The sequence below is a fragment of the Senegalimassilia anaerobia JC110 genome (assembly GCF_000236865.1).
GTDB classification, from domain to species: domain Bacteria; phylum Actinomycetota; class Coriobacteriia; order Coriobacteriales; family Eggerthellaceae; genus Senegalimassilia; species Senegalimassilia anaerobia.
In genome coordinates this window covers 83,939-141,609 of record NZ_HE611016.1, presented here as the reverse complement: position 1 = coordinate 141,609, position 57,671 = coordinate 83,939, and the positions used below count along the sequence as shown (strand labels likewise).

Annotated in this window: 53 protein-coding genes and 1 pseudogene; 22 read left to right on the top strand and 32 right to left on the bottom strand. The window is 61.6% G+C overall.

The window, feature by feature from the left end; genetic code table 11:
- Positions 1-155: 155 nt before the first annotated feature.
- Positions 156-827, bottom strand: a complete 672-nt coding sequence (locus tag SFHG_RS06860) for a cytochrome c3 family protein (RefSeq protein WP_042435591.1) — start codon at positions 825-827, stop codon at positions 156-158.
- 13 nt (positions 828-840) lie between these two features.
- Positions 841-1,152 carry an FAD-binding protein gene (locus tag SFHG_RS06855; protein WP_042435587.1) on the bottom strand — a complete coding sequence of 104 codons (312 nt, stop codon included), beginning with the start codon at positions 1,150-1,152 and terminating at the stop codon, positions 841-843.
- A gap of 201 nt (positions 1,153-1,353) precedes the next feature.
- On the opposite strand from SFHG_RS06855, the gene SFHG_RS06850 reads away from it, so the two are divergent.
- The 11 genes from SFHG_RS06850 to xerA all read left to right on the top strand — a co-directional run bounded on the left by SFHG_RS06850 (position 1,354) and on the right by xerA (position 15,917).
- Complete coding sequence (locus SFHG_RS06850; protein WP_081468991.1) at positions 1,354-4,779, top strand: DEAD/DEAH box helicase family protein; 3,426 nt, start codon at positions 1,354-1,356, stop codon at positions 4,777-4,779.
- A gap of 14 nt (positions 4,780-4,793) precedes the next feature.
- Positions 4,794-5,459, top strand: coding sequence for a hypothetical protein (locus SFHG_RS11125; RefSeq protein WP_238318297.1), 666 nt, complete (start codon positions 4,794-4,796; stop codon positions 5,457-5,459).
- The gene (locus tag SFHG_RS06840; RefSeq protein WP_187364760.1) at positions 5,456-6,784 is read left to right on the top strand and encodes an AAA family ATPase; all 1,329 of its coding nucleotides are present in this window, start codon (positions 5,456-5,458) and stop codon (positions 6,782-6,784) included. The genes SFHG_RS11125 and SFHG_RS06840 overlap by 4 nt, the downstream gene beginning before the upstream one ends.
- The gene (locus SFHG_RS06835) at positions 6,781-8,202 is read left to right on the top strand and encodes a vWA domain-containing protein (RefSeq protein WP_042435584.1); all 1,422 of its coding nucleotides are present in this window, start codon (positions 6,781-6,783) and stop codon (positions 8,200-8,202) included. The genes SFHG_RS06840 and SFHG_RS06835 overlap by 4 nt, the downstream gene beginning before the upstream one ends.
- An 89-nt stretch (positions 8,203-8,291) precedes the next feature.
- Positions 8,292-8,660 carry an HNH endonuclease gene (locus tag SFHG_RS06830; RefSeq protein WP_162096563.1) on the top strand — a complete coding sequence of 123 codons (369 nt, stop codon included), beginning with the start codon at positions 8,292-8,294 and terminating at the stop codon, positions 8,658-8,660.
- The gene (locus tag SFHG_RS06825) at positions 8,660-10,588 is read left to right on the top strand and encodes a hypothetical protein (RefSeq protein WP_042435582.1); all 1,929 of its coding nucleotides are present in this window, start codon (positions 8,660-8,662) and stop codon (positions 10,586-10,588) included. Before SFHG_RS06830 ends, SFHG_RS06825 begins: the two co-directional genes overlap by 1 nt.
- Before the next feature lie 84 nt (positions 10,589-10,672).
- Positions 10,673-12,130, top strand: coding sequence for a type I restriction-modification system subunit M (locus SFHG_RS06820; RefSeq protein WP_042435579.1), 1,458 nt, complete (start codon positions 10,673-10,675; stop codon positions 12,128-12,130).
- On the top strand, positions 12,130-12,558 hold the full coding sequence (locus tag SFHG_RS06815; RefSeq protein WP_042435576.1) for a HEPN domain-containing protein: 429 nt from the start codon (positions 12,130-12,132) through the stop codon (positions 12,556-12,558). The genes SFHG_RS06820 and SFHG_RS06815 overlap by 1 nt, the downstream gene beginning before the upstream one ends.
- 10 nt (positions 12,559-12,568) lie before the next feature.
- Positions 12,569-13,786, top strand: coding sequence for a restriction endonuclease subunit S (locus SFHG_RS10115; RefSeq protein WP_081468989.1), 1,218 nt, complete (start codon positions 12,569-12,571; stop codon positions 13,784-13,786).
- Positions 13,783-14,316 carry a DUF4365 domain-containing protein gene (locus SFHG_RS06805; protein ID WP_042435575.1) on the top strand — a complete coding sequence of 178 codons (534 nt, stop codon included), beginning with the start codon at positions 13,783-13,785 and terminating at the stop codon, positions 14,314-14,316. Before SFHG_RS10115 ends, SFHG_RS06805 begins: the two co-directional genes overlap by 4 nt.
- Before the next feature lie 608 nt (positions 14,317-14,924).
- Positions 14,925-15,917 (top strand): site-specific tyrosine recombinase/integron integrase, encoded by a 993-nt coding sequence (gene xerA / locus SFHG_RS06800; RefSeq protein ID WP_042435572.1) that lies wholly within the window; start codon positions 14,925-14,927, stop codon positions 15,915-15,917.
- Here xerA and SFHG_RS10435 read toward each other — a convergent pair.
- The 4 genes from SFHG_RS10435 to SFHG_RS06785 form a co-directional block, all read right to left on the bottom strand.
- A complete protein-coding gene (locus SFHG_RS10435; RefSeq protein ID WP_148514798.1) occupies positions 15,886-16,629 on the bottom strand; it encodes a restriction endonuclease subunit S in 744 nt (247 codons plus the stop codon). The two genes, xerA and SFHG_RS10435, sit on opposite strands and share 32 nt — an antisense overlap.
- A 51-nt stretch (positions 16,630-16,680) precedes the next feature.
- Positions 16,681-16,863, bottom strand: a complete 183-nt coding sequence (locus SFHG_RS06795) for a hypothetical protein (RefSeq protein WP_042435569.1) — start codon at positions 16,861-16,863, stop codon at positions 16,681-16,683.
- Between the two features lie 40 nt (positions 16,864-16,903).
- Complete coding sequence (locus SFHG_RS06790) at positions 16,904-17,626, bottom strand: nitroreductase family protein (RefSeq protein ID WP_202898139.1); 723 nt, start codon at positions 17,624-17,626, stop codon at positions 16,904-16,906.
- A 591-nt stretch (positions 17,627-18,217) separates the two neighbouring features.
- Positions 18,218-19,096, bottom strand: a complete 879-nt coding sequence (locus SFHG_RS06785; protein WP_042435566.1) for a MaoC/PaaZ C-terminal domain-containing protein — start codon at positions 19,094-19,096, stop codon at positions 18,218-18,220.
- Between the two features lie 688 nt (positions 19,097-19,784).
- Here SFHG_RS06785 and SFHG_RS06780 point away from each other — a divergent pair.
- From SFHG_RS06780 to SFHG_RS06760, 5 genes are all read left to right on the top strand, one after another.
- Positions 19,785-20,747: an Abi family protein gene (locus SFHG_RS06780; RefSeq protein WP_042435563.1), complete on the top strand. Its 963-nt coding sequence runs from the start codon at positions 19,785-19,787 to the stop codon at positions 20,745-20,747.
- Positions 20,748-21,134: 387 nt separating this feature from the next.
- Positions 21,135-21,731: a ClpP family protease gene (locus tag SFHG_RS06775; protein ID WP_042435561.1), complete on the top strand. Its 597-nt coding sequence runs from the start codon at positions 21,135-21,137 to the stop codon at positions 21,729-21,731.
- Between the two features lie 149 nt (positions 21,732-21,880).
- The gene (locus SFHG_RS06770) at positions 21,881-23,494 is read left to right on the top strand and encodes a VirD4-like conjugal transfer protein, CD1115 family (protein WP_052297844.1); all 1,614 of its coding nucleotides are present in this window, start codon (positions 21,881-21,883) and stop codon (positions 23,492-23,494) included.
- Positions 23,495-23,507: 13 nt separating this feature from the next.
- Positions 23,508-24,152 carry a hypothetical protein gene (locus SFHG_RS06765; RefSeq protein ID WP_042435558.1) on the top strand — a complete coding sequence of 215 codons (645 nt, stop codon included), beginning with the start codon at positions 23,508-23,510 and terminating at the stop codon, positions 24,150-24,152.
- Between the two features lie 146 nt (positions 24,153-24,298).
- Positions 24,299-24,937, top strand: coding sequence for a hypothetical protein (locus SFHG_RS06760; RefSeq protein ID WP_042435556.1), 639 nt, complete (start codon positions 24,299-24,301; stop codon positions 24,935-24,937).
- A gap of 144 nt (positions 24,938-25,081) precedes the next feature.
- On the opposite strand, the gene SFHG_RS06755 is transcribed toward SFHG_RS06760, so the two are convergent.
- The 23 genes from SFHG_RS06755 to cobM all read right to left on the bottom strand — a co-directional run bounded on the left by SFHG_RS06755 (position 25,082) and on the right by cobM (position 48,219).
- Positions 25,082-26,362 carry a type II toxin-antitoxin system HipA family toxin gene (locus tag SFHG_RS06755; RefSeq protein ID WP_042435554.1) on the bottom strand — a complete coding sequence of 427 codons (1,281 nt, stop codon included), beginning with the start codon at positions 26,360-26,362 and terminating at the stop codon, positions 25,082-25,084.
- On the bottom strand, positions 26,359-26,595 hold the full coding sequence (locus SFHG_RS06750) for a helix-turn-helix domain-containing protein (RefSeq protein ID WP_042435552.1): 237 nt from the start codon (positions 26,593-26,595) through the stop codon (positions 26,359-26,361). The genes SFHG_RS06755 and SFHG_RS06750 overlap by 4 nt, the downstream gene beginning before the upstream one ends.
- Positions 26,596-26,786: 191 nt before the next feature.
- On the bottom strand, positions 26,787-28,001 hold the full coding sequence (locus SFHG_RS06745) for a HipA domain-containing protein (RefSeq protein WP_052297843.1): 1,215 nt from the start codon (positions 27,999-28,001) through the stop codon (positions 26,787-26,789).
- Positions 27,998-28,324 carry a hypothetical protein gene (locus SFHG_RS06740; RefSeq protein ID WP_042435550.1) on the bottom strand — a complete coding sequence of 109 codons (327 nt, stop codon included), beginning with the start codon at positions 28,322-28,324 and terminating at the stop codon, positions 27,998-28,000. Before SFHG_RS06740 ends, SFHG_RS06745 begins: the two co-directional genes overlap by 4 nt.
- A 264-nt stretch (positions 28,325-28,588) precedes the next feature.
- The gene (locus SFHG_RS06735) at positions 28,589-29,785 is read right to left on the bottom strand and encodes an MFS transporter (RefSeq protein ID WP_052297842.1); all 1,197 of its coding nucleotides are present in this window, start codon (positions 29,783-29,785) and stop codon (positions 28,589-28,591) included.
- Positions 29,786-30,116: 331 nt separating this feature from the next.
- Entirely contained in the window at positions 30,117-31,415 is a 1,299-nt protein-coding gene (locus tag SFHG_RS06730) for an ATP-binding protein (RefSeq protein ID WP_042435547.1), read from the bottom strand.
- 691 nt (positions 31,416-32,106) lie between these two features.
- Positions 32,107-32,880, bottom strand: a complete 774-nt coding sequence (cobK, locus tag SFHG_RS06725; RefSeq protein WP_052297841.1) for a precorrin-6A reductase — start codon at positions 32,878-32,880, stop codon at positions 32,107-32,109.
- Positions 32,877-33,518, bottom strand: a complete 642-nt coding sequence (locus SFHG_RS06720; RefSeq protein ID WP_042435544.1) for a precorrin-8X methylmutase — start codon at positions 33,516-33,518, stop codon at positions 32,877-32,879. Before SFHG_RS06720 ends, cobK begins: the two co-directional genes overlap by 4 nt.
- The gene (locus tag SFHG_RS06715) at positions 33,519-34,034 is read right to left on the bottom strand and encodes a cob(I)yrinic acid a,c-diamide adenosyltransferase (RefSeq protein WP_042435541.1); all 516 of its coding nucleotides are present in this window, start codon (positions 34,032-34,034) and stop codon (positions 33,519-33,521) included.
- Positions 34,031-35,530: a cobyric acid synthase gene (locus SFHG_RS06710; RefSeq protein ID WP_238318296.1), complete on the bottom strand. Its 1,500-nt coding sequence runs from the start codon at positions 35,528-35,530 to the stop codon at positions 34,031-34,033. Before SFHG_RS06710 ends, SFHG_RS06715 begins: the two co-directional genes overlap by 4 nt.
- The gene (locus SFHG_RS06705; RefSeq protein WP_052297840.1) at positions 35,523-36,746 is read right to left on the bottom strand and encodes a pyridoxal phosphate-dependent aminotransferase; all 1,224 of its coding nucleotides are present in this window, start codon (positions 36,744-36,746) and stop codon (positions 35,523-35,525) included. Before SFHG_RS06705 ends, SFHG_RS06710 begins: the two co-directional genes overlap by 8 nt.
- Positions 36,743-37,717 carry an adenosylcobinamide-phosphate synthase CbiB gene (gene cbiB, locus SFHG_RS06700; RefSeq protein ID WP_042435534.1) on the bottom strand — a complete coding sequence of 325 codons (975 nt, stop codon included), beginning with the start codon at positions 37,715-37,717 and terminating at the stop codon, positions 36,743-36,745. Before cbiB ends, SFHG_RS06705 begins: the two co-directional genes overlap by 4 nt.
- Positions 37,717-38,673 carry a histidine phosphatase family protein gene (locus SFHG_RS10110; RefSeq protein WP_238318295.1) on the bottom strand — a complete coding sequence of 319 codons (957 nt, stop codon included), beginning with the start codon at positions 38,671-38,673 and terminating at the stop codon, positions 37,717-37,719. The genes cbiB and SFHG_RS10110 overlap by 1 nt, the downstream gene beginning before the upstream one ends.
- 41 nt (positions 38,674-38,714) lie before the next feature.
- The gene (cobS, locus tag SFHG_RS06690) at positions 38,715-39,482 is read right to left on the bottom strand and encodes an adenosylcobinamide-GDP ribazoletransferase (protein WP_042435531.1); all 768 of its coding nucleotides are present in this window, start codon (positions 39,480-39,482) and stop codon (positions 38,715-38,717) included.
- Positions 39,479-40,027: a bifunctional adenosylcobinamide kinase/adenosylcobinamide-phosphate guanylyltransferase gene (locus SFHG_RS06685; RefSeq protein WP_042435528.1), complete on the bottom strand. Its 549-nt coding sequence runs from the start codon at positions 40,025-40,027 to the stop codon at positions 39,479-39,481. Before SFHG_RS06685 ends, cobS begins: the two co-directional genes overlap by 4 nt.
- Positions 40,024-41,166: a nicotinate-nucleotide--dimethylbenzimidazole phosphoribosyltransferase gene (gene cobT, locus SFHG_RS06680; protein ID WP_081468985.1), complete on the bottom strand. Its 1,143-nt coding sequence runs from the start codon at positions 41,164-41,166 to the stop codon at positions 40,024-40,026. The genes SFHG_RS06685 and cobT overlap by 4 nt, the downstream gene beginning before the upstream one ends.
- Complete coding sequence (locus SFHG_RS06675) at positions 41,159-42,541, bottom strand: cobyrinic acid a,c-diamide synthase CobB (RefSeq protein ID WP_238318294.1); 1,383 nt, start codon at positions 42,539-42,541, stop codon at positions 41,159-41,161. Before SFHG_RS06675 ends, cobT begins: the two co-directional genes overlap by 8 nt.
- Positions 42,538-44,010 carry a precorrin-6y C5,15-methyltransferase (decarboxylating) subunit CbiE gene (gene cbiE / locus SFHG_RS06670; RefSeq protein ID WP_052297838.1) on the bottom strand — a complete coding sequence of 491 codons (1,473 nt, stop codon included), beginning with the start codon at positions 44,008-44,010 and terminating at the stop codon, positions 42,538-42,540. The genes SFHG_RS06675 and cbiE overlap by 4 nt, the downstream gene beginning before the upstream one ends.
- Positions 43,998-44,741 carry a precorrin-3B C(17)-methyltransferase gene (gene cobJ, locus SFHG_RS06665; RefSeq protein WP_042435525.1) on the bottom strand — a complete coding sequence of 248 codons (744 nt, stop codon included), beginning with the start codon at positions 44,739-44,741 and terminating at the stop codon, positions 43,998-44,000. The genes cbiE and cobJ overlap by 13 nt, the downstream gene beginning before the upstream one ends.
- Positions 44,741-45,874, bottom strand: a complete 1,134-nt coding sequence (locus SFHG_RS06660; RefSeq protein ID WP_042435522.1) for a cobalt-precorrin 5A hydrolase — start codon at positions 45,872-45,874, stop codon at positions 44,741-44,743. The genes cobJ and SFHG_RS06660 overlap by 1 nt, the downstream gene beginning before the upstream one ends.
- Entirely contained in the window at positions 45,875-46,249 is a 375-nt protein-coding gene (locus SFHG_RS06655; protein ID WP_042435519.1) for an SAM-dependent methyltransferase, read from the bottom strand. It abuts the gene before it with no gap.
- Positions 46,242-47,426 (bottom strand): cobalt-precorrin-5B (C(1))-methyltransferase CbiD, encoded by a 1,185-nt coding sequence (gene cbiD, locus SFHG_RS06650; protein WP_042435517.1) that lies wholly within the window; start codon positions 47,424-47,426, stop codon positions 46,242-46,244. Before cbiD ends, SFHG_RS06655 begins: the two co-directional genes overlap by 8 nt.
- Position 47,427: 1 nt before the next feature.
- Positions 47,428-48,219 (bottom strand): precorrin-4 C(11)-methyltransferase, encoded by a 792-nt coding sequence (gene cobM / locus SFHG_RS06645; protein ID WP_042435514.1) that lies wholly within the window; start codon positions 48,217-48,219, stop codon positions 47,428-47,430.
- Positions 48,220-48,746: 527 nt separating this feature from the next.
- Between cobM and SFHG_RS06640 the strand changes: the two genes are divergently transcribed.
- From SFHG_RS06640 to SFHG_RS06610, 6 genes are all read left to right on the top strand, one after another.
- Positions 48,747-49,673, top strand: a complete 927-nt coding sequence (locus tag SFHG_RS06640; protein ID WP_042435511.1) for a sirohydrochlorin cobaltochelatase — start codon at positions 48,747-48,749, stop codon at positions 49,671-49,673.
- 144 nt (positions 49,674-49,817) lie between these two features.
- A complete protein-coding gene (locus SFHG_RS06635; RefSeq protein WP_042435508.1) occupies positions 49,818-50,351 on the top strand; it encodes a hypothetical protein in 534 nt (177 codons plus the stop codon).
- A gap of 163 nt (positions 50,352-50,514) precedes the next feature.
- Positions 50,515-51,927 carry an ABC transporter substrate-binding protein gene (locus SFHG_RS06625; RefSeq protein WP_052297837.1) on the top strand — a complete coding sequence of 471 codons (1,413 nt, stop codon included), beginning with the start codon at positions 50,515-50,517 and terminating at the stop codon, positions 51,925-51,927.
- A 22-nt stretch (positions 51,928-51,949) separates the two neighbouring features.
- Positions 51,950-52,972, top strand: coding sequence for a FecCD family ABC transporter permease (locus SFHG_RS06620; RefSeq protein WP_042436110.1), 1,023 nt, complete (start codon positions 51,950-51,952; stop codon positions 52,970-52,972).
- Between the two features lie 114 nt (positions 52,973-53,086).
- Positions 53,087-54,274 carry an ABC transporter ATP-binding protein gene (locus SFHG_RS06615; protein ID WP_238318293.1) on the top strand — a complete coding sequence of 396 codons (1,188 nt, stop codon included), beginning with the start codon at positions 53,087-53,089 and terminating at the stop codon, positions 54,272-54,274.
- A gap of 462 nt (positions 54,275-54,736) precedes the next feature.
- Complete coding sequence (locus SFHG_RS06610; RefSeq protein WP_042435504.1) at positions 54,737-54,919, top strand: hypothetical protein; 183 nt, start codon at positions 54,737-54,739, stop codon at positions 54,917-54,919.
- Between the two features lie 133 nt (positions 54,920-55,052).
- Here the strand turns inward: SFHG_RS06610 and SFHG_RS06605 are convergent, their stop codons facing one another.
- The 3 genes and pseudogenes from SFHG_RS06605 to SFHG_RS11195 all read right to left on the bottom strand — a co-directional run.
- Positions 55,053-55,352: a type II toxin-antitoxin system RelE/ParE family toxin gene (locus tag SFHG_RS06605; RefSeq protein WP_081468984.1), complete on the bottom strand. Its 300-nt coding sequence runs from the start codon at positions 55,350-55,352 to the stop codon at positions 55,053-55,055.
- Positions 55,352-55,624, bottom strand: a complete 273-nt coding sequence (locus SFHG_RS06600) for a type II toxin-antitoxin system RelB/DinJ family antitoxin (RefSeq protein ID WP_042435500.1) — start codon at positions 55,622-55,624, stop codon at positions 55,352-55,354. The genes SFHG_RS06605 and SFHG_RS06600 overlap by 1 nt, the downstream gene beginning before the upstream one ends.
- 1,270 nt (positions 55,625-56,894) lie before the next feature.
- Positions 56,895-57,074: pseudogene (locus tag SFHG_RS11195) on the bottom strand (IS256 family transposase); the annotation flags it as partial.
- Positions 57,075-57,671: the final 597 nt, after the last annotated feature.

Below are 57,671 nucleotides of genomic sequence, written 5' to 3'. Positions count from 1 at the left end.
CGGCCGCTAGCGCAGGCCCGCACCCTCGCCGGCGCACCCGACAACGCGAAAGCGGGCCGCGCCCCAACGCGACCCGCTTCCTGCTCGCAGAACTTCGGCTGGCGCGTGGCCCTTGAAGCCACCACCTGTCCGTTTGCCGCTCGTTTAACGCTTGCTTACTGCTCGACCAGCTGGCCGTCGTTCACCTTGTAGGTGGTGCCGTCGATAACGACGTTCCAGCCGTTCGGCACGCTGGAATATGTGGCATCCAGGTGGCACTGCGTGCAGTAGAACTCGCTGGTCTCGTGTGCCTTATGGCAGTTTCCGCAGGCCACAACGCCGTGCTGGCTCCAATCGTGCGGGTTGGACTCGCGATCGGCGGTGGCAGCGGTCAGGTCGTCGACGGTGTTGATACCGTCATGGCATCCGCTCTTCAGGCAGAACTCGGCCGTCGGCAGCTCACCGGAGCGGCTTTCGAGCATCTGCGTATCGGAATCGAAGTTGTAGTTGCCGGAGATCCAACTCATGCCTTCGGTCACCTGCTCGTCGATCTTGGCCTCATGGCAGCTCAGGCAGTTCATATCCGCATCAGCGCCGTGATAAGCGGCCAGCATAGCGGTGCTGCCTCCGTCAACCGGACCGGCCTCGAAGTCGGCAACGTACTTGCTCATGGGCGTATGGCACACGGTCCCGCAGAAGCTGGGGCTGTTATGCCAGGCGAACATGCCGCATCCTGCCACAATAATCACCGCAACCACCACGGCGGTGACGATGCGCCCGCGCGTCATGCCCTTCTTCGGCGCAGGCTTGGCAGCTTGCTCGGGCGCCTTCTCAGTGTTCTCGCTCATCTTCTCCACCTTCCTACTTTTGAGCCAACGCACGGCCGGTCATGTAGCCGGCGCTCACGCAACGGCCCAGCGACAGCCCGTAGATATCCAACGGGTAATCAACGCCACCATAGAAGTTGCCAGCGCAGTTGCCGATGACGTACAGGCCCTCGATCGGCTCGCCCTCGGCCGTGAGCGCCTGGTTTTCGCTATTGACCTCAAGACCTGCGCAAATGGTGGAGCAGCGCATGCGACGATGGATGCCGTAGAACGGCGCTTGCTTGACGGGGATCAGGTACTTCGGATCCTTGCCGAACTCCGTGTCGGCGCCATGGCCATGCGCCACGATGCCACCCTGCTCACGTGCTCGCCCGACCTATACCACCGCATCCCCGGCCTGAAGATGGTCGAATGCGGGAACGACCTGGGAGAATCGTTAAGGCTGTGCTAGGAAACGTCCTGGGCGGAATATGTTGCGCAACAAACCCCACCGGCTTGCCACTATAATTAAGCAAAAGTACCTTTTTGCTGGCGAAGGTAGGTTGTCATGAATTTCGATTTCGTAAAAAACGTTCCCGGGTTTTCGCAGCTTTTTGAAACTTGCAGCGCCGCCGAGCAGCTTGCCCGCCCCCTCCCAGCGCAAAGCTGCGCATCTGCACGCACCGCACTGGAATACATCGTCACGCTGATTTATCGATCAGTTGCCGAATACGAAGACGGGGGCAAAACCCTTTTCGAAAAAATGAACGATCACCGCTTCGTCAACTATATCAACGACGAAACGATTATCAGCGCCATGCATACCGTTCGAAAGAACGGCAATCTAGGCGCACACGGAGAACGCCTCGATCCGCAAACCGCCTGCGACACGCTTGAGCAGCTGCACTACATCATTGGGGAGGTTTTCATCAACCTTGAGCTTATCGAAGACTACCCGGTTTTCGAATCGCCCCTGAACACCGCACGCACGCAGCAGCAAGCGCCCGCCAAAGTCGCCGCCGAGCAGCCCGTCGCCTCACCCCAAGCGCAAGCACCCGCCCCAACACCTTCGCCATCCGCTCATATCCCCAAGCAACCCGAGCAACCTTGCATCCCCACGGACGAGGTGGTTGCCCGATACGCCGAAACGTTGCGGCAGGCGCGCTTCTCCACCAAGCGGCACGGGGACGAGCGGAAAAACGCAAAGCTCTACGTTCAGGCATCGCTGTGCGAAGCAGGCTGGGCCGTTGCCACGCGCGACGACCAGGCATACCCCGAGACCGCATCCATCAACATGACGCTGGAGGACGGCTCGACCATCGATTACATCCTATACGGCAGAGACAACCGCCCACTTGCCGTCATTGATTACGCGCACGCCCTTGCCAACCCCCTTGAAGGCAGAAGGCACGCGCTCAACGCGGCAGATCTCCTGGAGAAGAAATTCGGGTTCCGCCCCATGGCCTACTATGTGAGCGGCTATCACATCTTCTGCATCGACGCGCTCGGCTTCCCGGTGCGACGCGTGTTCGGTTTCCATTCCGTCGACGAGCTCGAGCTGCTAAAGCAGCGCGCAAACGCCCGCAAGGACATATCGAATCCACCAATCGAAGACAGCATCACGAATCGCGACTACCAAAAAGACGCCATTCGCAGCATCTGCAACGTCTTCCAAGACCAAAAGCGTCGACGCGGCATCATCGTCATGGCAACGGGAACGGGCAAAACCCGCGTATCGATTTCGCTGGTCAAAGTGCTCATGGAGGCGAACTGGGTCAAAAACGTGCTGTTTCTTGCCGACCGCACCAGCCTTGTGCGTCAGGCGCATAAGAACTTCAACAAGCTGCTTCCGAACGTGACCACATCCATGTTCACCGGCACCAGCAACAACCGCGACAAAGACGCCCGCATCATCTTCGCCACATACCAAACCATGATCGGGCTTATCGACGGCGACACCCGCGAATTCGGCATCGGCCGCTTCGACCTCATTATCGTGGACGAGGCACATCGCTCCATCTTCGGCAAATATCCGCTGCTGTTCAACTATTTCGATTCGCTTATGGTCGGCCTGACCGCCACGCCGCGCTGCGAAGAATCAAAAAGCACCTACGAGGTCTTCCAAACCGTGAGCGGCGAGCCCGACTACGCCTACGAGCTCGAGCAGGCCATCAACGAAGGCTACCTTGTGGGCTTCCACGTGCTTGACAAGACAACTGAAGGCCTGCGCAGGGGCATCTCCTACGACAACCTCACCGACGAGCAGAAAGAAGCAGTCGAAAAGGTCTACACTACCGCCGATACGCCAAACGATCCAAACTCCAACGCGGAAGCAATGGCCCATACGATAATCACGCCTGGCTCGAAGGATATCAACCGCGGAACCATCCGCACCATGCTCGACGACCTCATGCAAAACGGCTTGAAAGTTGACGCAGGCGACAAAATCGGCAAAACCATCATCTTCTCGAAGAAACACGTCGAAGCAGAGGTCATCGTCGAGGAGTTCCATAAGGAATACGACCACCTGGGAAACGAGTTCTGCAAACTCATCGACAGCAAGGTCGATGAGGCGCTGGCGATCATCGACGACTTCGGCGAGCGCGATAAGCTGCCTCAGGTAGCCGTAAGCGTAGACATGCTGGATACCGGCGTGGATATCCCCGATGCGGTGAACCTGGTGTTCTTCAAGGAAGTCAAATCGAAAATCAAGTTCCTGCAGATGGTAGGCCGCGGCACGCGCCTGTCGCCCGACCTGTTCGGCCCCGGCGAAGACAAAGCGGGCTTTCTTGCGTTCGATTGGTACGACAACTTCAGATATTTCAATGCCACGAACACCTGGTCGACGGTCAAGGGCAGCGGGAAGGCCACAAAGCCCGCTTTCAGCCAGAGCGTACGCATCAACCAGAAAAAGCTGGAAATCCTTCAGCAACTGCAAGGCAAATCGGGGAAAACCAGCTTCGAGAAGCAGTACGAGAAAGAGCTGCACGATTTCTTCACCGGCGCCATCGCCAATCTGAACAACGACGCGATAGCAGTGAATCGCAGCATCGGGTTCGTCAACAAGTATCGCCAAGAAGGCAGGCTGGACAATCTGACGGCATCGGCGGCCGATGAGCTGTGCGACAAAGTCATCCCGCTCATCCCCGCCGAACCCGGCAAACCGAAAGTCAAAAGCTTCGATTCACTCGTGCTGACAGTCGAATCGGAATACCTGACGCGCGTGAAGGAAGGCAAGGACCCCGCCGCTATCAGGAACGGTTTCTCGTCGGTGAAAACCCTGTTCACGGAGCGCATGGAACAGCTGCAGAAGCTCAAGACCATTCCCGATGTGCTTAAGCACGAGAAGCTGATCGCAGCCATGATGGATGGCGCCTATATCCTTGACGATTTCTCGTTCGAGCGGGCTGAGTACGTGCGCAAAGAGCTGCGCAACCTTATGAAGTACATACCCGATGAGCGAAACTTCTACATCATCGACCTGCCTGATCAGATAATCGACGAAGGCGAGCAAAACGGTATGGGCCGCAGCAAGTCCTATATCGAGAAGGCCAATGAATACCTGCAGGACGACGGCAATATCATGCTGGCAAAACTGCGATCGTTGGAGCCACTTACCAGCAACGAGAAGGAGCAGCTCAAGCAAACCTTTACCGCAACGATGGGCACCGATGCCGATTTCGCCGCATGGTCGGGCTTTGCATGGGGAGAGCATGCCGAGGCACTCGGATTCCTACGCCAGCAGGTTGGCATCGCCGATGAAGCAGTGGAGCAAAAACTCGAGCACCTGCTCAACGACGCGGAGCTCACCGAGCAGCAAAAAGCGTACTTGCAGCAGATGGTCGCTTACGCGCAGGCGAATGGCGACATCACCTCAAAGACGCTTCGCAACGAAAGCCCCTTTAACAACATCGGCGTTGTCGAGCTTTTCGGTGACAAAATCGTCATCGCAAAAGAGACGCTTAACGCGTTGCATAAACCCATAATCGAGTAAGCGAAAGCATGGACATGAGCATCAAAGAGATACTTCTCACCCAGGAGGCTGAGCTGCTCGATATCGACCTGGACTGCCTGGAAGAACAGCTGGAAACCGGCGATTACGACTATCATTACGTCAAAAGCTGCAAGGCCACCATCGCGTCGATTCGTCAAAAGCGCCGGCAAGCACTTGAGCAGCAACGCCAAAGCCAACGGAAACCCAGCGAAAAGCCCGAGCTACCCAAAATCCCGCTTGAGGAGCTTTCGCCCCATTCTGCCCCGTCGCAAAACGCAGGAAGGCCAGCACCCAGCAAAGACCAGCAAGTCATGAGCGCGATCGAAGCCACCCGGCTAGGCGATAGCTCGCAAAGCTCATTCATCAAACTTGTGCGCAATACGCCCGAACTTGATGAGCGGTTTGTGAAAGCCCATATCAACGAGCTATCCAAAAGTGAGCTGTCCGCGCTTATAGAGCGAATGAGCTTCAGCGAGGAGTTCTTGGAGCAGTACTTCCCCACGCTTGACCATAACGCTATTGCGCGATGGCAAACGTTCAGCGAGGAGTTCTTCATCAAGCACTTCACCGATCTCAGCGCCACAACCGTACTGAAGCAGGGCAAAAACAACTGGCGCAAAAAAGAGAGCCGTTCGAACAAGCTCGACGCATTTCTGCGCCTTAAAGGAGTCCGATATTGATTTCCGTGAACAACGCCGCGCGCCTGATCAAACGCGCCATTTTGGCCAACATAGCCACTGATAAGGAAAACGTTGCCATCACCCCGCTGATCAGCGGCAAGCATGGCATCGGCAAATCCGCCATCGTGAAAACCGTGGCGGAAGAACTTGGCGGCATATGCATCACCATCGAGGGCGGAACGCTTAAAGAAGGCGAGATTACCGGCATCCCCTACCAATACGAGAACGAGCAGGGCAAAACGCAGTTCAAATTCCTGCCCTACTACGCAGTCGAGCGCATTCAGGCGCAGGAAAAGCTGCTTTTTGAGCAAGCGGGCAAAACCGTCGAAGAGAACGACGTGCTCAACGGCGCGGAGAATCGCTATGCGCAAAACGACCTCACCCCGCAAGAGAAGATCGACCTGCTGCTTTCCGGCAAGGTGAAGCCCGTCATCGTCTTCGTTGACGAAATCAACCGCACGGAAAACACCGTGTACAGGGAGCTCATGAACATCCTGCTCACCAAAACGGTGAACGGCTACCGGTTCCCCTGGTGGGTGTTCTTCGTGGGCGCCATGAACCCCAGCACGCAAAACAGCGCGTACGCCACTAACGAAATGGACCCCGCACAGCTCGATCGCTTCCTAAAGCTGAAGGTGACCAGCAACGCGAACGAGTGGATCCGCTACGGCAAGAAAACCGGCATCTCGCCCGCAATCCTGCAGTTCATCAAGCAGAATCCGAAATGTCTCTCCGAATCCACCGCCGTGCTCGACGACGAGGAAAAGCCCACGCCCTCGCCACGCGGCTGGGACATGGTCGACACCATTTTGTCCAGCGAGCCCATGTTGCGACCGTTTTTCGCAGCCAAGGAAAACAGCGAACGCGTTGTTGCCAAGGATATGAAAGAGCTGGCGGCTGCCAAGCTTGGCGGCACCGTTGCGACCATGTATTTCGCCAGCCTAGTTGAAACTGTCAACGCTCTTACGGCAGAAGAGGTGTTCTCGGACGACGAGAGGCTAACCACCGTTGCGCCCGCAATCGAGAAGATGCCCGTGGCGAAACGCGTGCAAACATGTGATGCCGTGCTGGAGTACCTACAGGAGAACCTGGATTTCCTTATGCTGGACACAAAGGGACTCGACAAAACGAAGCAGCAGCTCAGCGCGCTGATCGGCGCCCTGGACAGCTCCACCAAGCTGCTGTTCGCGCAGAAAATCGCTGCCGCGAAAACAACGGAAGGCGATGACCTCATCGAGCTTTTGTTCGACGTGTTCGAGCAGGATCTCATGAATATGCTCGACCTGTCAGATTCAACGCGCAAAGCGATTCAAGGCAGCAAATGACAAACCAGCAAGACAACATTGCCGCGCTGCTGCAAGACATGAAGAGCAGCGTAAGCGAATTCGAGCAAACCGAAGACACGGCCATCCTACAGCGAATCGATGCCGATTTCCAACGATTCGCCCAGCTTGTGACACTGTTCCTTATTGCAGAACGCGATACCTATTACGGCTATTTCCTCATGTCCATGGCGTTTAGAACGAACTACGCCGTGAGCACCATCGCGGGTATTCGCCTAGGCGAGTACCCGCCCGTGTTCGAGACGAATCCGCTTATCCTGCTGAAGTACTCGCTGAAGGAAATCCTGTACATCTTCTGCCACGAAATCGATCATGTGGTGTTCAACCACCCCGCAGAAATGATGAAATCGAACCCGGAGGGCAACCCCGAGTTGTTTGAGCTGTTCAACTATGCCGCCGATGCATCGGTAAACGACATGCTGAACGCTGAGATAAAGCACGGGAAAAAGTTCATGCAGGCGCCGAAAGGCGTAGTCACGTCGAAGGTCATCCGGGACAAGTTCCGGCTTTCACGTGTTCAGCCTTTGGAAAGCTACCAGTATTACTTCGACCTCATCAAGCACCACGCGAACATGCTGGGCGAACCGCAGCAGGACGGCATCGCGCCGATTCCAAGCGGCAGCGCAGAAAGCGACAACGAAGCCGGCTCCAGCAACGTCATTACCGCGGCGGGCGCCGCCGGCAATATCAACGACCACGCATGGACCTTTGCCGCAGAACACGACGAACCCGCAAGCGAATCCGCCGAGGCAATGGCAGAGGCCGTAAAAGAGCTGCTCAACGAGGTGGACAGCATGATGGATGGCGAAGCGCGCGGTCTTATGCCCGCCCGGTTTTCCACCGCCGTAGCGCGCGCAAACAAGCCGTCCGCGCTCAACTGGAAAGCCATCCTGAAGAAATACGTGGGCACTATAGCTGCCGACAAAACGAAAACGCGCATGCGCCTCAACCGCAGGCAGCCGCAACGTTTCGACCTATCGGGCACGCGCGAGAGCAAAACGCTGAAGATCGTGGTGGCCATCGACACATCCGGGTCGGTAAGCGACAGCGAGATCGAGCAGATATTCAACGAGGTATTCGCCATCATCGCGCGGCGCTCGTTCGAGCTGACCGTCATCGAATGCGATGAGGAGATTCAACGGGTCTATCAGCTCAAATCGCCAAAAGACCCGCCTGATCGCGTCGAAGGACGTGGCGGCACCAGCTTCACGCCCGTCATCGAATACATCAACGAGCGCCGCTACTTCCGCGACGCGCTGCTTATCTACTTCACCGACGGGTACGGCGAGGCAAGTATTCCCCGCCCGCTTACTTACCGCAACCTGTGGGTGGTGTTCGGCAATGCAAGCAATCTTTCCGTTGAAAACCCGTACGGCCTAGCGTTGCCGCTTGAGGAATAGGAGTCGTTTTGGATCCTCGGGAATACATCGAAGAGCAAATCAGAAAGGCCTATGGGAACATTCCGCAGCAAGGAGCCGCAGCAGCGCAAGTGGCAGGCGAAACCCCTGGCCAACCGCTTACCGAAGGCGCGCGTTGCAGTATCACCATCGACCGCTACGAGCGCAGTCGCAGCGCACGACAAGCATGCCTGCAAGCCAATGGAACCACTTGCGCCATCTGCGGCTTCGATTTCGCCAAAGTATACGGACCTGAATTTGCGGGCATCATTCAGGTGCACCACGTCACACCGCTCTGCGAAATAGGACGTGAATACCAAGTGGACCCCGTGCACGACCTTATCCCCGTATGCCCCAATTGCCACATAGCCCTGCACTCGAAACCCGGCGGGACCTACACCCCCGATGAGCTGAGAACACTGCTGCACCGCACCGAAAACGACGAGACCAAGGACCGATAATGGAAAAGCCCGCCCGCTACGCAACCGAGAACAAGACGCTGTTCTACCGTTCCCGTTTCACCATCGCCCCCGAAACCAAGGAAGTCGGCGAAATCTGGCCGCACATCATCGCCGCCATTCAGGAATGGCTAGAGGAAAAGGAAGGCGATCGCAAGGACAAAGAACTCCCGAACTTTTATACGGAGCTCACCGATGACACCGTCAACATTTCCGAATCGGTTGCGGAAGCGAAAGGAAGCGCCTACGCCTCCCAGAGGCTCGCGAACGGCACATTGGAATGCAACGAGGAGGACTCCTCGATCAAAACGAACGCCCTTTATCAAAACGGGTCGGATACGCCTTCTTACTGGGCAATAGAGTATATAGAAAGCGACAAAGACCATTGGTACCGCCGCTGGTTCACCAACATCGGCGCAACTGCCGCAGAAAACGGCAGCTACATCATAAACGTACGCATCGCCATAGCCGACGACCCAACGTTCATCTGCGACTGCCCTTATATCCCATCGCGCAACACACCAAGGTTCATTGGCAAGCTGCTCGATATCAAGGGGTGCGCTGCAAGCTCAAACGGCATTGCCCTGGCCAATGAGCCCAAAGCATTAACGTCCCTCAACATGAAGACGTTTATACGGGAACTTGAAAGCAACGAGCGCACCATACCCTTCGTCGTTATAGCGGCCCTACGCAACCAGCCTGGAAAATACGCTATCGACCCGGGCATTCTTGCGAAAAAAGTACGCGGATCGGCCGTTGTCTACACGCTGGATTGCTCAGCCGTCCAGACCTGGTTAGCATACCAATCAATGTTCCTTGACACCGAAACCGCCCGCGATTACCGCATTAACCCGGGCTTCATGCGCATATTCTTCCCCGGCGTCGACCTCTCAGACCCCGAAGGGAGCCAGCGGCATCGCTTCTACACCGGCGAACTGCTCATGGCGTCGAACCCTGGTCAAATTAGCAACGATGTTTGCGGCGCATTTACGCGCCTGTATCGCCGCGTGCAAGGCGAAGCGATAGACCCGGCAAGCATCACGCTCATCGAATCCCAGCTCAAGCGCAAGCAGCTTGAGCAAAAGCTGCAGGAGCTGCGCTCCACACGCGCGCAAGAAGAGCAAGTCGAGCCCAACTATCAAGGCCTGCACACCGAGGAAGAACTGAAGTGTGCTCTCGAACAGTTAAAAGCCCGCGAAGCCGCAAAGCTCGTTGAAACCACCGAGTTTTACGAAAGCCTTATCGCCGAATATGACTCCGAGGCAAAGCGACACGATCAAGGCGATGACGTGCTGGAGCTGCAAATCGCAGTAGAAGAGCTCAGCACCGAGATCAAACAATTGCAGAGGGCCGTGGGCGCCAAAGATCATACGATTCAAACGCTCAACCAGCTTAACGCGAAGGCGAAGGCGCAAGCGCGGCAAGCGGAAGCGCAGGCGAATATCATCCGCGCAATGCAAGGTTTCCCGCAAACGTGCGCCGAAGCGCTGGAGCTGGCAGAGCGAGCGTTCGGGGACAGGCTGATAATCACCAATGAAGCCAAGGATTCGGCCGCCAAGGCAAACCGCAGCATCAGCAGCGACGAGACGTTCGACATCCTACGCACTTTGGCCGTGAGCCTATGGCCGAAGTACTTCGAGCAGGATGAGGCAGATGGCACGGCAGGAACCGAGTTCCAAAGCGAAACCGGTTACAATCTGACCTTCCACGAGTCTGCGCAAACCAACAAAGATCCGCGCTTGCTAAAACAGCGCGAGATTTCATATGACGGGCGCACCCTGAACATCGCTCCCCACGTAAAGGGCAAATCCGGCAACCGCAATGCATCATTGCGCATTCACTTCGCCATCGATCGCCCAACGCGCAAGATAGTCATCGGCCACTGCGGCGACCACATGGAAACAGCCGGAACTCGCAAAGTGGCAAGATAGCGCACGGGAATGTTGCTCAACAAAACCCGCGCATAATACCAGATAATACAATCAAGCAAAACCAACCCTAACAAGGAGCGGAACATGATAACCGGCGAACTGAAGAACAAGGTTGACGGCATTTGGGACATTTTCTGGTCCAACGGCGTGAGCAACCCGCTGACCGTGATCGAGCAGCTTACCTACCTTATGTTCATCAAAATCTTGGATGACAACGAGACACGCCGGGAAGCCGACGCCGCTGCGTTTGACGAAGAGCTTGACGACCCCACGTTCGATGCCGATCATCAAAACTGCCGCTGGAGCATATTCCGCAATTACGAACCCGAAGCCATGTTCGAGAACATGGTGAAGAACGTGTTCCCCTTCATCAAAAACGACCTTGTGGCTGATGATGACGCCGCGTTTGCCAAATATATGAAAGACGCCACGTTCTTGGTGAGCAATGCCCGCACGCTCACGCGCATCGTTGCCAAGCTGGACGAAATCGACCTTGGCAACAAAGACATCATGGGCGATGTATACGAGTACCTGCTGTCCAAGCTGGAAACGTCTGGACAGAACGGCCAGTTCCGCACGCCGCGCCACATCATCCGTATGATGGCCGAACTGATGGAGCCCACGCCCGACGACATTATCTGCGACCCCGCAATGGGCAGCGCCGGCTTCATTTGCGCAGCGGCGGCGTACATCAAGGAGCGCTACAGCGCCGAGCTCATGGACGCCAGCGTGATGCAGCGTTTCCAAACCACCATGTTCACCGGCCATGATACCGACTCCACCATGATGCGCATCGGCGCCATGAACCTGATGCTGCACGGTGTGGAGGCTCCGAACATCACGCAGATCGACTCGCTTTCGGAAGACAACGACATACGCGATGCATACACGCTCATCATGGCGAACCCACCGTTCAAGGGCAGCCTGGACAAGGAAACCATCGCGAAGGACTTGCGCTCGGTTGCCGCCACCACCAAAACCGAGCTTCTGTTCCTAGCGCTATTCCTGAAGAGCCTGAAGGTCGGCGGGCGCTGCGCTTCCATCGTACCCGACGGCGTGCTGTTCGGATCGCAAAAGGCGCATAAGGCCATCCGTAAGGCCATCCTCGAAGACAATCGCCTACAAGCGGTTATCTCCATGCCCTCCGGTGTGTTCAAACCGTATGCGGGCGTGTCCACCGCCATCCTCATTTTCACGCGCACCGACAACGGCGGCACGGACAACGTATGGTTCTATGACATGGAGGCCGACGGCTTCAGCCTTGATGACAAACGCGACCCCGTAAAGGAAAACGACATCCCCGACATCATCGAGCGCTTCCACAACCTGGACAAGGAACTCGGCCGCGCGCGCACCGAGAAAAGCTTCATGGTGCCCGTCCAAGAAATCATCGACAACGACTACGACCTGTCGATCAACAAGTACAAGGAAATCGTCTACGAAAAGATCGAATACCCACCCACCAGCGAAATCCTTGCCGACCTGAAAAAGCTGAACGAAGAGATTGCCAAAGGCCTGGCAGAACTGGAAAGGATGTTGTAATGAACACTTCAGAAAGGCAACTCGACGAGTGTATTACTGCCGCAAATCATTTTTTAGCTATAGCGCAAACCTCCAGCAAGACAACTGACTCCCTTCTTGCTGGAAACATATATCCCTGCATGGTTAATGCTGCATTCGCATGCGAGCTGTTGTTAAAAGCCATTCAAGCGACTAAACCAGGAATTCAGACCTTTCCTAAGGGCCATGATCTCAAAAAATTGTTCAATGACCTAGAAGCGCATGATAGAGATAAGATTGATTTGCTCTATAAACAAAAAGGGGTTACCCCCCTGGAGGAACTCCTAAAAGAAAGTGCGTCAGCTTTCGTTGAGTGGCGATACGCATACGAAAGACAAGCCAGTGGGCACCCATATGATTTAATCAATTTCGGCGAAGTATTGAATCAGTATATACAGTCAATTAGATAGAGCGCGCAGTATGAAAACCACCTCATGCGTCAAGAACAATCAGGTTCACAATCGAAGCAATTACCTCTCTTCAAAGGCTTCGAATAGAAGCATCGTTAAACTAGCAGACATTGCTGTCATAACAGCAGGAAATCCCGCACCCAAAAAAACCGAGTTCGCAAAAGAAGGAAAACCTTTTGTACGAGCCGGCAACCTAAACGAGCTGATAGATGGAGTGGCTGTTTCAAATCTTGAAAAACTTGACGATGAGACCGCAAAACAAAAGAAGATGAAGCTATTCCCAGCTGGAACGGTCATATTTGCCAAGAGCGGTATGTCCTGTGTCACTGGAAACATCTATATACTCCCCGAACCTTGCTACGTCGTATCGCACCTTGCATGCATAATAACTAACAAGAAGTTAGCGGAATATCTTCGTTATTACTTTGAATTCGATAAGCCTTGCAAATTGATAGAAAACGCCTCCTTTCCCTCCATCCGGTTAGGCAAGATTTCGAATATGGCAATTCCCCTTCCCGCTGACGCAGAAATGCTGCGTCAAACTGCTGTCTTGAAATACGTTGACCAGCTCAAAAGACAGTACGGGCTTCAACTCCATACACTTGACAGCCTCATCAAATCCCGGTTTGTCGAGATGTTTAATGAAGTGAAGCAAACAAGTATACTCGAAGAATTGATTGATCCCGAAACACGTATTTCATACGGTATTGTTCAACCGGGCCCTGAGGGAACGGGCGACATGGGTGTGCTTCGTCCAGTTGATATCGCTGATGGACGCCTTTGCCTTGACACAGTTAAAATGATTGATAGGGCAATCGGTAATTCGTACCGTAGAACCGAGCTCATGGGCGATGAGATTTTGACGATTGTCCGAGGAGCAACCGGACAAACCGTTCGATCCAAAGTTGATTGCGCAGGAATGAATGTGACTCGTGGAATAGCGGTAATCCGTCACGAGCCAAGCCTGATTGATCCCGATTATCTCGTAGGATACATGAATTCCGACAATGGCAAACGTTACATTGCTGATCACACCCAAGGGGCAACCCTGCAGCAGATAAACATTGCCGACTTGAGGGTCATGCCAATTCCGGTTCCGCCGCTTGCCCTTCAGCAAGAGTTTGCCGCCTTCGTCTCCCAGGTTGATAAACTGAGATTTGCGACTCAACAACAAATCGATAAGTTAGAGACGCTGAAGAAATCTCTGATGCAGGAGTATTTTGGATGAGCACCACCGGCGCACAAAACGCAACCGAAAAAGCATCTGTACCAAACTCGAGAACGGTAGACTCCAGGTCAACCAACCTCGCACGTTCGGTTGTTAAATATGACGGCACGGTCATTTGGCGCGATACGCGAATTGATGACTTCGGAATCAATGCCCTGCTAGAGTTCTTTCCTAATGGTCGCATTACAGGTAGATATATGCCCATGCAGCTAAAGGGAACTTCGAGAACCATCCAGCCGTTGAAAACGTCAGAGTGCGTAAGCTGCAGCATCAAGACAACAACTTACAAATATGCCCAACAAGATGCCCTGCCCATCCTGCTCCTATACATAAGCCTTGAGGACCACTTGCTTTACCACGGAATAATCCAGGAACTAATCAAAAGTCAGCAGGACTTTAAGAAACCGAAAGAAGATGCCGCCAGCGTTACCCTGCATACTCCAGTAACACAAGTCATGTGTACAGAAGCCACTGATTTCGGCTCAGTATTATGGAACCTCTATAGAACGTCTTGGAATCTCGTTGGCTAGCCAAGCGATAACGAATCGCAAGCACTGAGGCAGCCCGCAACCATCTGGGCTGCCTCACCGTTGGCCCTCCTCGCAATACCTTATACCGCCCGAATCGGCCTCATGCCAACCGGCCTACAAGAGCTAATGGCTAACTCCACACCCCATAAATCAATTATGTCTTTCCAGACCGCAAATTGCATCTTGCTGCAACCAGAATGAAGGAGGGGCCATACTAGCAGTAAAACTAGCATCCACCATTATTACGCTCGGCGGAACCCATCACGCGCAAAATGCACGGAAAAACGCGCTGGCCCCAGCGGTGACAAAAACAGCTTGGAAAAGAACATTTCCAAAACAATCACCTCCTTCATCTACAATCGACAATTATGTCGATTGGCAAAAGTTTAACCGATTTCAATAACAGTCCATCGATAAAATTACTTCTACAGACGAACCTGGGCACACGATAAGCCCCTTGCGTTCAGACGATTTATTACCATTTGCAAAAACAAGATACCCGATGGGTGAATCACATACCGCCAATTTCTTACCTCTCCCTCAACCCCCCCTCGCATTCGCTTTTCCGCTACCCTTGTCCTTTTCATTGCCGCGAAAAGGACCCACATATGAAAGACGCTATCCAATCGATTCAGCAAGCGATGCTGGCCCATTTAAACAACTCCCCGATGAAACAGCTATCTCTGACCCTTGAGTGCGTGCTTGGTCGCTACGACATCACCTTAAAGGATGGGAGCGAAATGCCGACAACCGGACCCGCAAACACCGAGTTGATGGGGTCGTTTCTTTCCGCAAAGCGTCTTGAAGGGTGCAGCGAGAAAACCATTCGCTACTATCAATCAACCATCACGCGCATGCTATCGACAACCGACGCGCACCTTACCTATATGCGCACTGAGGACATCCGGCGCTATCTTTCCGATTATGAGCAAACATCGCGCTGCAGCAAAGCGAGCATCGACAACATCAGGCGAATCTTGTCCAGCTTCTTCTCCTGGCTCGAAGACGAGGATTACATTCTCAAAAGTCCCATTCGCCGTATCAGGAAAATCAAATCCGCGCGAACGGTGAAGGACACGTATTCCGATGAGACGCTGGAGAAAATGCGCGATGGAGCAAAGACGCTTCGTGACCTCGCGTTAATCGACCTTCTGACATCAACGGGCATGCGCGTTGGCGAACTAGTGAAGCTTGACATTGCCGACGTCGATTTCGAACGGCGTGAATGCATTGTGCTAGGCAAGGGAAACAAGGAACGCCCCGTATACTTCGATGCGCGTACGAAAATCCATTTGCGAAACTATCTCGACTCGCGCAGTGATCACTGCCCTGCCCTGTTCGTCACGCTTTGCAAACCGAATAACCGACTACAAATCAGCGGCATTGAAGCACGTCTGAGAAATCTTGGCCGCGAGCTTAGCCTTGATCGAGTTCATCCGCACAAGTTCCGACGTACGCTAGCCACTAAAGCAATCGATAAAGGCATGCCCATCGAGCAGGTGCAGCGACTTTTAGGCCACGCGAAAATCGATGCGACGCTCATGTATGCCATGGTGGACCAAAGCAACGTCAAAGCCGCACACAGGAGGTACATTGCATAGCAGCACCAAATCTCAGTTTGTCGACCTGGGCGACAAAGGCGGCGAACTCTTGCTGGAGAGCGAGGGGAGGAAGAGGAATCTTGAACTGCTTAACGCTTTTTGCAGATAGATTTGGTTGAGAACTGCCGTTGTTTGCGCTGACCATTTGCCTTTCTACGAACGGCGATACCATTGCTTCGTAAAGATATTTCGGTTGAATACGCTCTTGATTGCATCGAATAATCATAAGGGAAGACGCAATGGTCCCTTTATCAAAATCCGCCAAAGCGCACTTACCTAGCGAGCCTCGAAGACAATAGAGCAAATCTCCGGTTTGAATTCTTCCGCCAGATAGCTGATGATATTTTTCTTCCGAAACATACTCCATGTTATTAAAGGCAATTGCTCCATTAGCAAGGTTTCCTGCATTGACAAAAGGAACGCCAGCGTTGATGCGCTCATCAGCCGAAGGATAATTGCTGCTCCTATCGCCATTGAAGGTCTCACATACCTCAGATAGCTCAACTAGCCGCTGCTCTTCCCCAAACATCTCGACAAACCGGGATTTGCATTGTGGCGCTGCTCTTTTGCGACTCGCTTTGCGGTCTCTTACCAAGCCCCATACACGAGGGATTGTTTCGCGCTCGACCTCCCGCCGCAAACGCGAAGAAGGCGATGCGGAACGATTCGCATCGCCTTCTTGCTGAGAACTTGTTACGCGCTTGCGCGTCAAAGGTCGCAGCGCCTTAACGCCAACGCGCCCGCTTGACCCGCGCGCAAGCTACTAGTCAACCCGGAATCGCTCCAGGTCGATCCCGAGATCTTCTGCCCTTTCGCAAAGCTCGTAGCCGTCCATGTTCTCGATGTCCGCAACATCGAGCAACGCCGCAGGAAACCCAGAAGACGCCGCCGTACCGCAATAGTCCTCCAGGTAATCGCGCAGCTCGTCCGTATCGATTTTCGCCATGCTCGTCTCCCCCGATTTCACAAGCGTCACGCGCGGAGGGCTACGCCCACTCGAATTTGTTGCCGGCGCCTAGCTCGAAGTGGTACTTTACGATGCCGATGTCCGCGCCGCTGAACGCGCCGCCGTTTTCGCTAATGGAAACCTTGTTGCCTGCGCCGGCGATCCGGAAGCATTGCCTATTGAGCGCCGTTGGGGCGAGAAGCGCGGCCTGCACGCCATCTGCAAACCACTGCGGCGCCGGGCCCTCGTACGAGCTCACCTCGGCCGCTGTCTTGCTTTTGTGCGCGACGCCCGGCGTGACGCCGAAGCCCACGGCAACAATGCCGATAACCTTCTTCCCCGGCACAGCCTGCTCGACGTTCTTGCGGCTGAACATACCGCCGATCCACCACGTGTTCAACCCAAGCGTCTGCGCAAAAAGCATCAAGTCGGCGCTTGCGTAGCCAAGATCCTCGTCAAGCCCGGGCCTGTCGCTGCCGGCCAGCACAAAATAGTTGCGCACGCCTTTGGCGAAGAACAGCTTGAGCGCGCCAGGCAGCGCCGATTCGTCGCCCACCTTCAGCGAAATCGCCAGCCCAAGGCGCTCGTTGTTTGCGCGAACGCGGTCGTTGAGCTGCGAGATCAACTCGGGCGAAAGCGGCTTGGACGTGAACTTCCGCACAGTGTGACGCTGCCGCATAGCCTGTTTCAGGTCCATAGCGACGTCCGTGGCGGCATCCGTAGCGATGCCTGAGGCGGTGTCAACAGCGATGCCCGTATCCATAGCGAAATCCTTCCGCGCGCGCTTCCATCAAGCGATATCGAGAACGCGCCCATTGTACAACCGAGTTCACCCCGCAAAGGGAAGATGCACGCAGGAACGTTTTCAGCGTTCCGTGTCCCAGATTGCGAGTTTCCCGGATTTGCCGGCGGCGGAGAGGGCGCTTGCTGGTCATTTCGCTTGCGGAATGCGACGAACGATGCGCATGCCGCGCCAAGCGCAAGCCACCGCACGCCGCGCCACGTTCGCCATTCGGAAAACTCGCAATCTGGGGCATATTCGCAGCGAAAGCTTCCCGCACACGGAAGCGAGCGCGCGATATCGCCGGCAAAACGTCGGGCAAAAACACGTGTGGCAGGGACGCATCCCTGCCACACGTTGCAAATCATATTTCGTTCGTAGCCGAAACCCGGTCTCAGCTATCCTCAACTCACGGCCGATCTTCCCAAGCCGCAACCAAACTCAAGTCGCTACCGCTTCAAGCGTAACCCGCGTTCAAACGAAGCCGATGCCCGGGCGAGCCGCTTCGTTATCAGCATACCCGGCATCGATCGGCCGCTCGGCCAACCGCCGCCCGGCTGCGGCGCAAAACCGCTAGGCGCGAGTGGGATCCCACTCGACGATGCCGTGGTTCAGGAACGGCTTGGAGTCGGGCGCGTCGGCGTTGACCATGCGGAACTTCGCCTCGCCCTCGGCGGTCTTCCACACGATGGTGCGCAGGCGCACGCCCGGCAGCACCGGGGAGGTGAAGCGGCACTTGAAGCGCGTCATCGCATCGGGATGGCCCGGGAACAGCAGGGAGATGACGTGGCGCATGGCCACGCCGGCACTGCTGACGCCGTGGGCGATGGGGCGCTCAAGGCCGGTCTGCTCGGTGTAGGACCAGTCGATGTGCTGCTGATGCCAGTCGCCCATCAGGCGATACACGAGCGGCCAGTTGTAGCCGTAGGTTTCCTCGTAGGTGAAATCGGGCTCGCGATCGGGGTACTCCACGGAGTCCCTCGGCGGCTGCTCGCCGCCCCAACCGCCGTCATAGATGCAGCAGTCGTAGGTGTCGACCGTGCACAGATGGGTGCCGTCGGCGGAGTACGACTTGCCGACCTGCTTGGACAGCGAGCCGCGACCCTCGCCGCGGTCCCAGATGGCCTCCTGGGTCACGAACGTCTCGATGTGGTCGTTCATCTTGAACGGCGCATGGAAGTGCACGTCGATACCGTAGTGCAGCGAGCCGGAGTAGTCGAAGCCGTAGTCGAGGGTGGTGGTCATCTCCTCGTTGACGGTCAGCGGCACGGCGAAGATGGGCAGAACCTTCAGGTCCGGGTTCTTGGCGTCGCCCTCGTTGACGTACTCAAGGTCCACGCGGCCGTCCCAGCCGGCGCCGCAACCAAGAGCGCAAATCTCAAGGTCCTTGAAGGTGTAGTCGCGCACGAACGGGCCAAAGGTCTTCCCGACGATCTCGGTGGAAATAGCCATGACATTCTCCTTTGGAAAGAGAACTGCGAAAACGCAGCAAGTGATATTGGATTTCCCCACGTTTGAGCGACGCGGCGCAGTTCAGATCAAGCTGAGCAGCGCAAGATTCCCCCGAATCGTTGCACAGACCGAGAAAGGGGTATCGCAAACCCCTGTGAACGAGATGATCAACCCCAGCCCGGATTCGAAAAGACACAGCTACAGCCCTTACGGGCGGCTCCAATGCAGCTTCGCCTGTTCATGATCGGCAAGGTTGCAGCCCCGAAGGGCGGCTCCAATACAACCTTGGCGTTCAACTGGGCAGGTGATCGTTCGGTCGAATATGCGTCCCATCCCCGCGTCCCCCGACGCATCACGTGGGATTTGTGACGAGAACCGGCCGGCACCGCGGAAGCGGGCCTGCTTCAGTCCTCAGGTGCCAGCCTACCCCATTCCGCTCAACGATTGCAGTCTTGTATTGCCCCCGCTTTCGGAGTACGGGGAGGAGGCGAATGAGAGACGGCGCGCCGGGAGCGTTCGCGGGGCCGCCATTCGCGCAACCGCTCTTGGCAAAAGCACCGCAACAATTAGCAATCACGTTTGCTGATGCAAATACAAGACAGGCAAAACTACGCTACAAGGATGAGCGCAAGACCTTCTGCTACGAAGCCTGTATAATCGCCCGAACATCGAAGCGAGAGGAAAAGGAATGGCGGAAACCGACGGTATCAAGCAGCGCAAGGCCCTGCTCACAACCAACCAGCAGATCGAGCATCTTAAGTCGAAGGGCGTCACATTCAAGCTCTGTTCCGAAAAGGATGCTGCCGAATACCTCGCCAACCACACCTATTTCTTCAAAATCGCCGCATACAGGATCCTCTTTGAAAAACGCATCGGCGGACAATACGATGGCCAGTACGTCAACCTCGACTTCGGGCACCTGAAAGCACTCGCCTCGCTCGACCGCGACCTACGCTATGCGCTGTTGCCGCTAACACTTAACGTGGAACACGCAGCGCGGACGAAGCTGGTGTGCATCACGACTGAACGCAATAACGAAGACGGCTATACGATCGCACGCGATTACATGGCTAGCCTCAACCATAGCGAGCGCAGGCGCCGCGAAGGCGAAATCAGCATGATGAGTCGCGACCTGTTTTGCGGCGATCTTGTCAGAAAATACGGTAGCCCAGCCGACATGCCCATCTGGGTACTGATGGAGCTTTTTTCGTTCGGAAGCTTTATAGACCTGTATCTATACTGCGCCGAACGTTGGGGCAATGAGGAAATGAGGCACGAGCACTACATGCTGCGCCAAGCCAAGTCGGTGAGAAACGCCTGTGCTCACTCGTCGGACATGCTAAACGGAATCGCCGTAGTTGACACAACCGTCGGTACCGACTCAGCGGTATTGTCCGCCTTGGCCCAAGCAGGCATCTCGCATCGAGTCAGAACGGGCAGGATGAGGAATCCCCGCATCAGGCAGATTGTAACGCTCATGTACCTTCACACGAAACTCGTGCCTGAGGGGTCAGGAAAAAGAAAAGCAGCATCTGACCTGGTAAATCTCAAGAAACAACTGTCCGAGACGGCGGACCTTGCGCCTTCTAACGACATCATTCGGTCTTGCGCGGCTTTTTTAACAAAAGTGATTGACAGTTGGTTCCGATAAGTAATAATGCTTATAGATAAAAAAACCTATTGGTTTTGTAAGGCGGGGTCGCGAAAGCGGTTCCGCCTAGTTTTTTCCCAAGAAAACCGCCGCGAAGACGTAAATACCAGGCACGGACAGCAGTCCGAAACTTTTTCATTTCCCCACTTGCGTGCTGCTTTGACGTGTGCTACTGTGCTTAAGCACCCGAGGGTCGCGAGACCCGCCTCCTGGCAGATAGGCCTTGCGCCTATAGGAGTTGCCGATGCAGCTGTCGTGCATCGGATTTTCCCATACAACCTTATAAGCGACGCCCTGCGCATGGCAGCTCATGCTAGCTTGCTGCCGATTTGCGCCTTCCCTATTGCGTCCTAGGTTGTCCCGTCTCGCCCTCGGAAGGAGCTCGTCATGAGCGAATATGCATTCGTCTATCAACCTCAAATCATCCGCGAAACCGCAGAAGGCCTCAATCGCCTCGACATCCGCGACGAGATGCTCGACCAACGCGTACTCGAGCTTATGACCTCGGTGGATGCCGAATCCTGCGCCGTCGTCATCCGCGGCCTGCTTCACCTCCAGCGTCAAGATTCCACGACGCCCATCACGCTTTATATCAACAGCCCAGGCGGTGAAGTCCAGTCCGGCCTGGCGCTTTACGACGTCATGCAAGCCGTGAGCTGCCCCATCCGCACCGTTTGCCTTGGCATGGCGGCAAGCATGGGAGCGCTGCTGTTCATCGCGGGCGACGAGCGTGAGATCCTACCGCACAGCCGCGTCATGATCCATGACCCGCTCATCGGCGCCGGCGCCGGCGGCAGCGCGCTTTCCGTGAAAGCCCGGGCCGACGACCTCATGCGCATCCGCGACATCACGGCCGGCGTCATCGCGCGGCACAGCGGCATGTCGATCGAGCGCGTCTTCGAGCTTACGGCCTCCGACACCTATTTCGAAGCGGAAGAAGCCGTCGAAGCGGGCCTTGCGGACCGCGTCATCACCAGGCTTTGACGAGGTGTCGGCCGCGAGCGCGGCTTGCCGTGTCCCGGGCCTAGCAATCGGCCACCGTTACGGGATGTCTCCTCCTATCGCGGGCGCGGCAGCCCCTTCCCCACACCCCATTCACCAGCGCAAACCTGTAGTAGAAAGCGAAAGCAGCCATGATAGACAACCTTGCGAATGCCCGCGCCGCCTACGCGGGGCAGCTCATCCTCACCTCCGGACACGCCGCGAGCATGGACTCGTGGGCGACCGGCCTCAACAACAATGTGCTCGTTCTGGGCTGTTCCGGATCGGGCAAAACGCGCAATTTCCTGAAGCCCAACCTGCTGCAGTGCGAGGGTTCCTACATCGTGCTCGACTCCAAGGGCCGCCTACATGACGAGATGGCACCGTATTTGCGGGCCCATGGGTACATCGTTGACAGCCTTGACTTCACCACCATGGACGGCGAGATCGGCTACGACCCGCTTCACCACGTTCGCTGGCGCAAAGGTCGCCCTCTTGCGCAGGACATCATCGCGATCGCCAGCGCGCTGTTCCCCCGTGCGGACATGGGCGACGACCCGTTCTGGGCGGGCGCGGCGGCCAACTACGTTGCCAGCTACATCGCCTACGTGTTCGAGGCGCTGCCCGACCGCGAGTGGAACATGGCGTCGGTGGTAAGCGTGTACGAGCAGGCGTGCGAAGGCAACGCCGAAGCGCTGTTCGCCGACCTTTCCAAGCAGGACCCCGATAGCTACGCCGCCTCGCTATTCCGCCGCGCAAGGAGCACGGCGCGCGCCGACAAAATGCACTCGAGCATTATGGGCATCATCGCCGCAAACCTGCTGCCGCTGACGTTCGACGGGGCGCTTGCATCGTTTCGTAAGGCGCAGCAAATCGACTTTTGCGACCTTGGGCGCGAGCGTCGCGCGCTGTTCGTGACCATGGACGACATGGACCGCAGTTTGGCGCCTCTGACCAGCCTTTTCATTCGCCAAGCGTTCTCAAGCCTGTGCGATTTCGCAGACACGCGCTGCGATGGTGGACGTCTGCCTGTGCCCGTTCGCTTCATGTTGGACGATTTTGCGAACCTGACGCTGCCCGGCTTCGACGACGTGCTTTCCGTCATCCGCAGCCGCGAAGTCAGCTGCACCATCATCTGCCAAACGGTCAGCCAGCTTGAGGCGCGCTACGATCAGGCGGTGGCGAACTCGATCATCGGCAATTGCGACCGCCACCTGGTACTGGGCTTCCAAGACGAGCGGACGGCGAAGTATTTCGCGTTGCGCGCCAACAAGCTGCCTTCGACGCTTCTCGAGACGCCGGCCGGAAACTGGTGGCTATTCGAGCGAAGCCGCCGCGGCATATGCGAACCCGCTTATGCGCTCGAGCAGCACCCGCGGTATCGGGAGTTTGTCGCGAGTTGCGAGATGCCCGGGAATTGGGAAGGGGCGACGGATTGCGAAGCTGCCGCAACCCGTAGATCGTCCGCAAATCGCGAACTCGCCGCGAACTTCAAAGCGCCCGCATGCTGCGAAGCTTTTGCGAATTGCGAGGCATCCGCAACCTGGGAAGCACCCGAGGACTTCGAAGCTGCTGCTGATGGAGAAGCGCCCGGGGATTGCGGAGTTGCCGCGACCTGGGAGGTGCCGGAGAATCACAAAGCGTTTTCGATCTGCGAAGACGACGATCTTGACTTCCTTCCCCCGCCGGGACCGGACGACGAGATCTGGGTCGATACGCTGTTCGACGCCGATAACCTAGATGGCGATTCCGGCGCAGCAGCCTAAGGAAGGAGCGAAGATGAGCGAAACGAACGTGCGCAAAAGCCTGAGCGAGCAAATCGCCCGCGCAAGCTCGAACAAGACAAGCCAACACGCAAATTCGAACGAATCGGCTGGCCGCAAAAGCCTGAGCGAGCGCATCGCCCACGCAAACGCCGCCCGCGTAGACGGCGCGTGGAGCACACCGGACGAGCAGCTTGTCGAAGCCGAGCGCAGAACCCCGTTCCAGGTTTGCGACGTGTATTGCGCGCACGCCGAGGAGATGCTCGCGATCACGGGGCAAATCTCGGCCGCGCTGCCGAGTCGCGCCGCATATCTCGCGCGAACCAACCCGCGAGCGGCGGAACATCCGGACAACCGCTCGGTCAAGGCGCATACCCAGGTCGGGAACCCCGCGTGCACCTTCGTCTGGGAAATCCGCAACAACAAGGAAGGCGCGCTGGCCAAGTCGTCGGACGCGCAATACGCCAAGGCCCTTGACGCCACGGACGCGCTGAAGGACCTCTGGGAAGACGAGCCCTGGCTCGACGAGCTGCAAATCGCGAAGGCGCTCATCGCGCAAATCGTCCTACTCGACGACGACCTACGCACAAAAGTCCTCGAACGCGCAAACCTCATGGCTAAAGAGTGTGCCAACACCCTCGCCCCATACCTGCGAGGCTGAAAGCGGCAGGCAAGCGGCAAGCGCACTCCAAGCCGAACACCTGCTTCCCTACCCTGTTCGATGGGTCAAAACCGGCAACTTCTCGCAAAGGATCGCACGACCCAACGCTAGAATCTAACCATTCGAACCAAGAGGAGGAGCGGCGCGTGGCCCAAGATTTCTATAACCTGCTTTACAACGGATACACCGGCGAGTACCAGCTGATGAGCTCGCTGTACCGCAACGGGCTGGACGCGCTTCGCCCGCCCGCGGATATGGGCATCGACGTGGTGTCGCTGAACCTCAAGCAGCAACTTGAGAAGCCAGACACACCGCCCGAAACGTTCTTTTTCCAGGTCAAGACGGCGGTGACCACCGTAAGCGAAAACCCGAACCGCCCCGGCGCGTTCGCCGTGGTCGAGTTCAAGCTCAAGGACAGCGAGGTGGACCTTCTCGCCCGCTCGCGCGACCGCGCGCTGTTCTGCTACGTGTACAACAGCGAGGCCGGAGCGCTCACCGACGCGTTCGAGGCGCCGTTCATCTGCTTCTGGCTTGACGGTACGCTCATCAAGAAACTCAACGAGGAAGGTGCGTTCTTCCGCAAAAAGGGCGAACCGAAGCTGACGCTGGCCTGCCAGCTGCGCAAACCCACGCACGAATACGGCCACTGGTACGCCCTGGTAGTGAATGAGAAGGGTGAGAAAGTCGAGAACGGCTTCCTCGGAATCGTCGGCGGAGAAGGCTCCCCGGCCGATGACTGGGCAGAGCACTACAGCGTAGCCGGCTACCTAGAATACGCCCGCTAGGGGCTGTAGGGCGAAAGGGCGAAGTCGCGCGACGACGGCCAGCGTGAACAGGGGACGGAGGGGCGTTCATAAGCGAACACACCTCCGTCCCCTGTTTGCCCCGGTCACCCATCGGCTCACTCGCCCGCCAGGGTCAACACCGCCTCAAGGCCAGATGCCCCCTTTCAGTTTGCGAATCCTTTCCAGCGCGTTTGCCCCATGGCGGGCTGCAGCGGCCGGATAAGCCGTCGATGCGATCCGGATACCCTCCTCAAGATCCTTAATCACGCGGTCGACGACCGACTCAACATCCGTTGTGGCCAATCCCCAGGAAACAGCCTCGGCGACGACATCGGCCCGTGTAAGCTTCCCGGGGTCTATCACTCCATTCACGCGCATGGAAAGAAGCGTCGTGCGCGGCTCGACCTCGGCAATGGGCACCACATCGTAGAGCGGTGCGAGCGTGGGGACCATTTGCTCGCAGTAGAGAAACGACGTGTTCTTGGCATGCGCATCCCAGTTGCCAAGCGCCAGGTTCGCAACAAGCTGACGCAGCAGCTCCGCCTTCTCGCCTTCGGGATCGGAAGAGAACTTCTGCAGCAAACCGGCAATTGCAACGTATGTGGGATCATTGCCCTTAGGCGCACCCGCAGCAGCGTACTTACCGTGCGGGTCGATTCCAAGCGCCTGGCAAACATCCTCCTGATGAAGCCTGAGCACATGCGCGGAGCCATTGTCGGCAATTCTGTCGTAACGCTCAACCACCAGCGTGCTCGGCGCATCGTCCAGATCGAGAAGGGCCACCCTGGATGCACGTGCCGCGTGCCCGGCCGCCGTCATGGCCCAGGCCTCAGACTCCGCCAAACCGGGATAATGCTCGCTTTCCGGTTTGAGGATATGCGTGCTGGGGCTGTCACCCATCGGAAGCAAAACGTCATCAGCAGCGACGAAAGATGCCCCCTCGGGAATCGCCGGCATGACAACGCACATCTTCTCCTGAAAGCCGCCCAGCGACATGCGAAACAACCCGCTCTCAACTTGCGGAAGACGCTCCGTAACGCTCGAAAGCTTTTCAGCCAACTCCGATGAGGGAATCTCCTCCAGCCGCAGTTCGCAAGCGCGCTCACGACCGTGCTCGAACACCCTCACCGCACCAGCGCACTCCCAGCCTATCTCGGCGAGAAGGCCGATCCAGTCATACGGCAACACGCCAAGGCTCCTGCAAACCTCGTCGCGGCGGTTTCCCTCGGGAAGCAGGCCATTGAACCAAGCAGAAGTTTTCGCCTCGCCGAACGGGCGAACTTTTGCGGGAAACGCCATTGAAAGCACCGGCCGGCCGGCAAGTTTGCCAACAATCGATTGCTCATACTCGAAGCGCCCGCCCTTGCGGTTCTCGACGATGCGTCCGATCAGGCTTTCTCCGAGGTAAACGTCGAGCTGTCTCATTCGTTCACCTCCACATCCGCGCCCTTGGGCACGATCACCATGCGAAAACCCAGCTGCTGCAGGTAGCGGTCAACCTTGATCGCCGACACGTTCTTGCCCGTCTCGAGCGCCGAGAGCGTGACCGACGAGAAGCCGAGCTTTCTCGCCATCTCTACCTGCGTGATACCGCGCGCCCTGCGCGCCTCCCGCAGAAACTCGCCGATGTCCTCGTATGAGTAAGCGTTGGTCCACATGCTATGCCGCCGTTCAAAATACTTTGTATTTGCCTTAGTAGCCCGAGTATACAAAATATTTAATATTGTCTCAATATCAAGAATGTTAAGTATTTTGAACGGTGTACGTGAACAGGGGACGGAGGCGCGTTCATTTATGAACGCGCCTCCGTCCCCTGTTCACCGACGCATCGCCGTTGCGGATGCCATCTCTAAAGCCGCAGTCCCAGCTCCTGGAACAGCTGCTGGTTGTCGGCGGTGATCACCGTGGTCATTGCTTCCCTTATCCAATCTGGGTATTCGGCCAGGACGGCTGGCGCATGCGTTGCGATTTGCGCAGCAGTGGTTTCGACCGCCCCAACAAGCTCGTCTTCGCAAAGCCCCGACGCTGCCGCTTCCGCTGCCCAATCGGACAAGGACAGCTCGCTTGCCCGCTTCTTGGAATTGATCGGCATTGCCAGCAAATCGCCGGTCTCTTGCCACACTCGCGTGCAAAGGGCGTCGTAAAGAGGGCACAAATCAACGCTTCCGTCCGGTCGCAAAAACAGGCTGTAGTTCTTGCCGTGCGCGTCGCAATTCCCCACCAACGTGTTGAAAACGAGCTGCTTTGCCCACTCCCTAACCAACGAGCGGCCGTTAGACAGCCCTTTCAACAGGGCAAACGCATCGGCAGCGGTCACGGAATACTTCGCATGCCGCGAAACGCCCAACGCTTGCGTGAAATCCTCAACATGGATGCGCAAAACCTGCCCGTCGGCGCAGACCTCGCGATCGAACCTTTCGACAACGTAAGCCTGATCTTCGCCGAACGACCGCACGAACGACCTTGCGACATCCAGCCCGCACGCTGCCGCAAGATGCATGGTCGCATCCTCCACCAGCGGGGCGCCGCAAAAGCGCTCATGGGGCGGCTTCACGATGTGGGTCGAAGGGTGCTTGGCGTTCGGCCAGGTCCAGCGGTCGTCGAACCGCTCCAAGGCGAATTTGCCCTGCGAACCCGCAAGGGCGAAACGGCTGCGGCGATCATCGGACTGCCACGTCGTCCAGCCGCGCCCGAGCCGATAAACCTTGATTGCAATGTCCTTTTCCCTTGCGAACTCACGAGCCTGAGACGCAATCTCCCCCGGCTCGGGAACGGATGTGAAGCACAGCCCGCCCGTCGCATCCGTTGCCACAAGAAGGTCGAGCGGGTCAGCCGATGCAGCGCCGAACCAGCACCGCATCGCCTCGCGTTCGCTATCGTTGTCCGGCAACAGGCCGTCCAAGAACACGCCCGGGGCATCGGCTTGCCAGGAGCAGTCGAGCGGCAACGAAAGGCTGATGGGCGTAGAAGCTTCCGGGGCGTATTCGAACCGAGTCGCACCATCGGAGCCCTCGAAGAAGCGTCCGACCAGGCGATTCTGCAACCACGCGTACGCTTCCTTCATTCCATGCCCCTCTCAAGCTCGTCGTCGCCAGGGAGCGAGAACAACTCGACGCGCAGCGCCTCGCACAGCGCGAAAAGGTCGGCGGACGCGCCCTTCCCTTTCAGGATCAGATCCTCGGCGGCTTTCTCCGAAATGCCGGCCACCGCCGCAACCTCGGGGATGGACATTCCCCGGTACCACATGAAATCCAGCAGCTCATCGCTCACATCGCGGCAGGTGGCCGGCATGCTCACGAACAGCTCGGGGACCCCGCCGGAGTCGATGCCCTCATATTCGCTCACCAACGGCGGATGCGGCACCCCATCGGTATACCTGCGATACACGGCGATTCCCCCTCATGCGCTCCCCGGATTGTTGACGGCAATGATGATGCTAGCGTTTTTCGTCCCAAAATCCTATGCCGTGGGCGAACAGGGGACGGAGGCATGTTCGCACGGCTATGTAGCGGCACTTCGCCAGCGGCGCCACGCCGCAATCTGCTTCAAGGTTGGCGAAGGTATTTACGCGTGACCGAGCAGGCGCGAAGAGGGCCTTGCATCCATTGGTCAGCAGCGCCAAGCGTCAACGCTTATTTGACTGCACACTTGCTAGCCTTTCTGTGCGCCGCGTCGCTCGATCGCGGCGACGCCGATCGAGAGCGCAAGGCCGGCCGCGGCGAGCGCAGCCAGAACCCAAATGGCGGACGCAAGGCCCGCGCCGTCGCCCAGCGCACCGAGCATGGGCGACGCGATGCCGCCGACAGCTACCGCCACGCCAAAGGTGAGCCCCGACGCTGTGCCCAGATGCTCGGGCAGATACTCCTGCGCCAGCGCCACGGCGGGCGGGTTGAAAAGATTCAAGCACATCGCCAGCACCATAACCGCCGCCACGCACAGCCACACGCTGCCCGAAAGCAGGAACGAGGCAAGCGACGCCACCATGAGAACAAAACAGCCGATCATGAGGCGCGGCGTGGAAACACGATGCGACATGAAGCCAGCCGAAGCCGTTGCCACCGCGCCGAAAATCGAGAACACGGTGATAAGCAGCGAGGCGGAATCTTCCGCCGCGTTGAATGTGGTCACCAAGTAGAGCGGGAAGAAGCTGGTCACGCCATAGAACACGATGGAGCGAACCGAAAGCGCGCCGAGCACCACGCCGAACGCACCCCATCGGTCGCGCTTGCCCCGGCCCGCCAACGAGCCGCCTCCGCGGACGCCGAAGGCCAGGAAGCGTTTGCTCAGCGCAAGGAGCACCAGCGCGTACGGAAGGCAGAGGACCAGATACACGAGCGTGCCCGAAAGCCCGAACGCCGTAACGGCGACGACGCCGATGATGGGCCCTAGACAGAAGCCGATTTGGCCGCCGACGGAGAAAATCGACATGCTCATGGCTTTGTCGTCGCCGCCGGCGAGGTATGCCAAGCGCGCCCCTTCCGGGTGCAGCATGGCATTGCCGACCCCCGAAACCATTGCCGCCAAAACCACCAGCCAATACGACTGCAGAACGCCCACCAGCGCGATGCCCAAGCCCGCAAGCGCCACGCCGACCGACATGAGCCACGGACGCGCCTTTTTGTCGCCCATGAGACCGAACAGGGGCTGGATGACCGCCGACGCGATGTTTGATGCCAAAACCAGCGCCGTTATCTCGGTGTACGAGAACCCGGATTGAATCACCAGAAACGGCAGCACCGAAGCTAAGCCGCCCTGTGCGGCATCGACGCAGATATGCCCGCCCATCAAAACGAAGGGCAGCTTATTGGACTGGCCGCACTTCTTGCCCTTATCTTTGTTCCCGCTCATAACCTGCACTTTTCTCCAATAGCCAAACGGACGCACACCGCATGGGGCAAGGTCCAACGCCGTTTTCACGCGCAACCGCGCAACTCGACGGTCCCGGGACGCCTTGCCACCGCTTAACGGCAAGAGTCAGCGGGAAGAGGGCCGCCCCCCGCACGGAGGCTACCATGCATCAGGCGCGCATGCCGCCGCGATGTACGATTGCAATCGTACATGAACAGGGGGGCACCCGCAGGCAAAGCCACGGCAGCCGCCAACGTCAACGCGGGCGCAACCCGCGGCATCGCAGCGAACACACCTCCGCCCCTGTTTGCATTCGGGTCGACGACTGCGCTTACTGCCGCAAAGCGGTGACAGGGAAAACGTAGACATCATGGGCGGCGTCGTAGCGGCAGAAGGGAGACGTCGCGGTAACAACAGCGCAAAACTCGGGCTTGGGGTTGCGGGCCGCCGGGTTGGAGGCGACCTTTTCGCGCAAGCGCTCGATGTTCCTGATGCCGTCGGGCACCTTGGCCTCGCCGAGCTTGATCTCCAGCGCTGCCCAGCGGCCGTCGCGAAGCTCGATGACGACGTCGACCTCCAGCCCGTCCGAGTCGCCGTAGTAGCGAAGCGATCCGGGGTGGGCGCCCGGCAAGCACGCGGTATAGGCCCGCAGGTCGTGGACGCACAGCGACTCGAAGAGAAGGCCGAAGGTCTGCCCGTCGGAGAGCAGCCTCTCCGGCCCCATGCCGAGCGCGGCGGCCGGGATGGACGGGTCGGCGAAGTAGCGTTTGGGCTTGGTGCGCAGGCGCGACTTGGCCCTTACGGGGGCATCCCAACCGTGCAGACCCTCGATGACGTACATATCCTCGAGCATGTTCAAATAGGAGGTGACAGTGGACGCCGCCGGCGCCCCGGCCTCGTCTCCCAGCGAGGCGTCCTGGGCGATGGTCTGCAGGGTGGCGGCCGTGGCGACGTTGCGCGCGAGCGAACTCACGATGCGCCGCGCCATGTCGGGCGTTCCGCCCTTCTTGGGGACGCTGACCTCGAACATGGCATCGAGGTACTGGTCGATGACCTCTGCGGCCGTCTGGGCATCGGCCCCAACGAGGGCGGGCCAGCCACCGCAGCATATGGCATCGGCCAAAGGCGCCAGCGACGTTTCGCATGCCGACGGATCGAACGCGCTTTCGAACAGCCCGGACAGCGACACCGAGCCCGTGGACAGGCCGCGCTCCCACAGCGTCATGGTGCTCATGTCCACGCGGGCGATGCGCCCGGCGCCGCTGTGGGTAACGGCGTCCTTAGCCGGGGTGGAAGATCCCGTGAGAATGAACAGGCCGCGTTCGCCGCCGGCCGCGTCGACCGCGCGGCGCGTGGCATCCCAGGTGGAGGGGACCTCTTGCCACTCGTCAACGACGTGAGGGCGTGCCCCCTGCAGCGCCAGCGCGGGGTCGGCCTCGGCCAGCGCCTTGACGTTTGGGTCGTCAAGATGCACGACGCTCTCGCCGAACGCCAGCGCCGCCCAGGACTTGCCGCACCACTTGGTACCGCGAATCTCGACTGCGCCGAAGGTGGAGAGCAACCTCTGCAAGCGTTCGTCGACGAGACGCGGACGATACGCCTGGGGCTTTTCGGTTCCATATGCGACCATGGCCTAGCCTCCTTATTTGAAGTGGGCATACTTTATTTTCGAGGATTATCGTACTCGATTTTCGAGGATTATCACACTTCATTTTCGATAGAATAGCCTGCGGCTCTAAGCGGTATCAAGGTTAAATACGGAGCAACTGCATAAGAGCGCCTGCTCAGTCGCGCGGCACCGCCTACAAGCGCCTCACCCAAGACGGCTTCTCCCCGAGGCCGCCTCGAATTCTCTTCCGTCCTCCATTCGCGCTCGAGCATCAACGCACACAGCTCAGTAATCGCAATACCTGCGACCAGCGCCGGCGGGACTGGAACACGTGTTTAGATGCGCTACCTTCAGCACGAGCGAACCCCGCCTGCAACTTCTGGGCGGTTTCGCAGGCCGAACCGGCCCGAAACACCGCAACACGCCGGCGTTTCCCCAGGTCGGCTAAGCCGACGGCGAACAACCCCCGCCGAAAACCGCACAGAAGTCCAGGACCATGGCGAAATCGGCGCCCTTTTCCTGCGAAACCATCCAGAACCCGCAGGGGCGCGACCGCGGGCAAGGCCGCGGGCTCGCAACGATCAACATATTGCTTGAGCTCGGCCGCGTGCTTGGGCGATGAAGCTCCCATCCCTGCATCCAATCCTCCGTTGCAAATATCATGAATAACGGAAAGTTCCATGTCGATGGAATCGGGGGAGATTCAGATTCACTAGCGCGCGAACTCCCGTAAGAGCGCGTCTTCCACTTCCCGAAGCGAAAGGGCCCCGCCTCCCTCGGCGGGACGGGCGACCACGATGCAGCGCGCTCCCACGTCGCGCGCGGCGGCGAGTTTCTCGGCCGTGCCGCCTACGGTTCCCGAGTCCTTGGTCACAAGCCACTGGGCGCCCACCTGCCGAAGCATCGCCTCGTTGAGCTCGCGGGTGAAGGGCCCCTGCATGCCGATGACGTGCGACGGCGAAAACCCCGCGTCGATGCACTTCGTTATAGCGCCGGGCAGCGGGAGCACACGCACGAAGAAGCGCTCCGCGAAATCGGCGACGCGCGTGTAGGGAGCAAGCTCCTTGCTCCCCGTCGTGAGAAGCGCGCGACCCGGGTTCTCGGAGAGAAAGCGCGCCGCGCAGGCGATCGACGCGACCGACACGACGCCTTTGGGCAGCGCCTCGGCCGGGCGCGCAAGGCGCAGACATCGTGCACCCACGGCGAGCGAAGCGGCCCGGATGTTGCCGCTTACGAGCGTAGCGAAGGGGTGCGTGGCGTCGACGACGATGCGCGCGCCGGAAAGCTCGCGCTCCATGTCGGCCTCGTCGAGTCTGCCCGCATGCACCTCGATGCCCGGAAGCTCGCCCAAAAGCTCGCCTCCGTACTCGGTTGCCGCGTAGGCACGGGCGGGGATGCCCGCCCCGCTCGCCCATTCGCACAGAAGGCGGCCCTCGGTGGTGCCGGCGAAGATGCGCAGCGCCGGCGCGGATGCGGGCGCCGTCACTTCGGGCCGCCTGGGCGCGCGATCTGGTAGAGCAGCGCGTTCATAATGGCGGCCGCCACGGTCGAGCCGCCCTTGCGACCCCTCGCGACGATGGCCGGCACGCGTCGCGCGAGTAGCTCCTCTTTCGCCTCGACCACGTTCACAAACCCGACCGGCACCCCAACGACGAGCGCGGGCGCGATCTTCCCCGCGTCCATGAGCTCGGCGAGGCGCAGAAGCGCTGTGGGAGCGTTGCCGACGGCCACGATGAGCGGACCCTCGATGCCGCAAGCTTTGTCCATGCTCGCAACGGCGCGAGTCGTGCCCGCGGCGCGCGCAGCCGCGGCGACATCAGGGTCGGCCATGTAGCACACGGCCTTGCAGCCGAGCTTCGCGAGCGCGGGCTTGCTTATGCCTGCGAGCGCCATGTTCGTGTCGGTGAGCACCGTGGCCCCTGCGCGCAGTGCGTCGAGCGCGCAGCGCGCGGCGTCATGGGTGAACACGAGGGAATCGGCGTACGAGAAGTCGGCAGTGGTGTGGATGACGCGCTTCACGACGGGCTCTTCGAGCGGCGGGAACGTGCGGCCGCCGAGCTCTTCGGTGATGATCTCGAAGCTGCGCCGCTCGATGTCGCCGGGCGCCATCTCCTTGGAATCCATCTAGTACTCCACTCCTTCCCTTGCGCATATCCCCTGCTCGTAGGGGTGTTTCTCGCACCGCATCTCGGTTATGTAGTCGGCCTTCTCCACGATCTTGCGGGAAGGCGCGCGCCCGGTGAGCGCTACTTCGACGCCGCGCGCGGACATATCGAGCGCGCGGTCCACGAGCGCCTCGTCGACAAGCCCCTTCGAAAGCGCGTCGAGCGCCTCGTCGAGCACGAGCAGCCCCTCCTGCGCGCCCTCGAGCTCAGCGAGCGCGGAAGCGAGGTTCCCATCGTGCAGCTCGCACGTCGCGGCAAGTTCTTCCGACGTCATCGACCAGGTAAACTTGTCCGACGCCTTCCCCGCGAACACGGGCACGCCGAAATGCTCGGCGAGCAGGCGCGCCTCCCCGCTTTCGCCGTCTTTCAGGAACTGCACGACGACGACGCGGCGGCCTGCGGCGAGCATGCGAAGGGCGAGGCCCATCGCCGCCGTGGTCTTGCCTTTGCCGTCGCCATGATACACGTGGATCATACGCCCTCCTCGATGATGCGGTAGACATACTCCATGTCGAGCGCCCCGCGCACGGCGTCGGCCAGGCGGTCAAACTCGCGCGCACGGTGATCGGCCGCAGACGCCGCGCCCGCAGCGCCCACGACGCTCTCGGGCAGGCCGCGCATGCGCGCGAGCGAGCGCGCGAGGGCGAGCGCCACCCCCGGTTCGTCGAACAGGCCGTGGAGATAGGTTCCGAACACGTTTCCGCAGGCCGCGCCTTCTGGTTTGCCGCCAATCGTGCCCGCAGGGGCGCAGGAGACGGTCGTTTCGCCGTCGTGAATCTCGTACCCGCGCGCCGTCATGCCGTTCCACACCGAGAACGCGCCTTGGGCGCCCGTGATGCGCAGCTCCGACTGGGCGAGGCGCTTTTCCTCCTTGAACACCGTACTTGCGGGGATGAGCCCGAGCCCGCGCGCGGTGCCAGCGCCTTCCCTGCCGTGCGGGTCGGAAAGCTCGTCTCCCAAAAGCTGGTAGCCTCCGCATATGCCGAGCACCGGCGTGCCCGCGCCCGAAAGCGCGCGTACACAGGCTCCGATGCCGCTAGCCGCAAGCCAGCGCGCGTCGTCGAGCGTGGTCTTCGAGCCGGGGAGCACCACCAGGTCGGGTCGGCCCAGATCGGTCGTCGAGGAAGCGTAGCGCACGCCCACGCCGGGCACGCGCGAAAGCGGGTCAAAGTCGGTGAAGTTCGACAGATGCGGAAGACGCACGACGGCGACGTCGATGACGCCGCGCGCCTCGCGGGCAGATAGGCGCGGCGCGAGCGAGTCCTCGTCGTCCAGGTCGAGCGTAAGATACGGCACGACCCCCACGACGGGAACCCCGCACATCTTCTCGAGCGGGGCCAAACCCGGGCGCAGGATTTCCACATCGCCGCGGAACTTGTTCACCACAAGCCCCCGCAAAAGCGCGCGGTCCTCGGGCGCAAGGAGCGCGACCGTGCCGTAGAGCTGGGCAAACACCCCGCCTGGGTCGATGTCGCCCGCGAGCAGCACGGGGGAGGACACGGCGCGCGCGAGCCCCATGTTGACGATGTCGTTTTCGGCAAGGTTGATTTCGGCGGGGCTGCCGGCGCCCTCGATGACGATGACGTCGTTTTCCTCCGCGAGCGAATCGAACGCCTCCAAAATCTGCGGCATGAGCGCCTTCTTTCGCGCGAAGTAGTCCCTCGCAGCGAAGGCTCCCTGCGCCTTGCCGGCCACGATGAGCTGGCTTCGGTGGTCGCTTTCGGGCTTGAGCAGGATGGGGTTCATGCGCACGTCGGGCGCGATGCCGCACGCCTCGGCCTGCATGATCTGGGCGCGCCCCATCTCGAGCCCGTCGGCCGTGACACCGCTGTTGAGCGCCATGTTCTGGCTCTTGAAGGGAGTCACGCGCAGGCCGTCCTGCGAAAGCACGCGGCACAGCCCCGCCGCAAGCAGGCTCTTCCCCGCGTTCGACATGGTGCCCTGGATCATGATGGGCTTCGCCCTACCCACGGGTATCGACCTCCTTCGCCGAGCCTCGGCCATCCGCGCCCGCCATAGCGCCGCTGCAAGAAGCGCCGCCCCGTTCGTCGGGTTCGCCTTCGCCCGATGCGCCTTCCGCCCGAAGCGCGCGGCTGAACGCCATCGCAAGCCGGGCGTTCTCCTTGCGCGTGCGCACCGCGACGCGGCACCAGAAACGGGACAGTACCGAAAACGAGTCGCACGTGCGGACCAAAACCCCCTGATTATACAGGCGCTCGGGGATGTCTTTCGCCGGCGTGCGGACTAAAAGGAAGTTCGCATCCGACGGCACGACGGAAAGCCCGAGCGAGGAGAGCTCGTGGGAAAGCCACGCTCGCTCGCCCGCCAATACATCGCGCGTGCGCGAGACGTATTCGACGTCTTCCAGGGCGGCGATGCCCGCGGCCTCGGCGACCGAGGAGACGGGCCACGCCTGCCCCGCCCGGCGAATCCCCTCGATGAGTTGGGCGTTTCCGCTGATCAGATATCCCAACCGCAACCCCGCCATTCCGTAGAGCTTGGTGAACGCGGAGAGCACGGCCACATGGCGCGAACACGCGGCGCGTGCGGCCACGCTCCTTTCGCGGGCGTCGGGCGCAAATCCGAGGAAGCACTCGTCCACGACGAGCAGCGCGCCCGCCTGCTCGCAGCGGCAAGCCGCGGCATCGATCACGCGGGGGTCGACGAGGCGCCCCGTCGGGTTGTTCGGATTGCAGAGGTACGCCACGTCTCCCGGCCCCTCGATCGCGCGGGCGAAGGAGGCGGGCACGTCGAAGTCGTCCGCTTCGGAGAGCGGGAACTCCTGCACGCATGCGCCGTAGTACGATGCCGCCTCCGCATATTCAGAGAACGTCGGCGCGCACACGACGATGCGTTTCGGGCGCACCGCCGCGGCGAGCCGCCAGATGATGTCGGACGCGCCCGCGCCGCAGACGATAGCATCTTCGGGAACGCCCTGGGCGCGCGCTAGGGCGCGAACGAGGGCGAGGCTTTCCCTATCGGGGTAGGCGTCGATTCGAGAAAGCGCCTTGCGAGCTGCGGCGACGGCGCGCGGCGAGGGGCCTGCCGGATTCACGTTCACCGAGAAGTCGATGAGGTCGGAGGCGCCCCCTTCGCAAGCGATGCCGAGCGATTGCGCGCTGCCCCCATGCGCACGGGCGCGCAGGATTCCCCCGGCAGCCCGGGACGCGGCGTGGCCTTCCCTCATGCCATCGCCCCCACGGCGAGCACGACCGCCGCGCGCGCGGCGCCGAAGACGACGAGCGCGCATACGGACGCGGCGAGCATGAGCCTTGTCGCCCGGGCGATGTCGCCCCACTCGATTTCGCGGGACGCGTCGCCTATCGTCGGTTTCTCAACGAGCTTGCCGAAATACACCGCGGGTCCTGCCAGGCGCAGCCCGAGCGCGCCCGCGCACGCTGACTCGGTCTGCGCCGCGTTCGGGCTCGCATGGCGACGCCTGTCGCGGCGCCAGATGCGCACCGCCCCGCGCGCGTCGAGCCCGACGATCGGGCACACGGCGATCATGAGCAGGGCCGATAAGCGCGAGGGAATCCAGTTCACCGCATCGTCGAGGCGCGCCGAGGCGCAGCCGAAGTCGATGTAGCGCTCGTTTTTGTAGCCCACCATGCTGTCGAGCGTGTTCACCGCCTTGTACGCCATGCCCAAGGGCGCACCCCCGATCATAAGGTAGAAAAGCGGCGCGATGACGCCGTCGCTCGCGTTCTCCGCCACCGTTTCCACGGCGGCGCGCGCGACGCCCTGCTCGTCGAGAACAGACGTGTCGCGTCCCACGATGAGCCCGACGGCTTCGCGCGCCGCGACAAGGCCGCCCTTCGAGAACGCGCGGGCCACGGCCAGGCTCTGACGGCGCAGCTCGCATGCCGCGAGAATCTGATAGCTCGCCCATGCCTCGGCCACGAAGCGCAAGCCGGAGTGAACCATGCCACAAAGATGCAGGATTCCCCAGGTCAAAAGCCCACACGCAAGCGGAAGCGCCACGGCGAGCACAATCCCTGCGGCGCGCGTGCCCGCGGACGTTTGCGGGAATGCGCCCCGCAGGCGGCCTTCGGCCCACGTGATCGCGCGCCCCATGGCGACGACGGGATGGGGAAGCCAGCGCGGGTCGCCGAAGGCAAGGTCGGCCGCGAACCCGGCGGCGACGGCAAGAATCGTCATCACCGGGCATCGCCCCCCGAAGCGGGGCGAACGTCGCGAAGGCAGCGCCCATCCCAGGTGGCGGCCCATGCGCCGCCCGGCTCGGTATGCACGTCGAAGTATCCCATTTTCGGGACAGCTAGCTCGGAGAGCAGCGCTTTCACGGTACCCGCGTGAACGACGAAGACGGCGCGCCCACTCCCCTGGGCGCGCTCCGATTCGCACGCCTCCCGAAACGCCGCGACGACGCGGCGGGTGAAATCGCTCTTGCCCTCGCCATGCGGGCAGCGCGTCTCGCACCAGGAGTCTACCCAGGCGCGGTAGCGCGCATCCTCTTTAAGCTCGGCGGCGCTTCGCCCCTCGAAGTCGCCGAAATCCATCTCGCGCAGACCAGGGCACGCCATAAGCTCCGCGTTCGGGAAGAGGATGCGCGCCGTCTGGTCGGTGCGGGCCATGCCGCTCGTGATAACACGGAACACGTCACGATCGCACGCGAGGTCGCGCAAAGCGCGCTCGCCCGCGCTCGACAGGGGCTCGTCGGTGCCCGCCCCGCTGTAGCGATGGTCTTCCGTGCCCGCCGTGGCACCATGGCGCACGAAGACGACTTCCAAAGGCGCGCCCGCGCCCTGCGTCCCTCGAGGCGCATCGGCAAGGTTTCCTTTGATGACCTGGGGAATCCCGCACGTCATGCGCACGACGACGTCGGCGCGCGCAGCGAGCGCGCATCCCAGGCGCCCCGCGCACTCGCGCCATTGGGCGTCTTCCGCACGCATGGGAACGACCCCCGAGCCGACCAAGGGCAAAATCACTGCGTCGAAGCCGATCAGCCGCTCGAGCGCCCGGTCAGCGTCGAGCGCGCGTACGAGTTCCTCAGCACGGTACGCGACGCGGCCGGCAAAAGCCGCGGGCACGCCGCCCTCCGCAAGCTGCGCCGCGTCGACGAAATCGTCCGCCGCGAACCCGAGCTTTTCGCGCACGAAGGTCCTCTTCCCCGAATGCGCGCCACCTACCACGAGCATCATAGGAGCATGCCCCCCGCCACCAGCACGGCGAGCATCGCGAGCTCGGCCCATTGCAGAAACCATCCGGCCAAATCCCCCGTCACCCCGCCGAAGCGGGACAGGGCAACATGGCGGTACCACGCGAGCGCCAAAAGCCCCGCCACCGCCATAAGGGCGCCGACGGCCTGAGCGCACGCGACCATCCCTGCAGCCGAAGCCGCAGCGAAAGCGCAAAGCGGCACGACGATCGCCGCGCGCTTCTTCGCAGGCGAGAGCCCCGCGGCCATGCCGTCCGCCCGCGCGGCAGGCCAGCATTCAACGGCGAGCCCCGAAAGTGCGCGGGAGAACACGAGCGAGCACAGAAGCGCGAGGAACGCCCCCGCCGTAAGCGGCAGCGCGGTGAACAGGGAAAACTGCAGAATAAGGTACACGACAACACCGATGACCCCGAAGGCGCCCGCCCGCGGGTCGTGCATGATCTCGAGCTTTCGCTCGCGCGGGGCCCAGCTTGCAAGCGCATCGGAAGTGTCGCAGAGCCCGTCTAGGTGGATGCCTCCCGTCACCGCCACAGACAGCGCCACGAGCACGGCCGCGACGATGGTCGCGGGCACGCCGAGCAGGTTCGCCACGTGCCCCCACGCCGTCATGAGGAAGCCTTCCGCAAGGCCCACCAGGGGAAACGCGGCAAGCGCATGGGTTGACCCGAAATCGGTCCAGGCCGATTTCGGGACGGGGATGCGCGAGAACGTTCCGAACGCCGCGCCGATCGCCTCCGCTATCTTCACCTTGTAGGTCCTTCGCCTTTCATCCACACGGGAATCCCGCATACCACTTCGACTGAGCGGTCGGCCAGCGCCGCCACGCCCGCATTCACGCGCGCGAGCGCGCGCCTCCATGCCTCGGTCCCCTCATCATAGCGCATCCCATCGGCGAACACGTCGACGGTGACCACCACCGTATACGCAGCGGCCTGAGCGAGCCGTCCGATGCCTCCGAGCACCTCGCGCGCCGCAGCGTCGGGGTCACGTGGGGACAAGCCGCCTTCCGCGAAGAGCTCGTTCGCAACCAGGTTGCCCACGTCCTCCAAAAGAAGCGTGCAGCCGCGCGGAAGCCCGGGCGCTGCGGCGCCCACGTCACGCGTACGCTCGAGGGCGGAAAACCCCTTGCCCTCGCGCAGCGCCCGATGGCGCGCGATGCGGCGGGCGCCCTCTTCCCCGAAGGGCTCCATCGTTGCCAGGTACACGCGGGGGCCGTCGTACCCGAGGCACAGGGACTCGGCGTAGGCGCTCTTGCCGCTCGCGGCGGCGCCGATGACGAGCGTCACCGTCATTTCCCGGCCTCGAAATGCTCGTAAGCAGCCATGCCAGTCGCCGTGAACGTCTTCCCATCCCGGTACACGCGCAGCGCCGAATCCAGAAGGGGCAGATACGCCATGGCGCCCGCGCCCTCGCCCAAGTGCATGCCTGCGTCGAGGGGTGCCTTTATGCCGAGCTCGCGAAGGAGCTCCTGGCTTGCGGGTTCGCTTGATGCGTGGGTGCCTACGAGGTAGCCCAAGGCGTTGGGGCACAGGCGCGCCGCGCACAGGGCCGCCGTGCAGGATATGACCCCGTCGAGGAGCGCCGGCGCCTTCGAGGCCGCGGCCCCCAGGTAGAAGCCGCACATCGCCGCGATGTCGAAGCCGCCCACCTTCGAGAGCACGTCGATCGGGTCGGCGGGATCGGGCGAGTTCGCGTCGATAGCGCGCTCGACCACGTCGCGCTTGCGCGCGAGCGAGGCGTCCGAGAGCCCTGCGCCGCGCCCGACGAGGCTCCGCGCGTCCGCCCGGAGGAGCACTGCGGCCACCGCCGCCGAGGTGGTCGTGTTGCCGATGCCCATCTCGCCCGCGGCGAGAAGGCGCGCGCCGGCGCGGGCAAGCCCGCACGCGACGGCGATCCCGACCTCGATCGCGCGCACGGCCCCATCGCGAGACATAGCGGGGCCGTGCGCGATGTTGCCGCTCCCCCGCCGCACGTTCGCGCGCACCATGCGCGCGTCTTCTATGCCCCGGGCCATACCCACGTCGACGGGCACGACCTCGGCACCCGCGAACGCCGCCATGCGGCAGGCGCTCGTGGCCCCCTCGCACATGTTGCGCGCGACGGCTCGCGTCACGTCTTGCCCGCTTTGCGACACGCCTTCGGCAACGACCCCGTTGTCGGAGAAGAATACCGCGAGCGCACGGGGAAACTCGGCCACCTCGGCGCTCCCCTGAGCTGCGGCGATACACGCGACGGCGTCTTCAAAGTCGCCCAATCCCCCCAAGGGGTGCGCGATGGCGTCCCACGCGGCGTACGCGGCGGCGCGGGCGCACTCGTCTGCGGGCGCGATCCGGGAGAGCGCAGCTTCGAGCACGGCGCCCGGCGCCGACGAGAACGCGCGCTCGACTTCCTCGCGGATGCAGGCAAGCGCGGTTTCGGTTGCTTCAGCCATGCCGCCTCCTCTCTGCGAACGACGCTGCGGCAGACGCGAACGCGCGCGCAACGTCGGGGTTCGCAGGATAGTACACATGCGGGAAGCCCGCCACCAGGGACGGGGTGGTCGTCATGCACGGCCAGCCCTTGTCGCGCCGGGGCTTCTGCGCCCAGAAGTCGCCGCCCGGGCAGGTGGACTGCCAGTAGTGGAACTCGTGCGCGCGGATGCGCGTGCCGCGCGGCCCGTAGAGCCCGTCGCGTTGGGAAGCGAGTTCCACGTACCCGAAATGGGACAGCCTTCCCCCGTTCTCGCTTGCGCCCTCAAGGGCGCCCGCAACAGGCCAGCGCCGCCCCTCGCTATCGGCGATTTCGCGCTGCAGGTACAGAAACCCACCGCATTCGGCGACCGTCGGCATGCCGGATTCCACCGCGCGCCGCACCGCCTCGCGCATCGGCGCGTTCTCGGAGAGCTGCCGCGCATGGAGCTCCGGGTAGCCGCCCCCCAGATAGAGGGCGCTTGTCCCCCGGGGCAACCCGCTATCACGCAGGGGGCTGAAAAAGGCCAGCTCGCAACCCAGGTCCTCAAGCGCGCGCAGGTTCTCCTCGTAGTAGAACGAGAACGCCTCGTCACGCGCGACGGCGACGATGGGCCGCGCTCCCGCGATCGGCTCCAACCGGTAAGGTTCCTCGCGGATATCGGGTGCCGTCGCCGCTATTTCGAGCAAGCGGTCGACGTCGACGCTCTTTTCCACCAGCTCGGCCATCTTGTCGATGCGCGCGGAGAGCTGCTCGACCTCGTCGGCGGTCACAAGCCCCAGATGCCGGCTTTCGAGCGAGAACGCCTCGTCGGCGGGAATATTCCCCAAAACCGCGACGCCCGTGTGCTTCTCGATCGCAGGCGCCGCGTAGGCGCAGGCAGCGGCGCTCGTCTTGTTCAGCACGACGCCGCGCACGTTCGCGCAAGGCAGGAACTCGGCGATGCCGCGGATTACGGCGGCGAGCGATAAAGACGCCCCGCGCCCGTTCACCACTAAAACGACCGGCGTTTCCGTGTCGCGCGCAACCTGGTAGCTGCTCGCGTCGGCCACGCCGGGCGCCATGCCGTCGTAGAAGCCCATGACCCCCTCGAGCACCGCGACATCCGCGCCCGCGGCGCCGCGTGCGAGCAGGGCGCGCAGCGTCGGGGCGTCGGTGAAGAAGCCGTCTAAGTTGCCCGAGCGCGCGCCCACGACGCGGCGATGAAAGAGCGGGTCAATGTAGTCGGGGCCGCATTTGAAGGCCGCGCATGCAAGGCCGCGGCGCGCGAGCGCGCGCAGGAGCGCGCACGTTACGACCGTCTTGCCGCTCCCGCTCGAGGGCGCAGCGATCATGAAGCGCGGGATGGACGTGCTCACCGGGCGCCGCCTTCCCCACCTGCGGCGTTGCAGTTAGCAAGCGAGACCACCTCAACGGATGGGTTCCCCTCGGCAGAGGGGTCCTCCCCGACAGGCGACTCAGCAAGCGCCCCGGCTTCGGCAAGCTCCTCGGCATCCGCGCCCGCACCACGCGCGCTGACGAGGAACACGGGGTTTTGCGCCTTCATAAGATGGTGCGAGCCTACAGCCTCGGCGCGGGCGGCCGACACCTGGCACGCCTCGAACCCCTTAAAGCGCGAACCCGAGAGGAGCGCGCACGCCTCGGTGAGCGTCTCAACGGTGACGCATGGCACGCACAGGCGAACCTGCGAGTTCTTCTCGAGCGCCGCCTCCACGATGGAGGGAAGCTCGCCCGCGCTCCCGCCGACGAACACGGCGTCGGGGACGGGCAGCTTCGCGAGCGCTTCGGGGGCGACACCGGGGACCGCATGCACGTTGCCGCACCCGAATGCATCCGCGTTCTCTCGGATGAGCCGCACGCCGGCCGCGTTGCGCTCGACCGCCCATACCGACCCCGCTCGCGCGACGAGCGCCGCCTCGATCGACACGCTCCCCGTGCCGGCGCCGACGTCCCACACGGTATCGGTCGCGGTAAGGCGCAGCTTCGCGAGCGCGACGGCGCGCACCTCCTGCTTGGTCATGGGAACGTCGCCGCGGATGAAGAGCTCGTCGGGAATGCCCGAGGAAGCGTACGGCCAGCGGGAGCTCGCGGCGCGGGATGCGCCCGCAGAGTCCGCCGCGGAAGAAGCCGCCGCGGGCGCAGACGCGCCGGCCGGCGCCTCGGAGGCTGCGCTAGAGCCCGCGGGCGACCCGGCGCCGTCTGCGAACCCGATAAGCATCACGTTCAAGTCGTCGAACGTCTGACCTGCGATTTCACTTGCGGTCGCGCAGGTGATGCGCTCGTCGGGGTACGACAGGCGCTCGGCCACCGTCACGCGCGCGTCCCCGAAGCCCGCCTGCACAAGCTCGCCCGAAAGCCGCGAGGGGTCTTCCCCGCCCGACGTGGCGAGGAAGAGCTCGCCTGCGCGCTCGGCCTCGGCCACGATGTCGCACGCCACGCCGTGAGCGCTCGCGAAGCGCCAATCCTGCCATGGACGCGCGAGGCGCGCGGCGAGATACGACGCTGAGCTTATGCCGGGAATGACGCGCACGTCCACCTGCGCGTCGCCGGAGAGCGCCTCCACCAGGCGGCGCGCGCCGCTGAACAGCCCCACATCGCCCGTCATCACGACCACGGCGCGCTGCCACGACGCCGCATCGGTGAGCGCGGCGACGATGTCCGCCGTCTTCACGAGCTCGCATCTCACCACGTCGGGCGGCACGTCGATGCCGGCAAGCGCGCGATGAGCGCCGATGACCACGTCGGCGATGTCGATCGCGTCGAGCGCCGCGCGCGAGAGCAAATCGGGGTTTCCGGGCCCCGCCCCGATGATCGTTACCTTTCGCATGGAATCTCCCGATACCCGCGCGGCGTGACCATACGGCCGCCTACGCGCTTCGTGTCCGCGTTGCCGACGAACACGGTGGTGAACATGTCGGCGTCGAACTCCCCCAGCTCGGAGAGCCTGCACATACCCGACTGCTGCCCCTCGCGCCCGATGTTGCGTACCCAGCCGCAGAGCGTGTCGGGGGCCTTCCATTCGAGCATGATCTTCGCCGCGCGCGAGAGCCTGTCGGCGCGCTTTCTGCTGCGCGGGTTGTACAAACAGATGCAGAAGTCGGCGCTCGCCACGGCGGCGAGCCTGCGCTCGATGACCTCCCACGGCGTGAGCAGGTCGGAGAGCGACACGACCGCGAAGTCGTGGGCAAGCGGGGCGCCGAGCACCGCCGACCCGCTCTGAGCCGCGGTGGCCCCGGCGATAACTTCCACGTCTACATCGGGGTAGTCCTCCGCAAGCTCCAGCACGGGGCTCGCCATGCCGTACACGCCCGCGTCACCGCTGCACACGAGCGCCACGGCTTCTCCGCTCTGCGCGCGCGAAAGCGCCAGGCGGCACCGTTCGACCTCGTGCATCATCGGCGTCGCGAGATGCGCCGCGTCGGGCACGGCGGCGAGCGCGAGCTCCACGTATTTCGTGTACCCCACAACGATGTCGGCCGCCTCGAGCGCGCGCCGGGCCGCAATCGTCATGCCGTCGGGGCCGCCCGGGCCGATCCCCACCACGAAGAGCTTTCCCATCACCGCTCCTTAAACGAAAGTTCGATAGTTACCTTGGAAAACGCGACGGTCACGCCGCCGTGAGCGAGCTTCGGGAAGATAAGTTCGCCCCCGTCCGCGAGCGCCGCGCGCTCGCACACGTTGTCGACCCCCACCGTCGCGCGCACGAAATCAGATGGCGAAACGCTGCCTTCGACCTGCGACAACTCCTCTGCGGAATACGTCGCAAGCGGGATATCGCGCGCGCGGCAGAAGGCGAGCAGACCCTCCTCGTGCGCCTTCACGTCGATCGTCGCCGCCTCGCGCACGGCCGAAGGCGAGATACCCGCCTGCCCGCACGCGAGAAGAAACGCCTCCTCGATCGCTTCGGCGCACGCACCGCGACGGCACCCTATGCCCGCAACGATGCAGGGCACGACAAGGCGAAGCGGCTCGGGCGCAGGCGCCTGCGCCCGCACGCCCGCCGACTTCCCCGTCTCACCGGCGGGCACGACCTCGCCCGTTGTCTCCGCCGCGCGAACGGACGCACCTGCATTCGCGCCAGCGAACGGCGACACGACGATATCGGCCCGAGCGCGGTCGGACGCAATGTCAACCCCCTCAGGCGGCTGTCCCGAAATCGGCATGTCGGAATAGAGCGCCACGCGCCCGCCCGAAAGCAGCCGCGCCGACACTCGCTTGATGGCCTCGGGATTCGAAACGGCGAGCCCCGCGCAGCGCGCCCACGTATCCACCGCCCACACGCCGCGGACGTCGGTCGCCGTGGTGATGACGGGGATGGCCCCTGCCGCGCGTGCCACAGTTTGCGCAAGCTCGTTCGCACCGCCCAAATGCCCCGACAAAAGCGGGACGGCAAAGCGCCCCGCCTCGTCGATCGCCACAACCGCGGGATCGTTTGCCTTCGAGGCGACATGCGGCGCGATCGCCCGCACGGCGATGCCCGCCGCGCCCACGAACAGAAGCGCGTCCGACGCTTCCCACGCGAGCGCCGTCCATGCGCGCAGGTCGGCCTTCCCCTCGCCGAACCCGCGCGAAACGGAAACGTCCCAGCCAGGGTCACCTTCACCTGTCTGCGCGCAATCGGAAAGCGCGCGTGCGGTGCGCTCCGCCAACGCATACCCCCTCTCGGTGAACGCTATGCAGGAAACCCTCATCTAGCGCACCACCATTGTCGAGAAGTAGCTGCCCCGATCGGGCACATCGTCGAGCGAGCGGTACACGCGCTCGCCCGGAAGCCCACAGCCCTCTACGAGCTCGGCACCGTCGAAGGCGCTCTCCTCGCGAAGGATGCGCTTCGTGTCCGCAAGCGAGCGGCGCGCCTTCATGACCACCTTCGTCCCCGGCCAGCCGATTGCGCGGCGCACGTCGTCGTAGCCGCCGCGCACGATATCGAGCGCGACCATGGCCCCGTCCGCCGTCTGCGGTGCGGCGATGACCGGACACGATTCGATTGTGCGGACGGCCTTGATCGTGAGCAGCTCGGGCTCGCCAGGCCCCGTGCCCACCCCGTACAGCACGCCTTTACTCATACGTCGCCCCCAATTCCCCGATAACCGCATCGGCGCCCGACGTGCGGAAAAGCTCGCGGCGCTCGGCGTCGAACACGACCGCGGCGATGCCGCATGCGCCCGCCGCGCGGCGGCGCAACCTGTCCTCGATCGCCGCAGCAAGCGAGGCGCGCGCAGCGTCCCCCACGCCGGCGGCCTCGATTGCCTCGAGCGCCGCCGTGGTCGTGACCGACGACATGATCTCGCGCACGGTCTTCGCGCCCGCGCCGGCCAAGGCCGCGTGGGCGGCCAGAATCTCCGCGCGGCAGTCGGCGGTACGCGAATGGGTGTCCATGATGCCGCCCGCGACCTTCACCAGCTTGCCGATGTGTCCCACAAGAAGGACATTGGCAAACCCCTCGCGAACGCAGCAATCGATCGCATCGCCCACGAAGTTGGAAATGACGACCACCGGCGCACCGTTTAGGCGGAAATGCCCCGAGATGAACTGCTCGCCGTAGTTGCCGGGCGTGAGCACGACTCCGCGCCGCCCCATAGCCGCATGCTGCCGGATCTCGAGCTCGATGCTGTCGCGCAAGGCAGCGAGGCTGCGCGGCTCGACGATGCCCGTCGTGCCCAGGATGGAGATGCCGTCCTCTATCCCCAGGTGCGGGTTGAAGGTCTTTTCGGCAAGGGCAACACCCTCGGGTACCGAAATCGTCACAGCGATATTTCCAGAAAAGCCGTGCGCGGCGCACACCTCGCGCACCGCCGAAGCGATCATCGCGCGCGGCGTCGCGTTGATGGCGGCCGCCCCCACCGGCTGCTCGAGCCCGGGCAACGTCACGCGCCCCACGCCCACGCCGCCATCGACGGAAACTTCCGATTCGCGCGCGGGCACGCCCTTGCCGCCCGCAGCGCCCGTGCCCGACCCCGCATGTTCCACGCGCGCGTACACAAGCACGCCGTCGGTCACATCGGCATCGTCGCCTGCGTCCTTTCGCACGGCGCACTGGGCGCACCCCTCGCCGATGCATGCGTCGACCACGTCCGCCTCGACGGGCAGCCCGCCGGGGGTGACGATCGACACGCGGCCGACGGGCTTTCGTGACAAGAGCATCTCGCAGGCCGCCTTCGCCGCGAGCGCGGCGCAGCTCCCCGTGGTGTAGCCGCAGCGCAGGCGGGTCGTCCCGGTATATATGTAGTGCTCGAAAGCCACGCTAGCTGCTCGCCTTCCGATACCCCGTGGCAAACGAAGGGTCGTAAAGCTTGCTGCGCTCGTACGACTCCGCTTGCGCGCCGTCGTGCGCAAGCCCGCCGCGAGCTCCGAGCACGCGGCCCACCACCACGAGCGCCGTGCGGTCGATGCCCTCTCGCGCGCCCGCATCGGCGAGCGTGCCCACTGTGCAGCGCACCACGCGCTCCTCAGGCCAGGTCGCCTTGTACACGAGCGCCGCCGGCTCGTCGAAGCTGCGGCCCGCGGCCAAAAGCTCGGCGGAAAGCTCGGCGAGCATACCCGAGCTCAGGAAGATGACCATAGTCGAGCCGCTTTCCGCCATGGTGCGCATGCCCTCGCCCGCGGGCATGGGGGTGCGCCCGGAAAGCCGCGTGATCACGACCGACTGGCTGATTCCCGGCAGCGTGTATTCCTGGCGAAGCGCCGCCGCGGCACCGCAAAAGCTCGACACGCCGGGCACCACCTCGTAGTCCACGCCGCGCGCGTCGAGCGCGTCCATCTGCTCCTGGATGGCGCCGTACAGGCACGGGTCGCCCGTGTGCAGGCGCACCACTTCCCCGCCCCGCGCATCCGCCGCGCACATCACGTCGAGCACTTCTTCCAAGGTCATGTGCGCGCTGTCGTAGACGACGCAGGATTCCTTGCACTCGGCGAGCAGCTCGGGGTTCACAAGGCTCCCCGCCCAAACGACCACGTCGGCCGCGCGCAGAAGACGCGCCCCGCGCAGCGTGATAAGGTCGGCGGCGCCCGAACCTGCGCCAACGATATGAATCATCCGAGCCTTCCCTTCCCGTTTCTCATCGCAACCGTTTACGCCGCCCTTCGCGCAGCGGGCAAAACACGGCGCCCGCAGCGGCAATCGGCGCAAATACGTAGGCAGGAGGCGCAATGCCGCGCGCCCTGGCTTTGACACGCCCACAAGCGCCCACTATCATAGTAGCAGTTTCGGCAACGAGCATATGACAATCGAATCAAAGGAAACGACCGGCGCGGCGCCCGCACAGCCCGCGCTGGCTTGCGGAGGGAACCAGGTGGGAATCCTGGGCAAGGGACATTACTGTGTAGGACGCGCGGGCGAACCGCCTCGCGCCCCAAGCCAGACTGCTTCGCCTTTTCCTCACGGCATCGCCGTGGCGTTAGCTCCTTGTGAACCCCGAGGAGTGCGCTTCCCTTTCGAATGAGCCGGCCGCAGCCGGCAAGAAACAGGCGCGCTATCCCTTTGCGGACGAGCGCGCTTTTCTTTCGCTTGTGCCGATAAGCAACTGTCGCCGGGGGACCGGCAAACCGAGGAAAGGGAAAACCATGTCCGACCAGATGTCACGCCGCGGCTTCATGGGCGCCGCAGCAACCGGAGCCGTCGCGCTCGCCGGAGTCGCGCTTGCGGGCTGCTCCAGCACCTCCGCGAGTTCCGAGAAATCGAGCGAAAAGGAGAAGGCCGTGAAGCCGGTCATCCTCGTCACGAGCTTCGGCACGAGCTACAACGACTCGCGCCACATCACCATCGGCGCCATCGAAGACGCTATCCGCGAGAAGTACTGGCAGGACTACGACATCCGCCGCGCCTTCACCGCGCAGATCATCATCGACAAGCTGAAGGAGCGCGACGGCATCACGATCGACAACATGACCGAGGCGCTCGACCGCTGCGTGGAAGACGGCGTGAAGGAAATCGTCGTGCAGCCGACGCATCTCATGGCTGGCCTGGAATACGCCGACGTGAAAGACGAGCTCGACAAGTACGCCGACAAGTTCGACAAGATCTCGCTCGGCGACCCGCTGCTCACCTCCGACGACGACTACAAGAAGGTGGCCGCAGCCATTAAGGAGAACATGGCGTCCTTCGACGACGGCAAGACGGCGCTGTGCCTCATGGGCCACGGCACCGAAGCCGATTCCAACGCCGACTATGCCAAGATGCAGGAAGTGTTCAAGAACGAGGGCTTGACGCAGTTCTTCGTCGGCACCGTCGAGGCTGAACCGACCTGCGAGGACGTTATCGCCGCCGCGAGCGCCGCAGGCTACAAGAAGGCCGTGCTCGCGCCGTTCATGGTGGTCGCGGGCGACCACGCGAACAACGACATGGCAGACGAGACCGACCCCGACAGCTGGGCTGCGAAGTTCGTGGCCGCCGGCTTCGAAGTGACGTGCCTGCTCCAGGGTCTGGGGCAGAACGTCGCGATCGACGACATCTACGTCTCGCACGTGGACGACGCCATCGCCAAGCTGTAAACCCGCCGCGCACGGGGGCGCCGGTCGCGTCCCCGTGCAACGGGCATGCGCCTTCCCCGACCGACGGCGCATGCCCGTTGCATTCGCATCCCGCCCGCCCACCGCACGGCGCGGACGGTCGAACCGATTGGAAGGAACCCCTCCATGTTGAAGAAAACCCTCGCCTTCGCCCTGTCGGCGGCGCTTTGCGCGTTCTCGCTCGCCGGCTGCGCCGGAAATTCAAGCGACAGCGCAAAGGCAAGCGATGCCGATTCCCAGGAAAAGACCGAACAGGCGGCCGATGCGCCCGAGGACGCAAGCGCTGCCCCCATCACCGCCGACAAGGTGGCCGACGGCACCTATCCGATCACCGTAGATTCCAGCTCGAACATGTTCAAGATTGTGGACGCCCAGCTCATCGTGGAAAACGGCTCCATGCACTGCGTGATGACGCTTTCCGGCACGGGCTACGGCAAGCTCTTCATGGGCACGGGCGACGAGGCTGCCGCCGCGAGCGAGGCCGACTTCATCCCCTATGTGGAAAACGCGGAAGGCAAGTACACCTACGACGTGCCCGTTGAAGCGCTCGACGAGGACACCGCCTGCGCCGCGTGGAGCATTAAAAAGGAGCAGTGGTACGACCGCACGCTCGTGTTCGAATCCGCCGGCGTCGATCTGCGCGCCGACGCGCTGAAGTAACGCCATGCGGTCGATTCTTCCCAAGGGGGAAAGCAGGAAGCGCCGCAGCATCGCGGCGCGCGCGATCGCCTGCGTTCTCGTCGCCCTGCTCGCGCTTCCCTTCGCGGGGTGCAGTGCGAGCCCGAACGCGACCGGTGGCACGGCGGGCTCTCAGGAATACACTGTGAGCGTCTCGCTTTCCGGCGGGTCAGGGCGCGCAAGCATCGCCTCACCCACCACAATTGTGAAGGATGGCGACACCTACACCGCGACCATCACCTGGTCGAGTTCGAACTACGACAAGATGACCGCCAACGGCGTGGACTACGCGCCCGTAAACGACGGCGGCAACTCCACGTTCGAGATACCCGTCACGCTCGACGAGGACATCGCCGTGTCGGCCGAGACCGTCGCCATGTCGACGCCGCACACCATCGACTACACGCTCCACTTCGACTCATCCACCATGAAGGAGAAATCGGGCGACGATGCAAGCGGCGGCTCCCCTGCGGGAACGGCTTCAAGCGCCGCGGCCGACTTCCACAATGCCGATTTGGGCTGCGGCTGGGAGCCGACGGGGGCGCTTCAGCTTGAATACGCCGAGCACTTCACTGTCGACGAGTTCGAAGGCGGCCTGCGGCTTATCTGCGTTTCGAACGGAGAGCGCTTCCTCGTGGTGCCGCAAGATGCGAAGGTACCTGATGGGTTGAGCTCCGACATCGCGGTCATAAGGCGCCCCGCCGACAAGGTGTACCTCGTGTCGTCGGCGACGATGTGCCTGGTCGACGCGCTCGATGCGAACGACGATATCCTCATGTCGGGCACGAAGGCCGACGATTGCTCGGTCGCGGGCTTCAAAAGCGCGCTCGAAAGTGGGGCGATCGCCTACGGCGGCAAGTACAGCGCGCCCGACTACGAGCGAATATCGGCCTCGGGCTGCACGCTCGCCATCGAGAACGCCATGATCAACCACACGCCCGATGTGAAGGAAAAGCTGCAGAAGCTCGGGCTTGTCGTGCTCACCGAACAGTCGTCGAGCGAGCCCGAAGCACTCGGGCGCGTCGAGTGGATTAAGCTTTTCGGCGTCCTGTTCGACAAGGAAGACGAGGCCGCGCACCTGTTCAACGAGCAGAAGGCCCGCGTCGAGCAAACGTCGGGGCTCGCGTCGTCAGGTAAAACCGTGGCGTATTTCTACATTAACTCGAACGGGGCCGCCGTCACGCGGCGGGCGGGCGACTACGTGGCGCAGATGATCGAGCTTGCAGGCGGCAGCTACGCGCTCGATGACGCGCAGACGGCGTCGACGTCAGGTTCGTCAGTAACGCTCGAAATGGAGCGCTTCTACGCGACGGCAAAGGATGCCGACATCATCGTCTACAACGGCACCATCGACGAATCGGTCGCCACCTTGAACGACTTCGTAGGCAAAAACGCGCTATTGTCGCAGTTCAAAGCCGTGAAGAACGGCAACGTCTGGGTCACAAGCGCCGACATGTACCAGCAGATGACTTCTACCGCCGACATTATCGATGAGCTGCACGGGGCGTTCACCGGCGATGACGCGAGCGGCTTCCATTATCTGAGGAAGCTCGGCTAGCGCCATGAAAAGCCGGCTTTCCATGGCATACGACGAATCGGGGCGCGCCGCGCGGTGTCGCGTCGTGACGACGCTGCTCGCTGTTGCCCTCATCGTGCTCGTCGGGGCCAACCTGTGCATCGGGAGCGTGCTCGTGCCCGCAGATCACATCCCCGGCATCCTTTCGGGCGGCGCGGCCGATTCCATGGAAAGCCAGGTCATCTGGGAGATTCGCCTGCCGCGCGTGCTTTCAGCCGTGCTTCTCGGCGGGGCACTTTCGCTCTCCGGGTTCCTGCTGCAGACTTTTTTCAACAACCCCATCGCCGACCCGTTCATCTTGGGCGTCTCCTCGGGCGCAAAGTTCGTCGTCGCGCTTACGATGATCGTGCTTCTGGGCGCGAACCGGGCCATGTCCTCGCCGGCCATGGTGGCCGCAGCGTTTCTGGGCTCGCTTATCACCATCGGCTTCGTGCTCCTCATTGCACGGCGCATAAGTTCCATGGCCATGCTCATCGTGGCGGGCGTCATGGTGGGATATATCTGCTCGGCGGCGACGAACTTCCTCATCGCCTTCGCCGACGACCAGTCCATCGTGAACCTGCACAACTGGTCTTTGGGTAGCTTCTCGAGTTCGAGCTGGGACGACGTCGCGGTCATCGCGGTCGTGGTGATCACCGTGAGCGCATGCGTATTCGCGATATCGAAGCCCCTTTCCGCCTTCCAGCTGGGAGAAGCCTACGCGAAAAGCGTCGGCGTGAACGTCGCACGCTTCCGCGTGGTGCTCGTCCTTCTAGCGAGCATGCTCTCCGCCTGCGTGACCGCGTTCGCTGGCCCGGTGTCGTTCGTAGGCATCGCGGTTCCGCATCTCGTGAAGTCGGCGCTGAAGTCGTCGAAGCCCATCCGCGTGATTCCTGCGTGCTTCTTGGGAGGCGCCATCTTCTGCGCGGGCTGCGATTTGATCGCGCGCACGCTGTTCTCTCCCGTCGAGCTTTCCATCAGCGCCGTCACCGCCATCTTCGGCGCGCCGGTGGTTATCGCACTCATGTTGAAGAAGCGGGTGAGGTAGATGGGGGGATTCGTGCCGCGGCCCAAAACGCTCGGAGGGGACATTCCATGCTTAGACAGTCCTGAACTCGCACGAAAGCGCCAGAAGGCACTTTCGGCTTATGCGGAACTGCGCGTGGAACGCCCCCTCCGAGCGGAGTCGAACCTCGAAACCCCGGTCGAAACGCAGGCTGACGGGGCGCCGCTTTTCCGCATAAGCGACCTGTCGGCGGGCTACGACAAGAAGGTCGTAGTCGAAGGCGTCGATCTGGAGGTTCGCGAGGGCGACGTCGTGGCGCTCATCGGGCCGAACGGCTCGGGCAAGTCGACCATCTTGAAAACCATCACACGCCATCTGGCACCGCTTGCCGGCGCGGTCGAGCTCGACGGGCGGGAGATTTCCCGATGGAAGACGGCGGAGTTCGCAAGGAACCTTGCCGTTATGCTGACAGATCGCCCCCGGACCGAGCTCCTCACCTGCCGCGATATCGTAGAGGCGGGAAGGCATCCCTACACCGGGCGAATGGGCACACTCTCGCCCGACGACCATAGTCGGGTCGACGAGGCCATGAAAACCGCGCATGTGGAAGAGCTCGCCGAGCGCGACTTCATGCAGATAAGCGACGGGCAACGCCAGCGCGTCATGCTCGCACGCGCCATCGCGCAGGATCCGCGTGTGCTCGTGCTCGACGAGCCCACGTCGTATCTCGATATCCGCTACCAGATCGACCTGCTGCGAATACTTCGTCACCTTGCGAAATCGCGGAATGTGGCTGTCATCATGTCCATCCACGAACTCGAGCTCGCGCAGAAAAGCGCCGACAAGGTGATTTGCGTGAAGGACGGCCGGGTCTTCCGCGCCGGCGCACCCGAGGACATATTCACGCGCGAGACGATCGGCGAGCTCTACGGCCTTCAACATGGCACCTTCAACGAGCGCTTCGGCAGCGTGGAAATTGGGCGCCCGCACGGCGATGCGCACACGTTCGTCATCGCCGGCGCAGGTACGGGGTCGGCTGTGTTTCGCCAGCTCATCCGGCAAGGCAAGGCGTTCTACGCGGGCGTTCTGCACGAAGGGGACATCGACTGCGAGCTCGCGCGCGACCTGGCGGCGGAATGCGTGGCCGAGCGCGCCTTCGAGCCGATCGGGGATAAAACCATAGCCCGCGCCAAAGAGCTCCTCGTCCACTGCGCGCGCCTTATCGTGTGCCCCGCCGCCTTCGGCACCATAAACGCCCGCAACGCCGAGCTCGTCGAGTTCGCACAATCGCATGGTATTGAGGTCATGCGAGCGTGCGAAGGCGCATCGGAGGATTCCCAATAGCCATGAGAGCAGCAGGGCAGATGCGTAGAGCGAAAGCGGGAGATTCCCGAGCGCAATGAGACCGGGCCCGCACTATCCTGCAGGTTGCCTGCAGCAAAGCATACACGCACCCGCGTAACGCCGAACGGGGCGGGCTCCCCAGACCGCACTGGAGAAGCCTATTTTTTCCCGTCCAAGTTTTGCGATGCAGTTCAGTACGGCCCGGAAGCTTCTTGCGTTTGCCGAAGATTCTTTAAGAATCAGAAATAATTTTCCTATTACGGGAAGTGTGCGCCCTTTCATTATGCCAATTACAAACGCACCACTAATCGGACAGGAGGCCGCTATGGCCGACAAATACGAGGAGATGGCCCGGCAGATGAGGGCCGACGGCGCGAGCGAGGAGATGATCGCCAGGTTCGTCGCCGAGGAGATGAAGGAAGACGAGTCCGCCGCGGCAAGGGCGTCACGGAGATCGAGACGTTGCGGGAGTGGAGGAAGATCCCCGAGCATATCCGCAAGCTGCTGCTCGCCAGCGCGTTCTGCCACAACTGCGGCACGACGGAGTTCGCGCCCGGCTACACGCTGCGCATGTGTCACGGGCGCGTGCTTGTTGAGGGTTGCTGCACGGAATGCGGAGCTGAGGTCGCCAGGCTGTGCGATTAGCCGTCCACGGAATCCTGCCGGGGATAGGTAGCCGCTGGACGAGCAGCGCTCCCGGGAACCGGGGCGCCCCCCAACCGCTGTGCCAACCCCTTTAACGAAAAAGTCCGTCATTATCGCAACTTGCCAATCCCTCCTACCTGAACAGCTCGTCGTGACCGCCAGTGCGCTCGAAGAAGGCGACCTCGTCGTTGGCCGACCATATCACCAGCCAATCGCCGGAGTTCGCCACGTGGCACTCGTTCCTCCCGGCCCAACTACCGCTCAGGCGGTGCATGTTGTGGCGGCGTTTGAGAGTCTCCAGCGACTCGGGGGTATTCTCCAGCACCAGGCCGATGAGCTTCTGCAGCTCAGCTAAATCCCAATTGCACCGCTTCGCCTTCTTTTTGAGGTCGCGAGAGAATACAGCGGAGAAATCTGCCGTGAGCCTGCTCATCAGGCCATCGCTGCCGCGATGAGATCGGCTGCGTTGTCAAAGCGGCCTTTCTCGCCAGAGGACAGGAAGGCATCGCCCTCGCGGATAGCCTCGAGGCTCTCGATGCTGGGCTCGTCGGGGGCGAAGGTCAGGGGGATGCGGCGCGTGTTCACCATCTGCTTGTAAAACGCGCGCGTAACCGATGAGAGGTCAAGGCCGAAGTAATCGGCAACCTCAGAAGCGCCGCGCTTCAATTCGTCATCAATGCGTATGGTCAAAGTAGAGCTAGACATGATACTCCTATCGATGTATGTGCAGTTATATTTTACTGCACATACGTTAGCTCCTCAAGCAAGGCTGACCAATCCATTAGTTGCGAAATCACGCCTATAGGCAAGAGGCGCCGGCGTTTGCCCATTCCTTCCCCACCGAAGGGCCGAGGACCAGTCAAACCTTATCGGCCTCTCGGGCCTCTTCCTCCCCGAGCAGTGCAAGCAACAACCTGGCTTGACCCTCGCCCTGTCGCGGACGGCCATCTGGCAGACGCGGCCGCACTCGCCGCGCCATCATACGAGCTTGCGGCTTATGGCCCGCACGCCGGTGGGCTTCAAGCGCTTGCTCATGCGCGAGCGCCGACCAGCACTGACCGAATCGGAGCACGTATCAAGATGCGCAACTTCCGACGCACGCGAACCCCGCTCGCAACTTCTGAGCGGTTTCGCAGGCCAAATCGGCCCGAAACGCCGCGCGGCGCCGGCGTTTTCCCAGGTCGGCGGAGCCGACGGCGAACGGCCCCCGCCGAAAACCGCACAGAAGTCCAGACCCATGGCGAAATCGGCGCCCACTTCCTGCGAAACCGCCCAGAAGTCGCGGGGGCGCGACCGCGGGCAAGGCCGCAGCAACCGTAGCGCCAGCGCGGGCGCAACCCGAAGCATCGCGGGGCACACCCGCAGGCGAAGCCGCGGCAGCCGATGAGCATGCCGGCATGCTCATCGGCTCAATATGCGCATATAGCCAAACGAATGCTTGCACCGGATGCACCGCAAACCACCGCACGAAAGCGCTCATGGAGAACGGCGAGCCACCTGTACGGACTCGACTTGCTCACCTTGCGCAGCGGGCGCCGCTCGCCGATGTCCATGCCCGATGCCGGGCAGCGCTCTATGCGCCCGGCCCACATGACGCGCCTGGCGGCGTCGCCGTTGGCAGACATCGCAAACCTCCGGACTGAAAGCGTTTGCGACAATCATCGGGCAACGAATCGAAATCGCAGCCAGAGGCTTCACGGAAGCGATACCGTCAACGGCTTCTTTCTCACAAGCAGATCCGTCGTCATCGCTTGTCACGGGAAGAAGAGCGGTTTTGAAGAGCCCTTAGTCCAACCCGACGATTTGCCATGTTCGCATACAGCCCAAAGCGTTTAACTTGAACATCCGCTGCTTTTGCAAGTTCATTCAGATGGGCATTCGCGCTAAGCGTCTCGCCGTCCTCAAAAGACACGGCTAAAGAACAGTCGTCCCAATCTTCTCCGAGAGGCGCATCGACGCCCTAGTCATCATGCTAGCCGACGCACGTGACCAGGTTGCGCTCGCGGTAGCCGTTGCGGCTGTTGGCGCCTCCCGCGCACAGCTGGTCGGCCTCGGCGTCCATGATCGCGTTCGCGACGTCCTCGGCGATACGCCTCATGAGTTCCCTCGGGTTCACCAACCCGTCCTCGAACCTCGGCATCGCCGGCTGCCACATGCTTTCCGCTAGACTCCCCACTGCGGTCTTCGCCCTTTCCAAGAATCCGTTATGTCGCAATTCCAGATTCTAGGACGAAGGCCGTTTCCCTTCAAAGCTGTCTCGATCCTCTTCGCTTACACCAACTTTCCCGACACAATCCGTGGTGCAGGTGTTCCCGTCGGAAAGATTGCTTGAGCGCCTGGTCGGGGCCGTGGCCGGCGGGCCCGCCGCCGGCCACGCCGAAGTCGCCAGGAAAATGATCCTCGCGAGCTTGAAACTTGCGGAAAAGGTGGATACAGCGTTGCATGGCCGCTTGAATTCCGGGTCCGGGGAAAGGGCGAAGCCCCTTACCATTCCGATTTGCCGTTCGCTCAAGCTGTCTTCAGCAGCGCGTCGCTAGAGCGGCCTACATCAACACTGATCGGAATTCCAGGTAACCCAGTTTGGCACATTGCCCAATCTATGTGGACTGAAATGCCAACGGCATACAGAGCTCATCTTTGCCAATCAACGGCTTGGGTCATACCATCTCACCACTGGGCAAAATGCCTTTGTATTCAGCAAAATAGGAGCCCGAAGTTTCGTCAATCACGATAAAAGGCACACCAAGACACA

Excerpts from the sequence above, each read along its gene's own strand:
- SFHG_RS06860 (WP_042435591.1), bottom strand. The coding sequence starts at position 827 with ATGAGCGAGAACACTGAGAAGGCGCCCGAGCAAGCTGCCAAGCCTGCG.
- SFHG_RS06850 (WP_081468991.1), top strand. The coding sequence starts at position 1,354 with ATGAATTTCGATTTCGTAAAAAACGTTCCCGGGTTTTCGCAGCTTTTT.
- SFHG_RS11125 (WP_238318297.1), top strand. The coding sequence starts at position 4,794 with ATGAGCATCAAAGAGATACTTCTCACCCAGGAGGCTGAGCTGCTCGAT.
- SFHG_RS06835 (WP_042435584.1), top strand. The coding sequence starts at position 6,781 with ATGACAAACCAGCAAGACAACATTGCCGCGCTGCTGCAAGACATGAAG.
- SFHG_RS06825 (WP_042435582.1), top strand. The coding sequence starts at position 8,660 with ATGGAAAAGCCCGCCCGCTACGCAACCGAGAACAAGACGCTGTTCTAC.
- SFHG_RS06820 (WP_042435579.1), top strand. The coding sequence starts at position 10,673 with ATGATAACCGGCGAACTGAAGAACAAGGTTGACGGCATTTGGGACATT.
- SFHG_RS06815 (WP_042435576.1), top strand. The coding sequence starts at position 12,130 with ATGAACACTTCAGAAAGGCAACTCGACGAGTGTATTACTGCCGCAAAT.
- SFHG_RS10115 (WP_081468989.1), top strand. The coding sequence starts at position 12,569 with ATGAAAACCACCTCATGCGTCAAGAACAATCAGGTTCACAATCGAAGC.
- SFHG_RS06805 (WP_042435575.1), top strand. The coding sequence starts at position 13,783 with ATGAGCACCACCGGCGCACAAAACGCAACCGAAAAAGCATCTGTACCA.
- xerA (WP_042435572.1), top strand. The coding sequence starts at position 14,925 with ATGAAAGACGCTATCCAATCGATTCAGCAAGCGATGCTGGCCCATTTA.
- SFHG_RS06795 (WP_042435569.1), bottom strand. The coding sequence starts at position 16,863 with ATGGCGAAAATCGATACGGACGAGCTGCGCGATTACCTGGAGGACTAT.
- SFHG_RS06790 (WP_202898139.1), bottom strand. The coding sequence starts at position 17,626 with ATGGATACGGGCATCGCTGTTGACACCGCCTCAGGCATCGCTACGGAT.
- SFHG_RS06785 (WP_042435566.1), bottom strand. The coding sequence starts at position 19,096 with ATGGCTATTTCCACCGAGATCGTCGGGAAGACCTTTGGCCCGTTCGTG.
- SFHG_RS06780 (WP_042435563.1), top strand. The coding sequence starts at position 19,785 with ATGGCGGAAACCGACGGTATCAAGCAGCGCAAGGCCCTGCTCACAACC.
- SFHG_RS06775 (WP_042435561.1), top strand. The coding sequence starts at position 21,135 with ATGAGCGAATATGCATTCGTCTATCAACCTCAAATCATCCGCGAAACC.
- SFHG_RS06770 (WP_052297844.1), top strand. The coding sequence starts at position 21,881 with ATGATAGACAACCTTGCGAATGCCCGCGCCGCCTACGCGGGGCAGCTC.
- SFHG_RS06765 (WP_042435558.1), top strand. The coding sequence starts at position 23,508 with ATGAGCGAAACGAACGTGCGCAAAAGCCTGAGCGAGCAAATCGCCCGC.
- SFHG_RS06755 (WP_042435554.1), bottom strand. The coding sequence starts at position 26,362 with ATGAGACAGCTCGACGTTTACCTCGGAGAAAGCCTGATCGGACGCATC.
- SFHG_RS06750 (WP_042435552.1), bottom strand. The coding sequence starts at position 26,595 with ATGTGGACCAACGCTTACTCATACGAGGACATCGGCGAGTTTCTGCGG.
- SFHG_RS06745 (WP_052297843.1), bottom strand. The coding sequence starts at position 28,001 with ATGAAGGAAGCGTACGCGTGGTTGCAGAATCGCCTGGTCGGACGCTTC.
- SFHG_RS06735 (WP_052297842.1), bottom strand. The coding sequence starts at position 29,785 with ATGAGCGGGAACAAAGATAAGGGCAAGAAGTGCGGCCAGTCCAATAAG.
- SFHG_RS06730 (WP_042435547.1), bottom strand. The coding sequence starts at position 31,415 with ATGGTCGCATATGGAACCGAAAAGCCCCAGGCGTATCGTCCGCGTCTC.
- SFHG_RS06720 (WP_042435544.1), bottom strand. The coding sequence starts at position 33,518 with ATGGATTCCAAGGAGATGGCGCCCGGCGACATCGAGCGGCGCAGCTTC.
- SFHG_RS06715 (WP_042435541.1), bottom strand. The coding sequence starts at position 34,034 with ATGATCCACGTGTATCATGGCGACGGCAAAGGCAAGACCACGGCGGCG.
- SFHG_RS06705 (WP_052297840.1), bottom strand. The coding sequence starts at position 36,746 with ATGAGGGAAGGCCACGCCGCGTCCCGGGCTGCCGGGGGAATCCTGCGC.
- cbiB (WP_042435534.1), bottom strand. The coding sequence starts at position 37,717 with ATGACGATTCTTGCCGTCGCCGCCGGGTTCGCGGCCGACCTTGCCTTC.
- SFHG_RS06685 (WP_042435528.1), bottom strand. The coding sequence starts at position 40,027 with ATGACGGTGACGCTCGTCATCGGCGCCGCCGCGAGCGGCAAGAGCGCC.
- cobT (WP_081468985.1), bottom strand. The coding sequence starts at position 41,166 with ATGGCTGAAGCAACCGAAACCGCGCTTGCCTGCATCCGCGAGGAAGTC.
- cbiE (WP_052297838.1), bottom strand. The coding sequence starts at position 44,010 with ATGCGAAAGGTAACGATCATCGGGGCGGGGCCCGGAAACCCCGATTTG.
- cobJ (WP_042435525.1), bottom strand. The coding sequence starts at position 44,741 with ATGGGAAAGCTCTTCGTGGTGGGGATCGGCCCGGGCGGCCCCGACGGC.
- SFHG_RS06660 (WP_042435522.1), bottom strand. The coding sequence starts at position 45,874 with ATGAGGGTTTCCTGCATAGCGTTCACCGAGAGGGGGTATGCGTTGGCG.
- SFHG_RS06655 (WP_042435519.1), bottom strand. The coding sequence starts at position 46,249 with ATGAGTAAAGGCGTGCTGTACGGGGTGGGCACGGGGCCTGGCGAGCCC.
- cobM (WP_042435514.1), bottom strand. The coding sequence starts at position 48,219 with ATGATTCATATCGTTGGCGCAGGTTCGGGCGCCGCCGACCTTATCACG.
- SFHG_RS06640 (WP_042435511.1), top strand. The coding sequence starts at position 48,747 with ATGTCCGACCAGATGTCACGCCGCGGCTTCATGGGCGCCGCAGCAACC.
- SFHG_RS06635 (WP_042435508.1), top strand. The coding sequence starts at position 49,818 with ATGTTGAAGAAAACCCTCGCCTTCGCCCTGTCGGCGGCGCTTTGCGCG.
- SFHG_RS06620 (WP_042436110.1), top strand. The coding sequence starts at position 51,950 with ATGGCATACGACGAATCGGGGCGCGCCGCGCGGTGTCGCGTCGTGACG.
- SFHG_RS06605 (WP_081468984.1), bottom strand. The coding sequence starts at position 55,352 with ATGAGCAGGCTCACGGCAGATTTCTCCGCTGTATTCTCTCGCGACCTC.
- SFHG_RS06600 (WP_042435500.1), bottom strand. The coding sequence starts at position 55,624 with ATGTCTAGCTCTACTTTGACCATACGCATTGATGACGAATTGAAGCGC.